Raw genomic sequence first — 57671 nt, forward strand, 5'->3', positions numbered from 1 at the left:
GGCGCACGGTGGATGCCTTGGCACCAGGAACCGATGAAGGACGTGGGAGGCCACGATAGTCCCCGGGGAGTCGTCAACCAGGCTTTGATCCGGGGGTTTCCGAATGGGGAAACCCGGCAGTCGTCATGGGCTGTCACCCTTGCCTGAACACATAGGGCATGTGGAGGGAACGCGGGGAAGTGAAACATCTCAGTACCCGCAGGAAGAGAAAACAACCGTGATTCCGGGAGTAGTGGCGAGCGAAACTGGATGAGGCTAAACCTTAGGCGTGTGAGACCCGGCAGGGGTTGCGTCTGGGGGGTTGTGGGAGTGTGCTTGATCAGTCTGCCGGCTGGTCGGTGAGTCAGAAATCGTTGATGTAGGCGAAGGGCATGCGAAAGGCCCGGCGTAGAGGGTAAGACCCCCGTAGTCGAAACGTCAGCGACTTGCTTGTGCATTTCCCAAGTAGCACGGGGCCCGAGAAATCCCGTGTGAATCTGGCGGGACCACCCGCTAAGCCTAAATATTCCCTGGTGACCGATAGCGGATAGTACCGTGAGGGAATGGTGAAAAGTACCCCGGGAGGGGAGTGAAATAGTACCTGAAACCGTGTGCCTACAAGCCGTGGGAGCGTCGCACAAGGAAGCTTGCTTTTTTGTGTCGTGACTGCGTGCCTTTTGAAGAATGAGCCTGCGAGTTTGCGGTGTGTTGCGAGGTTAACCCGTGTGGGGAAGCCGTAGCGAAAGCGAGTCCGAATAGGGCGTTTGAGTAGCATGCCCAAGACCCGAAGCGGAGTGATCTAGCCATGGGCAGGTTGAAGCGGCTGTAAGAGGTCGTGGAGGACCGAACCCACCAGGGTTGAAAACCTGGGGGATGACCTGTGGTTAGGGGTGAAAGGCCAATCAAACTCCGTGATAGCTGGTTCTCCCCGAAATGCATTTAGGTGCAGCGTCGTGTGTTTCTTGCCGGAGGTAGAGCACTGGATAGGCGATGGGCCCTACCGGGTTACTGACCTTAGCCAAACTCCGAATGCCGGTAAGTGAGAGCGCGGCAGTGAGACTGTGGGGGATAAGCTCCATGGTCGAGAGGGAAACAGCCCAGAGCATCGACTAAGGCCCCTAAGCGTACGCTAAGTGGGAAAGGATGTGGAGTCGCAGAGACAACCAGGAGGTTGGCTTAGAAGCAGCCACCCTTGAAAGAGTGCGTAATAGCTCACTGGTCTAGTGATTCCGCGCCGACAATGTAGCGGGGCTCAAGCGTACCGCCGAAGTCGTGTCATTGCAGTATGTACTCCTAACGGGGACTGTGATGGGTAGGGGAGCGTCGTGTGCCGGGTGAAGCTGCACTGGAAGGTAGTGGTGGACGGTTCACGAGTGAGAATGCAGGCATGAGTAGCGATACACACGTGGGAAACGTGTGCGCCGATTGACTAAGGGTTCCTGGGTCAAGCTGATCTGCCCAGGGTAAGTCGGGACCTAAGGCGAGGCCGACAGGCGTAGTCGATGGATAACCGGTTGATATTCCGGTACCCGCTGTAGAGCGTCAAACATTGAATCAGGCGATGCTAAGCCCGTGAAGCCGTTCCGGACCCTTCGGGGAATGGAAAGTGGTGGAGCCGGTGACCCGGACTTGTAGTAGGTGAGTGATGGGGTGACGCAGGAAGGTAGTCCATCCCGGGCGGTGGTTGTCCCGGGGTAAGGGTGTAGGACGTCAGGTAGGTAAATCCGCCTGGCAATAGTCTGAGACCTGATGCCGAGCCGATTGTGGTGAAGTGGATGATCCTATGCTGTCGAGAAAAGCCTCTAGCGAGTTTTATGGCGGCCCGTACCCTAAACCGACTCAGGTGGTCAGGTAGAGAATACCGAGGCGTTCGGGTGAACTATGGTTAAGGAACTCGGCAAAATGCCCCCGTAACTTCGGGAGAAGGGGGGCCATTCCTGGTGATGACATTTACTGTTTGAGCTGGGGGTGGCCGCAGAGACCAGCGAGAAGCGACTGTTTACTAAAAACACAGGTCCGTGCGAAGCCGTAAGGCGATGTATACGGACTGACGCCTGCCCGGTGCTGGAACGTTAAGGGGACCGGTTAGCTGCATTTCGGTGTGGCGAAGCTGAGAACTTAAGCGCCAGTAAACGGCGGTGGTAACTATAACCATCCTAAGGTAGCGAAATTCCTTGTCGGGTAAGTTCCGACCTGCACGAATGGCGTAACGACTTCTCGACTGTCTCAACCATAGGCCCGGTGAAATTGCACTACGAGTAAAGATGCTCGTTTCGCGCAGCAGGACGGAAAGACCCCGGGACCTTTACTACAGTTTGATATTGGTGTTCGGTTCGGCTTGTGTAGGATAGGTGGGAGACTGTGAAGCGGCCACGCCAGTGGTTGTGGAGTCGTTGTTGAAATACCACTCTGGTCGTGCTGGATGTCTAACCTGGGTCCGTGATCCGGATCAGGGACAGTGTCTGATGGGTAGTTTAACTGGGGCGGTTGCCTCCTAAAGAGTAACGGAGGCGCCCAAAGGTTCCCTCAGCCTGGTTGGTAATCAGGTGTTGAGTGTAAGTGCACAAGGGAGCTTGACTGTGAGACCGACGGGTCGAGCAGGGACGAAAGTCGGGACTAGTGATCCGGCGGTGGCTTGTGGAAGCGCCGTCGCTCAACGGATAAAAGGTACCCCGGGGATAACAGGCTGATCTTCCCCAAGAGTCCATATCGACGGGATGGTTTGGCACCTCGATGTCGGCTCGTCGCATCCTGGGGCTGGAGTCGGTCCCAAGGGTTGGGCTGTTCGCCCATTAAAGCGGTACGCGAGCTGGGTTTAGAACGTCGTGAGACAGTTCGGTCCCTATCCGCTGCGCGCGTAGGAGTCTTGAGAAGGGCTGTCCCTAGTACGAGAGGACCGGGACGGACGAACCTCTGGTGTGCCAGTTGTTCTGCCAAGGGCATGGCTGGTTGGCTACGTTCGGGAGGGATAACCGCTGAAAGCATCTAAGCGGGAAGCCTGCTTCGAGATGAGGGCTCCCACCCACTTGATGGGGTAAGGCTCCCAGTAGACGACTGGGTTGATAGGCCAGATATGGAAGCCGGGTGACCGGTGGAGTTGACTGGTACTAATAGGCCGAGGGCTTGTCCTCAGTTGCTCGCGTCCACTGTGTTGGTTCTGAAACCACGAACTTCCAACACGTATCCCCCTTTGGGTGGGGTGTGTGTCTGGTGTGTGTTTCGTAGTGTTTCGGTGGTTATAGCGTGAGGGAAACGCCCGGTTACATTCCGAACCCGGAAGCTAAGCCTTTCAGCGCCGATGGTACTGCAGGGGGGACCCTGTGGGAGAGTAGGACGCCGCCGAACTAAATTTCATAAGGAGTGGTTCACCGATCCCACGATCGGTGAACCACTCCTTTTTTGTTTTACGCCGCCTCCGCGTCGTGCGCTGTTCACGTCCTGCCGAGAGCATCGTGCCCATGGGCACAGACGCAGAGCTGCGGGCAGCAGGGATCGGCCCGGGAGACGAGGTCGTCGTATCGGCTTTCGGCGACGTGGACACCGTTCGCTCGATCACCGAAGCGGGCGCGGTCCCCGTGTTCGCGGACATCGACCCGATGACGTACGGCCTCGCCCGCGATGCCGTCGCCGCCGCGCTGGGGCCGCGGACCGCTGCCGTCCTCACCACCCCCCGGTTCGGGCGCCCCGTGGAACGCGAACCGCTCGTCGAACTCGGCCGGCGGCACGGGTTGTTGGTCCTGGAAGCAGAAGAAGGCCAACCGCCCGACACCCGGGACGAGGTGGCCCTCCGACGAGCCAGGGCAGCCTACTTCGACGTCCGGTTGCGAGGTGTGCGCGTGCCGGAAGGGAGCGCCGGGCACACCTATCGGCAGTACGTGGTCCGCGTGCCCGGCAACGGCAGACCAGATCGGGACGCCTTCGCTCGCGAACTCCGGGCCGAGCACATCGATTGCCGGATACCGGTGCGGACCCCCCTTCACCGGCTGCCGCAGTACTGGCGCAACACCTCGCTTCCGGAAACCGAACGGGCTGCGGACGAGACCCTCGCGCTCCCCGTTGCGAGCCCGTTCACCCGACGCCAGGCGCGGCACCTCGTCTCCCGGTGCAATGCACTCGGCGGCGGCGTGGTGCGGTCCGATCCGGGCACCTGGTGGGCCGCCGCCTTCTGAACGCACCGGGGGCGGCGGGTGGTGCGGAGCACCCGCGTCTTCGGGGTATGATCTATTCCGTTGGAAGCGCGGGGCACCGCGAAGACAACAGGCCCCTATAGCTCAGTCGGCAGAGCGTCTCCATGGTAAGGAGAAGGTCAACGGTTCGATTCCGTTTGGGGGCTCAGCCAAAAAGAAGAGGTCCTGACCACATGGTCAGGACCTCTCTTCTCGTTCCGGGATCAGACGGTGAGCCCGGGCACCCGCATCGCGAGGATCGCCATGTCGTCGGAGGGCGTCGAGCTGGCGAAGCGCTCAACCGCGCGCATCACCCGGGCGGCGACCGCCCCCGCCGTGAGCCCGGTGGAAGAGGCCAGGACCTCCGTGAGGCCCTCGTCACCCAGCATGCGTGAGCCCTCGCGGCGTTCCGTGATCCCGTCCGTGACGCACAGCAGCACATCACCCGGATCCAGGGTGACCGTCTCCTCGAAGAGCTCCAGTTCCTCCATCACACCCAGCAGCGGCTGGGATTCGGCGGCGGCCGTCACCGTGCCGTCCGGACGGAGCCGCAACGGCAGGGGATGCCCGGCGCACACCACCTTGAGCAGGGCGCTGCCGTCCGACTGCGGCCACAGCTCCCCGTACAGCAGGGTGAGGAACCGGCTGCGGGCGCCCTCGTCGAGGATCGCGGTGTTGAGACGCTCCAGGACCGCGGGCCCGCCGAAGCCCTCGCGGGCCAGCAGGCGCAGGGCGTGCCGGGCCAGGCCGGTCACCGCGGCGGCCTCCGGGCCGGTGCCGCAGACGTCGCCGATGGCGAAGCCGTAGGCGCCGTCCCGGATCGGGAACAGGTCGTAGAAGTCACCGCCGACCTCGTTGCCCTCGCCCGCCGCGCGGTAGATCACCTCCACCTCCACACCGGGGATCTCCGGGGTCTGCGGAGGCAGCAGACTGCGCTGGAGGGACTGGCTGATCGCCGTGCGCTCCGAGTAGAGGCGGGCGTTGTCGAGGGCGAGCGCGGCCCGCCGGGACAGGTCCTCGGCGAGCTCCAGGACCTCCTGGCGGAAGTGGTCCCCCGCGGGACGTCCCAGGGTGAGCATGCCGATGACGCGGTTGCGGGCCACCAGCGGCAGCACCACGCTCTCGCCGCCGACCGCCTGACCGTCCGCGGACGGCGCGCCCGGGCGGTCCAGGTCCTGGGCCGCGTCCCGGGCGGCGAGGCCCGGAGCGTGCCACACCCGGGCGCCGGGGGCGAGGACGGGCTCGGGTGCGGCGATGCCGGCGAGGAGTTCCTTGAGCGCGTCGATGCGGTCCTCGTCCTCGTGGAGGACGAACGACAGTTGGGGGTCCGACGACTGGTCGGCGATCGTATAGACGGCACACCAGGTGGCCAGCGTGGGGACCGTCATCTGGGCCATCAGGGCCAGTGTCTGGTCCCGGTCGAGGGTGCCGGCCAACAGGTCGGACGCCTCGACGAGGAAGCTCAGGGAGCCGCGCCGCAGGCGTTCGAGTTCGCCGAGCCGGGCGGACTCCACGGCGAGGGCGATCCGGTCGGCGGCGAACTGGAGGCGGAGGGCCTCCTCGTTGGAGTAGCGGTCCGGTGACTCGGCCGCCACGCCGAGCGAGCCGGTCAGCCGGCCCTCGACCTTCAGCGGGACGGTGACGACCGACCGCATGCCGGTGCCGCTCAACAGCGGCACGGCCCCCGGGACGACCGACAGGTCCTCGTGGACCGCGGGCATGCGCGCCGAGCCGTACCGACCGGGGCCCGCCTCGACGGGCACCCGGGCGAAGCGCTGGCGCGCGGACGGCAGCCCCGTGGAGGCGCGGACCTCCAGTTCCGTCTCGTCGTCGGTGGCGAGCAGCAGGAACGCGGCGTCGGCGTCCAGCATGTCCCGGGCGCGCTCCACGGTGCGCTGGAGCAGGCCGTCGAGGTCGTCGGGCGCCGGCGTGCCGATGAACACCTCGAACGGGTCGGCGGCACCCGGCTCGCTGGTGGCCGTGGTGTCCGGGGCGGCGGAGCGCAGCGGGGTCTGGATCACGGCCCGCTCGTGGTCGTGGACCAGCAGGCAGACCGTGAACGGTTCGCCCTCGCTGTCCCGGACCCGCAGGTGCGAGGCGTAGACGGGGACCACCCGGCCGGTGGCGCTGCGGATTCCGTAGCTGCCCTCCCAGCGTGAGAGCTGGAGGGCCTCGGTGACGCCGGTGCCGGTGCCGGGCGTGTGCGGCCAGGCGGCCAGGTCGGTGAGGGGCTTTCCGATCACCTGTTCGGTGGCGTAGCCGAAGAGGGCGGTGGCGTCCTCGTTCCAGGCGTGGACGGTTCCCGTGCCGTCGATCTGGAGCACGGCGACCCTGATCCGTCCGTCCGAGGCGGGGAGCAGGCCGGTGGGCAGGCTCGGGCCGGCGGAGCGGGTGCCGACGGGTCGGTCGGGCAGCTCCAGGTGGAACCAGACGTGCTTGTGGGTGGGGGTGTACTCGACGCCCCAACGGTGGGCGAGGGCGGCGCACAGTTGCAGACCGCGGCCGCCCTCCCGGTCGGGGCTGCGCAGTGCGGCGTGCGACTGCTGGAGCGGGATCTCCCGCTCCGGGTAGCGGTCGGCGACCTCGACGCGCACGCTGTCGCCGGAGCGCAGGCACTGCACCTCCGCGGCGGTGCCCGCGTGGATGACCGCGTTGGTGACGAGTTCGCTGGTGAGGACGACGGCGTCGTCGACGAGGTCGGTCAGGCCCCAGCCCTGGAGCGTGTCCCGGACGAAGGATCGGGCCGTGGCCACGGACCGGCTCGCGGGGGGAAAGGTGGCTGCCGCGCGCGCGGTGATCACAGAACTCCTCGTTCGGTTTTCGTCGTGCCGTGCTCCCCGGTCGCCGGCCTGTCGCGGCCGGGGATCCCGGGGGTGTCCCCCGGGCAAGTGCAGTCCGGTGGTCATGCTGGGGCCGCCTCCGATGCCCGCTCGTACTCCTGCCACCGTCCTGGCCGGGCGGGCCTGGTGGGTGGACAGCCGCATGCCAGGTTACTTACCTTCGCGGTCCATGCGGATGCCGCCCGAGGGAGTTTCCGCCCCCAAGGGGTGCGGAGGTTGTGCGAAGCTGCCGAACTGTTATGGCCTGGTTCAGCCGGGGTGAAACACTGGGCAGGCTTGATGAGGACGGTCCAATGCACGAGGTCGACCCCTGCGGGAGGGACACGGTGGAGTCTGGCGCGTCGGCGCGTGGCACGAGCACGCGCGCGAAAGGCGGAGCGCCCGTGAGGAAGGCGCGTTCGGCGCACCGGGGGACGACCGCCGTGCGCACGGCGGAGCTGAACCGTCTGCTGGCGGCCCTGGAGGCGATGCGGGACGGGAACTTCCGCAAGCGCCTCCCGGTCACCGGGGACGACGTCCTCGCCGAGATCGCGGCCGTCTTCAACGAGGTCGCGGACCGGAATCTCCACCTCACGGGTGAACTGGCTCGGGTGCGCCGGGTGGTCGGACGTGAGGGAAAGATCACAGAACGGCTCGACCAGGGGCAGTGCGAGGGGTCCTGGGCCGCGGCGGTGGAGGCGTCCAACGCCCTCGTCGACGATCTGGTGCGGCCGGTGTCCGAGGTGGGTCGGGTGCTGTCGGCGGTGGCCGAGGGCGACCTGGAACAGCGCATGGAGCTGCGTCCGCACGGCGGGAACGGCACCGCGCCGCAGTTGCGGGGCGAGTTCCTGAAGGTCGGGCGCACGGTCAACAACCTGGTCGACCAGTTGTCGACCTTCACCGACGAGGTCACCCGGGTGGCCAGCGAGGTCGGCACCGAGGGCAAGCTGGGCGGCCAGGCACGGGTGCGGGGGATGTCGGGGTCGTGGAAGGACCTCACGGACTCGGTCAACACCATGGCGGACCGCTTGACGGCGCAGGTGCGGGACATCGCGCTGGTGACCACGGCGGTGGCCCGGGGCGATCTGTCGCGCAAGGTGACCGTCCACGTCGACGGCGAGATGCTGGAGCTGAAGAACACCGTCAACACGATGGTGGACCAGTTGTCCTCGTTCTCCTCGGAGGTGACCCGGGTCGCCCGTGAGGTGGGCACCGAGGGCGAGTTGGGCGGTCAGGCCCGGGTGCCCGGGGTGGCGGGCGTGTGGAAGGACCTCACCGACTCGGTGAACCTGATGGCCGGCAACCTGACGGCGCAGGTCCGTGGCATCGCCCAGGTGACGACGGCGGTGGCCAACGGCGACCTCTCGCAGAAGGTCACCGTCAGCGCGCGGGGCGAGATCGCCCAACTCGCCGAGACCATCAACCAGATGACCGAGACGCTGCGGACGTTCGCGGACGAGGTCACCCGGGTGGCGAACGAGGTCGGCGGCCAGGGGCGGCTCGGCGGTCAGGCGCAGGTGCCGGGCGCGGCGGGCACCTGGAAGGACCTCACCGACTCCGTCAACACCGTGTTCCGCAACCTGACGACGCAGGTCCGGGACATCGCGGCGGTGACGACGGCGGTGGCCAACGGCGACCTGTCGCAGAAGGTCACCGTCGACGTGGCCGGCGAGATGCTGGAGTTGAAGAACACCGTCAACACGATGGTGGACCAGCTCTCCGGGTTCGGTGCCGAGGTGACGCGGGTCGCGCGGGAGGTCGGCGTCGAGGGCGAACTCGGCGGTCAGGCGCACGTCCAGGGCGCGGCGGGCACCTGGAAGGACCTCACGGACTCCGTGAACACGGCGTTCCGCAACCTCACCGGGCAGGTGCGCAACATCGCCCAGGTGACGACGGCGGTGGCCAACGGCGACCTGTCGCAGAAGGTCACCGTCGACGTGTCGGGCGAGATGCTCCAGCTGAAGAACACCGTGAACACCATGGTGGACCAGTTGTCGAGCTTCGCCGACCAGGTGACGCGGATGGCCCGGGACGTCGGCACCGAGGGCCGGCTCGGCGGTCAGGCCCGGGTCGACGGGGTGAGCGGCACCTGGAAGGAGCTGACGGACTCCGTCAACTTCATGGCGGGGAACCTGACCTCGCAGGTGCGGCAGATCGCGCAGGTGACCACGGCGGTGGCGCGGGGCGACCTGTCGCAGAAGATCGACGTGGACGCGCGCGGCGAGATCCTCGAACTCAAGAACACCATCAACACGATGGTGGACCAGCTCTCCGCGTTCGCCGACCAGGTGACCCGGGTGTCCCGGGACGTGGGGACCGAGGGCCGGCTCGGCGGCCAGGCGCAGGTGCCGGGGGTGGCGGGCGTCTGGCGCGACCTCACCGACTCGGTGAACGGCATGGCGGGGAACCTGACCTCGCAGGTGCGGCAGATCGCGCAGGTCGCCACGGCGGTGGCGCGGGGCGACCTGTCGCAGAAGATCGACGTGGACGCGCGCGGCGAGATCCTCGAACTCAAGAACACGCTGAACACGATGGTGGACCAGCTGTCGAACTTCGCGGAGCAGGTCACCATGGTGGCGCGCGAGGTGGGCACGGAGGGCATCCTCGGCGGTCAGGCCGAGGTGCAGGGGGTCTCCGGCACCTGGAAGGACCTGACCCAGTCCGTCAACTTCATGGCGAACAACCTCACCATCCAGGTGCGCAGCATCGCCGAGGTGACGACCGCGGTGGCGCGGGGCGACCTCTCCAAGAAGATCACCGTCGACGCCCGGGGCGAGATCCTCGAACTGGTGACGACGGTGAACACGATGGTGGACCAGCTCTCGAACTTCGCCGAGCAGGTCACCCGGGTGGCCCGCGAGGTCGGCACCGAGGGCAACCTCGGGGGCCAGGCCCGGGTGCCCGGCGCCACCGGCATCTGGAAGGACCTGAGCGACAACGTCAACCTGATGGCGAACAACCTGACCAGCCAGGTGCGCAACATCTCCCAGGTGTCCGCCGCGGTCGCCAACGGCGACCTGACGAAGAAGGTGACCGTGGAGGCCCGCGGCGAGGTCGCCCAGCTCGCCGACACCGTCAACACCATGGTGACCACCCTGTCCTCGTTCGCGGACGAGGTCACCCGGGTGGCCCGTGAGGTGGGCACGGACGGCATCCTGGGCGGGCAGGCGCGCGTTCCCGGGGTCTCCGGGACCTGGAAGGACCTCACCGAGTCGGTGAACTCGATGGCGTCCAACCTGACGGGCCAGGTCCGCAACATCGCCATGGTGACCACGGCCATCGCCAAGGGCGACCTGACCAAGAAGATCGACATCGACGCCCGCGGGGAGATCCTCGAACTCAAGACGACCATCAACACCATGGTCGACCAGTTGTCCTCGTTCGCCGAGGAGGTGACCCGGGTCGCCCGAGAGGTGGGCACCGAGGGGCAGCTCGGTGGTCAGGCACGGGTCCGGGACGTCGACGGCACCTGGCGCGACCTGACGGAATCGGTGAACGAGATGGGCGGGAACCTGACCCGCCAGGTGCGGGCCATCGCCGCGGTGGCCACCGCGGTGACCCGGGGCGACCTCAGCCTGAAGATCGACGTGGACGCGGCCGGGGAGATCCAGGAGCTCCAGGACAACATCAACACGATGATCGCGAACCTGCGGGACACGACCATCGCCAACAAGGAGCAGGACTGGCTGAAGGGCAACCTCGCGCGGATCTCCGGTCTGATGCAGGGCCGCCGGGACCTGGAGGACGTGGCCAGACTGATCATGACCGAGCTGACGCCGGTGGTGTCCGCGCAGCACGGTGCGTTCTTCATCGCGGTGCCGGACGACGGCCATGACGTCGTCACCACCCAGACGGACGCCGAGGACGGCTACGAGCTGCGGATGCTGGGCTCGTACGGGTACTCCATGGGCACCATGCCCACCTCCTTCCGGCCCGGTGAGACGCTGATCGGGACGGCGGCCAAGGAGAAGCGGACGATCCTGATGGGGAACGTGCCGACCGGCTACCTGAAGATCTCCTCCGGGTTGGGCGAGGCGCCGCCCGCGCACGTCATCGTGTTGCCGGTGCTGTTCGAGGGGGCCGTGCTGGGCGTGATCGAGCTGGCGTCGTTCCAGCCCTTCACGCACATCCAGAAGGACTTCCTCAACCAGATCGCCGAGATGATCGCGACCAGCGTCAACACGATCAGCGTCAACACCAAGACGGAGGTCCTCCTCAAGCAGTCGCAGGAGCTCACCGAGCAGTTGCGGGAGCGCTCGGAGGAGTTGGAGAACCGGCAGGCGGCGCTCCAGGAGTCCAACGCGGAGCTGGAGGAGAAGGCCGAGCTGCTCGCCCAGCAGAACCGTGACATCGAGGTGAAGAACACCGAGATCGAGGAGGCCCGGCAGGTCCTGGAGGAGCGTGCCGAGCAGCTCGCGGTGTCGATGCGCTACAAGTCCGAGTTCCTGGCGAACATGTCCCACGAGCTGCGGACGCCGCTCAACTCGCTGTTGATCCTGGCGAAGCTGCTCGCGGACAACGCCGACGCGAACCTGACGCCGAAGCAGGTCGAGTTCGCCGTGACGATCCACGGCGCCGGCTCCGACCTGCTCCAGCTGATCAACGACATCCTCGACCTGTCCAAGGTCGAGGCGGGCAAGATGGACGTGTCCCCGACCCGGATCGCCCTGGTCCAGCTCGTGGACTACGTGGAGGCCACCTTCCGGCCGCTCACCGCGGAGAAGGGGCTGGACTTCTCGGTGCGGGTGTCGCCCGAACTGCCCGCCACGCTGCACACCGACGAGCAACGGCTGCTCCAGGTGCTGCGCAACCTGCTCTCCAACGCGGTGAAGTTCACCGACACGGGGGCGGTCGAACTGGTGATCCGCACCGCCGGGGCGGACGTGCCCGTCACCATCCGCGAACAGCTCCTGGAGACCGGTGCCCTCTCGGCCCCGGACGCCGAGCTGATCGCGTTCTCGGTCAGCGACACGGGCATCGGGATCGCCGCCAGCAAGATGCGGGTCATCTTCGAGGCGTTCAAGCAGGCAGACGGGACCACCAGCCGTAAGTACGGCGGCACCGGGCTGGGCCTCTCCATCAGCCGCGAGATCGCCCGGCTCCTCGGCGGTGAGATCCACGCGGCGAGCGAACCCGGCCGCGGTTCGACGTTCACGCTGTACCTGCCGCTGCACCCGACCGGGGCGCCAGGCCAGGGCCTGACACCGGTGCCCTCGGTGCTGGAACCGGGCGTCGACCCCGAACTCGGGCCGGCGGCGCTGGAGACCCCGCCGGAGGTGCGTTCCTACCAGGACGCCCAGCGCGGCCCGGCCGCCAACTTCCGGCGCCGGCGCCGCTCCACGGCGGCGCTGCCCGCCGCGGAACCGGCACGGCCGGTGGAGGAGTCCGCCCTCGGCGAGCCGGAACGCGAGGCCCTCGTCGCCGTGCCGGAGACGGACGGGGACGGGCAGCAGGAGCCGCCGCGGAACTTCGGGTTCGACGGGGAGAAGGTGCTCATCGTCGACGACGACATCCGCAACGTCTTCGCCCTGACCAGCGTCCTGGAACAGCACGGGCTGTCGGTTCTGTACGCCGAGAACGGCCGGGAGGGCATCGAGGTGCTGGAACAGCACGACGACGTGCGGCTGGTGCTGATGGACATCATGATGCCGGAGATGGACGGGTACGCCACGACCACCGCGATCCGGCGGATGCCGCAGTTCTCCGGGCTGCCGATCGTCGCGCTCACGGCCAAGGCGATGAAGGGCGACCGGGAGAAGGCGATCGAGTCGGGCGCCTCCGCCTACGTGACGAAGCCGGTGGACTCGGACCAACTGCTGACGGTGATGGAACAGTGGATGCGGGGCGAGTGAACGGGTGCGGGTGCGTTCGCGGTGAACGGCCGCGCCCTCCGCGGGGACTGACGGGCCGTGGCCGATCCCGTGTAGAAGTGCGGGATTCGGGGAACCTTCTGGTCCCCCGCGGAGTTTCTGCTACGTGCACAGTGACATCGCGGTGACAGGGTGTGGCGACAGGCGGGGTGCGGCTACCATGACCGGCACAAGAACGGACGGCACAACAGAGTCGTCCCCTGGGGCGGCGCCCGGTGCACTGCCGGGGCGAGGAGGACGGGCCATGGTCCAGAAGGCCAAGATCCTCCTGGTCGATGACCGGCCGGAGAATCTGCTCGCGCTGGAGGCCATTCTCTCCGCGCTCGATCAGACGCTGGTGCGGGCATCGTCCGGGGAGGAGGCGTTGAAGGCGCTGCTCACGGACGACTTCGCGGTCATCCTGTTGGACGTGCAGATGCCGGGGATGGACGGTTTCGAGACCGCCGCGCACATCAAGCGGCGGGAGCGGACCCGGGACATCCCCATCATCTTCCTGACCGCGATCAACCACGGGCCGCACCACACCTTCCGCGGTTACGCGGCGGGCGCGGTGGACTACATCTCCAAGCCGTTCGACCCGTGGGTGCTCCGTGCGAAGGTCTCGGTCTTCGTGGAGCTGTACATGAAGAACTGCCAGCTGCGGGAGCAGGCCGCGCTGCTGCGCCTCCAGCTCGAAGGAGGCGGTCAGGGCGGTGCCGGCGGCAAGGAGGCCGCGGGACTGCTGGCCGAACTCTCCGCGCGGCTCGCCGCGGTGGAGGAGCAGGCCGAAGCCCTCTCCAAGCAGCTCGACGACGACGCGGGCGACGCCGCCGCGGTGGCCACGGCCGCCCATCTCGAACGCAAGCTCACCGGCTTGCGGAGGGCGCTCGACGCCCTGGAGCCCGGGACGGGCGCCGGGGCTCCCTCGGTGCCTTCGCCGAGCTGACGATCCGACACGGCCCCGGCCCCGCCCTCCGCTCCGCGGACGGGACGGAGCCGGGGCTCCGTGACGTCAGGGACTGTGCGGCCCCGTGGAGTTGTGGGGGCCGCCCCGGGGCGGCCAGCGCGGGACGGCTGATGCCTCCTGTGCGTTTGTGGGGGGTGGGGCTTCGGCTTCGTGTGGGGCGGAAGAGGGCGCAGTAGGTGCTGCTTCCCCCGTCGTCAAAGCGCCTCCCCGACAGTGGCGACACGAACGGGTGAAACAGCGCGGCGCGTGTTCCCGGTGCCCGGCACCGGTAACCTCACACCCATGGCCTCACGTCAGCCCGCAGCCAAGAAGTCGCCCGCCAAGAAGGCGGCAGCACCGGCGAAGGCCCCGGCGAGGAAGGCCGCGGCCCGCAAGCCGCCGCCCAAGAAGGCCCCGGCGAAGAAGGCACCGGTCAGGAAGACGACCGCCCGGAAACCGGCGGCCAAACCGGCTCCGCGTCCGGCACCGAGCCCCACCGGCGGCCTCTACCGGCTGGTGCGGGCCTGCTGGCTCGGCATCGCGCACGCGGTGGGGGCGGTGTTCCGTGGGATAGGGCGCGGTGCCAAGGGCCTGGACCCGGCCCACCGCAAAGACGGGCTCGCCCTGCTGCTCCTCGGCATCGCGCTGATCGTCGCCGCCGGCACCTGGTCGAACCTGCGCGGCCCGGTCGGTGACCTCGTCGAGATGCTGGTCACCGGGGCGTTCGGCCGCCTCGACCTGTTGGTGCCGATCCTGCTGGTCGTGGTCGCCGCGCGGTTCATCCGTCACCCGGACCAGCAGGACGCCAACGGACGGATCGTCATCGGCCTCTCGGCGCTCGTCGTCGGGGTGCTCGGCCAGGTGCACGTGGCCTGCGGGTCGCCCGCCCGGACCGAAGGCATGCAGGCGATAAGGGACGCCGGCGGACTCATCGGCTGGGGTGCCGCCACTCCGCTGACGTACACCATGAGCGAGGTGCTGGCGGTCCCGCTGCTGGTGCTGCTCACCGTCTTCGGCCTGCTGGTGGTCACCGCCACCCCCGTCAACGCCATCCCCCAGCGACTGCGGCAGTTGGGCGCCCGCCTCGGCCTGGTCGAACCGGTCGACGCCCCGGTCGGAGACCCGGAGGACGACGAGCGGTACGAGGAGCAGTGGCGCGAGGCGCTGCCCGCCCGCTCCCGCCGGCGTTCCCCGGCCGCGGGGGAGTACGACCCCGAGCAGGCGGAGGACGACGCCCTCTCCCGGCGTCGCCGGCCCCGCGGACGGTCCGGCCCACCCGACTGGGACCGGCCCCTGGACCCGGTGGACGTGGCCGCCGCCGCTGCCGCGGCCCTCGACGGCGCGGTGCTGAACGGCATGCCGCCCTCCCCCCTCGTCGCCGACCTCACCCAGGGCGTCGGCGTGGACCGCGACCCCGAGCCGACCCCGTCGGTGCCGCCGGCCCGGGGCGCGGGCGCCCCCCCGGCCGGGAGCACGCGGAAGGCCGCGGACCGGGAGTCCGCGCCGACCGGAGCCCTGGTTCCCGACCTCACCAAGGCCGCCCCCGAGGTGCACCGGGAACTCCCCCCGCGCGCCGAGCAGCTCCAACTGCGCGGGGACGTCACCTACGCCCTGCCCTCGCTCGACCTGCTGGAGCGCGGCGGCCCGGGCAAGGCGCGCAGCGCCGCCAACGACGCGGTGGTGGCCTCGCTCACCAACGTCTTCACGGAGTTCAAGGTCGACGCCGCGGTCACCGGCTTCACCCGCGGTCCCACGGTCACCCGCTACGAGGTCGAGCTCGGCCCGGCGGTCAAGGTGGAGCGGATCACCGCGTTGACCAAGAACATCGCCTACGCCGTCGCCAGCCCCGACGTACGGATCATCAGCCCCATCCCCGGCAAGTCCGCGGTGGGCATCGAGATCCCCAACACCGACCGCGAGATGGTCAACCTGGGCGACGTGCTGCGGCTCGCGGACGCCGCCGAGGACGACCACCCGATGCTGGTGGCGCTCGGCAAGGACGTCGAGGGCGGCTACGTGATGGCCAACATGGCCAAGATGCCGCACATCCTGGTGGCCGGCGCCACCGGCTCCGGCAAGTCCTCCTGCATCAACTGCCTGATCACCTCGGTCATGATGCGGGCCACCCCCGAGGACGTCCGGATGGTCCTGGTCGACCCCAAGCGCGTCGAGCTGACCGCGTACGAGGGCATCCCCCACCTGATCACGCCCATCATCACCAACCCCAAGCGCGCCGCGGAGGCCCTCCAGTGGGTGGTGCGGGAGATGGACCTGCGCTACGACGACCTGGCCGCCTTCGGGTTCCGCCACATCGACGACTTCAATGACGCGATAAGGAAGGGCAAGGTCACGGCGCCCGCGGGCAGCGAACGCGAACTCCAGCCGTACCCGTACCTCCTGGTGATCGTGGACGAGTTGGCCGACCTGATGATGGTGGCGCCCCGGGACGTCGAGGACGCCATCGTCCGCATCACGCAGCTCGCCCGCGCGGCCGGCATCCACCTGGTCCTGGCGACCCAGCGGCCGTCCGTGGACGTCGTCACCGGACTCATCAAGGCGAACGTGCCCTCCCGACTGGCGTTCGCGACCTCCTCGCTGGCCGACAGCCGCGTCATCCTGGACCAGCCGGGCGCCGAGAAGCTGATCGGCAAGGGCGACGGCCTGTTCCTGCCGATGGGTGCCAACAAGCCGACCCGGATGCAGGGCGCCTTCGTCACCGAGGACGAGGTGGCCCTGGTGGTCCAGCACTGCAAGGACCAGATGGCGCCCGTCTTCCGCGAGGACGTGGTGGTCGGCGGCAAGCAGAAGAAGGAGATCGACGAGGACATCGGCGACGACCTCGACCTGCTGTGCCAAGCCGCCGAGCTGGTCGTCTCCACCCAGTTCGGTTCCACCTCGATGCTCCAGCGCAAGTTGCGCGTCGGCTTCGCGAAGGCGGGGCGGCTGATGGACCTGATGGAGTCGCGGAACATCGTCGGCCCCAGCGAGGGGTCCAAGGCACGTGACGTTCTCGTGAAGGCCGACGAGCTCGACGGTGTCCTCGCGGTCATCAGGGGGGAGACTGGCGGCTGAGGCCCGTCACCGGGTTCCCCCGTCCGGCGGGGGTGCCCGGCCGTCGCGACGACGGTCGGGTCTCACCCGATCGGGAGAGCAGGGCAACCGTTTCCCCACGACGTTCGTCAAGTTGGGGGGAGAGGGACAGCACGCTGTCGCCCCGTCCGGGTGGGCGGCCGTTTCCCGCACCGTACAAATGGCGTACAAAGTCGTACCGACCGGTTGCCCCACCCTTTCGCACCCCCCCTAGACTGAACCTCCAGCAGGTGGCTCACGCTCGAAAGGCGCCCCCGTGTCCATCGGCAACTCCCCTGAAGACGACCGGCCCGCCGACGACCTCGGCCCCGCCGAGCTCCCGGCCGACGACCGTCCCCCGATCGGGCGCGCCCTCCAGCAGGCGCGGATCGATTCCGGACTCACCGTCGAGCAGGTCAGCACCGCCACCCGGGTGCGCGTCCCGATCATCCACGCCATCGAGCAGGACGACTTCAGCCGCTGCGGCGGCGACGTCTACGCCCGCGGGCACATCCGCACGCTCGCCCGTGCGGTCGGCCTCGACCCCGCCGAACTGCTGGAGCGGTTCGCCGCCGATCACGGGGGCCGTCCCGCGCCGACCCCCGCCGCCCCGCTCTTCGAGGCCGAGCGCATCCGGCCCGAGCCGCGCCGCCCCAACTGGACGGCCGCCATGGTCGCGGCGATCGTCGTGGTGATCGCCTTCGTCGGCTTCACCGCGTTCCGGGGCGACTCCGAACCGGACGGGGGCCGGACCCCCGTCGCCGGCAGCGGCTCCACCTCCGCCGGCACCGCCACGGCCAAGCCGAACCCGCCGAAGCCCGCCGACCCCAAGCCCCACCCGTCCGAGAGCGCGATCGCCGCCGCCCCCCAGGACAAGGTGACGGTCAAGGTCAGCGCCCCGCACGGCACGAGCTGGATCTCCGCGCGCGACCGCAACGGCCGCACCCTCTTCGACGGCCTCCTGGCGCAGGGCGACGCCAAGACCTTCGAGGACAAGCAGCAGATCAACCTGGTCCTCGGCAACGCGGGCGCCATCGAACTGCTGGTCAACGGCAAGGCCATCGAGGACGACTTCAAGCCCGGCATGGTCGAGCGCCTGACCTACACCAAGGGCGACCCCGCGGCGGGCTGATACCCCGCGTGTCGCCGGGCGGTGCAGCGCCGCCCGGCGACACGCTCCGGAGCCGGCACGGGCCGAAGGGGCCGGAACCGTGCCCGAGGCGCAAGGGCGGTCACCGGGACGAAGTAGTCTTGAGTCCATGCCCGAACGCCGCACCGTCGCTCTCGTCACTCTTGGCTGCGCCCGTAACGAGGTGGACTCGGAGGAGCTGGCAGGCCGCTTGGAGGCGGACGGCTGGCAACTCGTCGAGGACGCCGAGGACGCGGACGTCGCCGTCGTCAACACCTGCGGATTCGTCGACGCCGCCAAGAAGGACTCGGTCGACGCCCTCCTGGAGGCCAACGACCTCAAGGGACACGGGAGAACGCAGGCCGTCGTGGCCGTCGGCTGCATGGCCGAGCGGTACGGGAAGGACCTCGCCGAGGCCCTTCCGGAGGCGGACGGCATCCTCGGCTTCGACGACTACGCGGACATCTCCGACCGCCTCCAGACCATCCTGAGCGGTGGCATCCACGCCTCCCACACCCCGCGCGACCGCCGCAAGCTGCTGCCCGTCAGCCCCGCCGAGCGCCAGGCCGCCGGCGCGGACGTCGCCCTGCCCGGCCACGCCCCCGCGACCGTCCCCCGGGACCTGCCCGAGGGCCTCGCCCCGGCCTCCGGTCCCCGTGCGCCGCTGCGCCGCCGGCTCGGCGCCGCGCCCGTCGCGTCCGTGAAGCTGGCCTCCGGGTGCGACCGGCGCTGCACGTTCTGCGCCATCCCCTCCTTCCGCGGCTCCTTCATCTCCCGCCGTCCCTCCGACGTCCTCGGCGAGACCCGCTGGCTGGCCGAGCAGGGCGTCAAGGAGGTCATGCTGGTCTCCGAGAACAACACCTCCTACGGCAAGGACCTGGGCGACATCCGCCTCCTGGAGACCCTGCTGCCCGAGCTGGCCGCGGTCGACGGCATCGAGCGGGTGCGGGTGAGCTACCTCCAGCCCGCCGAGATGCGCCCCGGCCTGATCGACGTGCTCACCTCCACCGAGAAGGTCGCGCCCTACTTCGACCTGTCGTTCCAGCACTCCGCGCCCGCGGTGCTGCGGGCGATGCGCCGCTTCGGCGACACCGACCGCTTCCTGGAGCTGCTCGACCAGATCCGCACCAAGGCGCCCCAGGCCGGAGTGCGGTCCAACTTCATCGTGGGCTTCCCCGGCGAGAGCGAGGAGGACCTCGCCGAGCTGGAGCGCTTCCTCACCCACGCCCGCCTGGACGCCATCGGCGTGTTCGGCTACTCCGACGAGGAGGGCACCGAAGCGGCCACCTACGCCACCAAGCACGACGAGGACACCGTCGCCGACCGACTGGCCCGGGTGTCGCGGCTCGCCGACGAGCTCACCGCCCAGCGCGCCGAGGAACGCCTCGGCGAGACACTGGAGGTACTCGTCGAGTCCCCGGGCACCGGCGACGACCTCGACGAGGACGGGTCGGCCGTGGGGCGCGGGGCCCACCAGGCCCCCGAGACCGACGGGCAGGTGCGCTTCACCGACGCCGTCCCGCTCACCGTGGGCCGTATGGTCAGGGCGAAGGTGGTGGGCACCGAAGGCGTCGACCTCCTGGCGGAGGTCGTGGAGCTGACCGCGAGCGACGTGCGTTCCGAGGAGGCGGCCAGATGACCGGAGTCCCGGCATCCGCGACGGGCGGTTCCGGCAGGCCGGTGCCCGGCGGCAAGCTGGGCGCTGCGGCCGTCAACCAGGCCAGCCTGTGGAACATCGCCAACATCCTCACCATGATCCGGCTGCTGCTCGTCCCGGCCTTCGTGGTGCTGATGCTCGCGGACGGCGGATACGACCCGGCCTGGCGCTCCCTGGCCTGGGCCGCGTTCGCCATCGCCATGATCACGGACCTCTTCGACGGCCACCTGGCACGGACGTACAACCTGGTCACCGACTTCGGCAAGATCGCCGACCCGATCGCCGACAAGGCGATCATGGGCGCGGCGCTGGTCTGCCTGTCCTCCCTGGGCGACCTGCCCTGGTGGGTGACGGGGGTGATCCTCGGCCGTGAGCTGGGCGTCACCCTGCTGCGCTTCGTCGTGATCCGTTACGGGGTGATCCCGGCCAGCCGCGGCGGCAAGATGAAGACGCTCGCCCAGGGCACCGCCGTGGGCATGTACGTGCTGGCGCTCACCGGGCCGCTGGCCACCCTGCGGTTCTGGGTGATGGCGGTGGCCGTGGTCCTGACGGTGGTCACCGGACTCGACTACGTGCGCCAGGCCGTGGTGCTGCGCCGGCGCGGCATCGCCGAGCGCCGGGCCCTGGCCGCCGGACCGTCGGCCCCGGTGGAGCGGGAAGCCGAGCGGTGAGCACGCCGGCCGCCGAGGCACTGCGACTGCTGCGGGACCGGGGCGAGACCCTCGCCGTGGCGGAGTCGCTCACCGGCGGCCTGGTCGCGGCGGCGGTCACCGAGGTGCCCGGTGCCTCCTCCGCCTTCCGCGGTTCGGTGACTGCCTACGCGACGGACCTCAAGGCCGGTCTGCTCGGGGTCGACGCCGGTGTGCTGGCGGCCCGGGGCGCCGTGGACGACGCGGTCGCGCTCCAGATGGCGGACGGGGTGCGGCGGGCGCTCGGCGCGCAATGGGGGATCGCGACCACGGGCGTCGCGGGGCCGGAGCCGCAGGACGGGCGGCCGGTGGGCACGGTGTACGTCGCCGTGCGCGGGCCACGGGACGGCGGCAAAGTGGTCGCATTGAGGTTGAACGGCGATCGGACGGAAATCCGTAGGGAGAGTGTGCGCAGTGTGCTCGCCCTCCTGCTGGAACGTCTGTCCGACCGGCCGGGAGGCGCCCGGGCACAGGATACGGAACAGAACGGGGGGACTTGATGTTTGCAGCCCTGAGTGAACACGACATCGCTCCCCGCACGGCCGCGGCGCAAGGCGGTACGGTGGGGCGTGAAGGATGCGGCTACACGGTCCGAGGAGGGAGCAACCGATGATTCTGCTCCGTCGCCTGTTGGGTGACGTGCTGCGTCGGCAGCGCCAGCGCCAGGGCCGTACTCTGCGCGAAGTCTCCTCGTCCGCCCGAGTGTCACTCGGCTATCTCTCCGAGGTGGAGCGGGGGCAGAAGGAGGCATCCTCTGAGCTGCTCTCCGCGATCTGCGACGCGCTTGACGTACGGATGTCCGAGCTGATGCGTGAGGTGAGCGACGAGCTCGCCCTCGCGGAGCTGGCCGAGTCTGCGGCCAACGAGTCGGTGCCCGCACCGGTGCGCCCGATGCTCAATTCCGTGTCGGTGACCGGTGTGCCACCGGAACGGGTCACGATCAAGGCGCCCGCGGAGGCGGTGGACGTCGTCGCGGCCTGACGGTCCGCGGTGTCCGCACGCGCCACGACGCCCCAGGGGTTCCGAAGCCCCGGTCCGGACGCTCCCCCCGTGGGAGCCGTTCGGACCGGGGCTTCTTCCTGTGCACCGGTTCGACCGGACCAGGTGTACATCTCCCCGTTCGGGTAGGTGTGCCATGGTTGGAGATGAATGATCTCCCCCTGCGGAACCGGAGGACCGGCATGTACGTCGTGAAGAGCCCGCTGTCTGACGCCGCCATGAAGACCGTGGCCGAGGCCCTGCAAGGAGCTCTGGTGGATCTGGTGGACCTGTCGCTGATCTCCAAACAGATCCACTGGAACGTCGTCGGGCCGCGTTTCCGCTCCATCCACCTGCAACTCGACGAGGTGGTCGACACCGCCCGACTGCACTCGGACACCGTGGCCGAGCGCGCCTCCACCCTGGGCGTCCCGCCGGACGGCCGTGCGGAGACGGTGGCCCGCACCAGCGGCACCGGCAAGGTCCCCGACGGCTGGATCAAGGACGCGGACGCGGTGGGCACCCTGGTCGGCGCCCTCGGTTCGGTGATCGCACGGATGCGGGAGCGGGTGGACGCCACCGCCGACGCCGACCCGGTCAGCCAGGACATCCTCATCCAGATCACGGCCGATCTGGAGAAGCACCACTGGATGTTCCAGGCCGAGAACGGCTGAGCGGCACGCTGCGCCCCCGCCCGACCGGCTCCGTCCGGTCCACCGGGCCCGGACGCACGGTCCTCCGGCTGACCGCGGTGGTCGGCGGGGTGCTGTGGTGGTGGGCCGCCCTGCGGCTGGCCCTCGCCCCCGGGGCCGGACTGCGGGAGGGCCTGGTGACGGCCACCGGCTGGGGGCTGAGCCTGCTCCCGGTGCACAGCGCTCCCGCCCGGCCGAAGGTCCGGCGCCGTCAGGGCGGTGCCGGACCGGTCTGACAGGACGGACACCAGTGGACGGGACGGGTCCCGAAGCCCTCGGGCCGGTCGGCCCGGCGGACCGGGGTCCCGCACCGCAGGCAGGGGCGCGGGGCCCGACCGTACGCGTACAGCCGCTCGTCGCGGCGGCCGGTGGTCACCCGGACCGGACGGTCGCGGTTGGCCGCCAGCAGGTCCCGGGCGAGACCGGGCAGCGCGGCCAGCCGGTCGGGCGGCACCTCCGCGACCGGTAGCCAGGGCGTGACCCCGAGCAGGAAGCACAGCTCCACGGCGTAGACGTTGCCGATGCCGGCGAGGTTGCGCTGGTCGAGCAGCGCTTCCAGGAGCGGGCGACCGGGCCGGGCCAGCAGGTTCCCCCGCACCCGCTCCGGGTCCCAGCCGGGGCCGAGCGGATCGGGGCCGAGGTGGCCGACCACCCGGGTCTCGTCCGCGGAGCGCAGGAGATCCAGCACCGGCAGCCGGTAGCCCACGGCCGTGACCGTGCCGGTGCCCAGGATCGCCCGGATCTGGTGCGCGGGGCCGCCGCGCCAGCGCTCCCCGGCCCGGTACACCTGCCAGGAGCCGTCCATGCGGAGATGGGAGTGCAGGGTGAGCCCGCCCTCCAGCCGGGTCAGCAGGTGCTTCCCGCGCGGCGTGGTGTCCAGGACGGTGCGGCCCCGCAGATCCGCCGTCGCCAGACGGGGGACCCGCAGGTCGGACCGGGTCAGCAGCTGCCCGGACAGTGCTCGGTGCAGCCGCCGTGCGGCCTGCCAGACCGTGTCGCCCTCGGGCACCTGACGCACCTCCTCGCCGTGTCGGCCGGCCTCCGGTCCCATCCTCGCAGCCGCTCCCGGGCGCGGCTGCGGGAGCCGGCGGCCGGTGAGTAGACTCGGCGAACGTGGCGGATACCCAGTACGAAGACCTGTTGCGGTTGGTGCTCACCTCCGGGACGGCCAAGGACGACCGGACGGGCACGGGCACCCGGAGTGTCTTCGGGCACCAACTGCGCTATGACCTCTCGCGCGGGTTCCCGCTGGTCACCACCAAGAAGGTGCACCTCAAGTCGATCGTGTACGAGCTGCTGTGGTTCCTGAGGGGCGAGTCGAACGTCGGCTGGCTGAACGAGCACGGCGTCACCATCTGGGACGAGTGGGCCGACGGGAAGGGCGAACTGGGTCCGGTCTACGGTGCCCAGTGGCGTTCCTGGCCCACCCCGGACGGTCGGCACGTCGACCAGATCTCCGAGGTCCTCGATACCCTGCGCCGGGACCCCGACTCCCGCCGGATGGTGGTGTCCGCCTGGAACGTCGGGGAACTGGACCGGATGGCGCTCGCCCCGTGCCACGCCTTCTTCCAGTTCTACGTCGCCGAGGGCAGGCTCTCCTGCCAGCTGTACCAGCGCAGCGCGGACCTGTTCCTCGGCGTCCCGTTCAACATCGCGAGCTACGCCCTGCTCACCCACATGGTGGCGCAGCAGGTCGATCTGGAGCCGGGCGACTTCATCTGGACCGGCGGTGACTGCCACATCTACGACAACCACGTCGAGCAGGTGACCGAACAGCTCTCGCGCGCCCCGTTCGCCTTCCCCGAGCTGCGGCTGCGCCGGGCCGATTCGCTCTTCGACTACGCCTACGCCGACGTCGAGGTGCTGGGCTACCGGCACCACCCGCCCATCAAGGCGCCGGTGGCGGTGTGAACGTCGGGCTGATCTGGGCGCAGACCCGTGCCGGCGTGATCGGCGCCGGCGGGGGCATCCCGTGGCGCCTGGCCGAGGACATGGCGCACTTCAAGGCGACCACCCTCGGTCATCCGGTGGTGATGGGCCGCAGGACCTGGGACTCGTTGCCGGTGCGCTTCCGTCCGTTGCCGGGGCGGCGCAACGTCGTGGTGACCCGTGACGCCCGGTGGGCGGCCGGGGGCGCGGAACGCGCGGGCTCCGTCGAGGAGGCCCTGGCGCGGGCCGCCGAGCCCGTCGGGGCGAAGACGCCCACCGAGACCTGGGTGATCGGCGGGGGGGAGATCTACCGGGCCGCCCTGGGGCACGCCACGACGCTCTCGGTGACGGAGATCGACTCGGCGGTGGACGGCGACACCCACGCGCCGGTCCTGGACGCCGGCTGGACGGCCGTCGAGGAGGACGAAGGGTGGCGGGTGTCCGCGTCCGGGCTGCGCTACCGCTTCTGCCGCTACGTGCGCTGAGGGGCGCAGCCGCCGGTGCTCCGCCCCCGGCCCGACGTCTCAGCCGCGCAGGCGCAGGCCCCGGGGCGTGGCGTGGAATCCGGCCGCCTCCAGCAGCTCACCGAACGTCGAGTTCAGCGCCGGGGTGCCGTTGACCCGTTCCACCGTGACCGTGCCCAGGGCGCCGTCCCGACCCGCTCGGGCCACTGCCTCGGCGGCGGCCGTCAACCGCGGGTCGCTGCGCCAGGCCACCGCTTCCGCCGTCGGGTCGGTGGGCCAGGCCAGCAGGGTCTTGCCGCCCCGCTCCAGGTAGAGGGCGAGCTCCCCCTCCACCAGGACGACCATCGAGCCGGCCTTGCGCCCGGGCTTGTGACCGGCTCCGGTCGGCGGGTCGGGCCAGGGCAGGGCCGCCCCGTAGGCGTTGGCCGGGTCCGCCGCGGCCAGCACCACCGCGCGCGGGCCGGCGGTGGCGCCGCGGGCAGGACGACGGGGAGCCGGGTCGAAGGCGTCGGCCTCCCCGGGCGGGAGCGGGGCGCTGTCGCCGCGCTCCCGGGCCGTCGCCACCGCCCGGAGCCGGTCCACCGCCCCGTCCACGGCGAACTGGGCCGCGCCCAAGCCCTCCACCACGTAGCCGCGCCGGGCCTGTCCGTTCTCCTCGAACGCGGACAGCACCCGGTAGGCCGCGGCGAAGCCGCCCTCGACGCCTTCGGCCGCGACGGCCCCCCGGGTCACCACCCCGTGCCGGTCCAGCAGGGTGCGGGCCAGTGCGTGGGCGCGCACGGTCGGGTCCGGCTCGACCGGGGCGAGCAGGGACCAGCGTCCCCCCACGGTGGGCGGACCGCTGCGGGAGGCCGCCGGGCGGGCCGCGGCGGTGAGCGAGCCGTACCGTCCGCGGGGGACGGTACGGCGGGCCCGGTGCGCCGTGGCACCGGCGGTGCGGCCGGAGCCGAGCAGGGCACGCAGCGGTGCGAGGGTGTCGTTGGTCAGCCGACCCGACCAGGCCAGGTCCCACAGCGCCTCGGCGAGCGACGGATCGGTGGCCTCCGGGTGACCCGCGGCCCGGACCCGTTCGGCGATCTGACGGAAGAACAGCCCGTAGCCGCCGGAGAGGGCGTCCAGCACGGACCGGTGCAGTTCGGTCAGCTCCAAGGGATGGGGCGGGGGGAGGAGCAGGGGCGCCGCATCGGCGAGGTAGAGGGAGACCCAGCCGTCCTTGCCGGGCAGGGAACCGGCCCCCGCCCACACCACTTCGCCGGAGGTCGTCAGCTCGTCCAGCAGGCTGGGGGCGTAGTCGCCGACCCGGGAGGGCAGGACCAGCTTCTCCAGGGCGGACGCGGGGACGGCGGCGCCCTGGAGCTGTTCGACGGCGCGGACCAGCCCGTCCGGGCCGCGCAGTCCGCCGCGTTCGCCGATGTGCTGCCACCGGGGCAGGAACTGGGCGAGCGCCGGCGCGGGCACCGGCTCCAACTCCTGCCGCAGCGCGGCCAGCGAGCGCCGGCGCAAGCGGCGCAGCACCGCGGTGTCGCACCACTCCTGGCCGATGCCCGCGGGATGGAACTCCCCCTGGACGACCCGCCCCGCGGCCGCCAGCCGGTGCAGTGCGCCGTCCGTGACGGCGGGGCCCAGCCCGAAGCGGGTGGCCGCGGCGGCCGAGGTGAAGGGGGTGTGGGTGCGGGCGTAGCGGGCGAGGAGGTCGCCCAACGGGTCCGGTACCGGTTCGGTGAAGGCCTCGGGCACCCCGACCGGCAGTGCGATGCCCAGGGCGTCCCGCAGGCGTCCCGCGTCCTCGACGGCCGCCCAGTGGTCGGTGCCGGCGATCCGGACCCGGATCGCTCGCCGGGCCGCGGCCAGCTCCGCCGCCCATGCCTCCTCGGCACCGCGCTCGGCCAACTCCCCGGGGGTCAGCGGGCCGAGCAGCCGCAACAGGTCGGCGACGCCTTCCGCGTCCTTGACCCGGCGGTCCTCGGTGCGCCACTGGAGTTCGGCCTCCAACTCGGCCAGCACCTCGGCGTCCAGGAGTTCGCGCAGCTCCGCCCGGCCCAGCAGTTCGGACAGCAGCCGGGAGTCCAGGGAGAGGGCCGCCGCCCGCCGTTCGGCCAGCGGCGAATCGCCCTCGTACAGGAACTGGGCGACGTACCCGAAGAGCAGGGAGCGGGCGAAGGGCGAGGGCTCGGGGGTGGTGACCTCCACCAGCCGGACCCGACGGGACGCGATGTCGCCCATCAGCTCCGAGAGGCCCGGCACGTCGAACACGTCCTGGAGGCACTCGCGGACCGCTTCGAGGACGATCGGGAAGGAACCGAAGTCGCTCGCCACCTCCAGGAGTTGGGCGGCCCGCTGCCGCTGCTGCCAGAGTGGGGTGCGCTTGCCGGGGCTGCGGCGCGGCAACAGCAGGGCCCGTGCGGCGCACTCCCGGAACCGGGACGCGAACAGTGCCGAGCCGCCGACCTGGTCCGTGACGACCTGTTGGACGTCGTCCTTGTCGAACAGCACGTCGGCGGCGCCCACCGGGGCCTGCTCCGCGTCGTACTCCGTGCCCCGCGCGGCCGGCGGGTCCGCGTCCAGGAGGTCCAGCCCCATCAGGTCGGCGTCCGGCAGGCGCAGCACCAGGCCGTCGTCCGCGTGCATCACCTGCGCGTCCATGCCGTACCGCTCGCCGAGGCGGGCGCCCAGGGCGAGGGCCCAGGGGGCGTGCACCTGCGCGCCGAAGGGGGAGTGCACCACCACCCGCCAGTCGCCCAGCTCGTCGCGGAACCGCTCCACCACGATCGTCCGGTCGTCGGGCACGTGTCCGCACGCCGTCCGTTGTTCGTCCAGGTAGGCGAGGACGTTGTCGGCGGCCCAGGCGTCGAGCCCGGCGGCCCGCAGCCGCGCACGGGCGTCCTCGGGGGGCAGTGCGCCGACCTCGCGCAGGAAGGCCCCGAGGGCCCGCCCCAGCTCCAGCGGTCGGCCGAGCTGGTCGCCCTTCCAGAACGGCAGCCGGCCCGGCACGCCCGGCGCGGGGGAGACCAGGACCCGGTCCCGGGTGATGTCCTCGATCCGCCACGAGCTGGTGCCCAGGGTGAACACGTCGCCCACCCGGGACTCGTAGACCATCTCCTCGTCGAGCTCCCCGACCCGGCCGCCGCCCTTCTTGGGATCGGCACCGGCCAGGAAGACCCCGAACAGTCCCCGGTCCGGGATGGTGCCCCCGGAGGTCACGGCGAGGCGCTGCGCGCCGGGGCGGCCGGTGACCGTGCCCGCGATCCGGTCCCACACCACGCGGGGCCGCAGCTCGGCGAAGGCGTCGGAGGGGTAGCGGCCCGCGAGCATGTCCAGCACCGCGGTGAACGCCGACTCGGGCAAGGAGGCGAACGGCGCGGCCCGCCGCACCAGCGCCAGCAGGTCGTCCACCTGCCAGGTGTCCAGGGCGACCATCGCGACCAGCTGCTGCGCGAGCACGTCCAGCGGGTTCGCCGGCACCCGCAGCGACTCGATCGCGCCCGCCCGCATCCGCTCGGTCACCACCGCGGACTGCACCAGGTCACCCCGGTACTTGGGGAACACCACCCCGGTCGACACCGCGCCCACCTGGTGCCCGGCGCGGCCCACCCGCTGGAGCCCGGACGCCACCGAGGGCGGTGACTCCACCTGCACCACCAGGTCCACGGCGCCCATGTCGATGCCCAATTCCAGGCTGGAGGTGGCCACCACGGCGGGTAGCCGGCCGGCCTTCAGGTCCTCTTCGACCAGCGCCCGCTGCTCCTTGGAGACCGAACCGTGGTGGGCCCGGGCGATCACCGGCGGGGCGCCGCGGGCCGCGCCGGAGCCGCCCATCAGGTCGGCCGGCGCGTGCCCCTCGGCCAGCGGGGTGCCGGTGGCCCGCTCGTAGGCGATCTCGTTCAGCCGGTTGCACAGGCGCTCCGCCAGTCGCCGCGAGTTCGCGAAGACGATCGTCGAGCGGTGGGACTGCACCAGATCGGTGATCCGCTCCTCCACGTGCGGCCAGATCGAGGGCCGCTCCCCGTCCTCGCCGGCCTGGGAGGCGGGGGAGCCGCCCAACTCGCCCAGGTCCTCCACCGGCACCACCACCGACAGGTCGAACTCCTTGCCCGAGGGCGGCTGCACCACCTCCACCCGGCGGTGCGGCGAGAGGTAGCGCGCCACCTCGTCCACCGGGCGGACCGTCGCCGACAGGCCGATCCGCCGGGCCGGCCGCGGCAACAGGGCGTCCAGCCGCTCCAGGGAGAGCGCCAGGTGCGCGCCGCGCTTGGTGCCCGCCACCGCGTGGACCTCGTCCAGGATCACGGTCTCCACCCCGGCCAGGGCCTCCCGGGCGGCCGAGGTCAGCATCAGGAACAAGGACTCCGGGGTGGTGATCAGGATGTCCGGCGGGCGGCTCGCCAGGCCGCGCCGCTCGGCGGCCGGGGTGTCGCCCGAACGGATGCCGACCCGCACCTGCGGCTCCGGCAGCCCGAGCCGGACCGCCTCCTGCCGGATGCCCGTCAACGGACTGCGGAGATTGCGCTCCACGTCCACGGCGAGCGCCTTCAACGGGGACACGTACAGCACCCGGCACCGCTGCTTGGGATCGGCGGGCACGGGCGTGGAGGCCAGCCGGTCCAGCGCGGCGAGGAACGCGGCCAGCGTCTTGCCGGAGCCGGTGGGCGCGACCACCAACACGTCGGAACCCTCGCCGATGGCCCGCCAGGCACCGCTCTGCGCGCTCGTGGGCGCGGAGAACGCCCCCGAGAACCAGCCGCGGGTCGCGGGGGAGAACGCGTCGAGAGCGGACGTCACCATGCCCCCATCCTGCACCCCGCCACTGACATTCCCCCCGACCTGCGCACACGGCCCCGAGGGCGGGGCCGGCCGCCCGGGGGAGAATGGGCACCGTGGCCGGTCAGGAGGAGCGCGCACGGCACTGGCAGTACGCCGGGCTGCCCGGCGTCGACCTGTTGCGGGCCCGGTACGTGCGCAAGACCTTCCGCCATCACACCCACGAGAACTTCGTGATCGCCGCCGTCAGCGAGGGCGTCGAGGTCTTCCACCACAGCGGCGCCGACCGGTACGCAGGTCCCGGCGCACTCGCCCTGGTCAACCCCGACACCCCGCACACCGGGCGCGCCGAGGGGCCCGAGGGGTGGCGCTACGGCGCCCTCTACCCCGCCCCCGCCCTGGTGGCCGAGATCGCCGCCGAGACCACCGGCATCCGCGGCGCCCCCGGCTTCACCGTCCCGGTCGTCGACGATCCGGTCGCCGCCCGCCTGGTCCACCGGGTGCTGCGCGCCACCGAGGAGGGCAACGCCCTGGCCGCCGACACGCTGCTGCGGGCCACCGTCACCCGGCTGCTGCGCCGGGCCGGCGGCGCCCTGCCCGCGCGTCCGGTCCGCTCGGCCGGGGCCCGTACGGCCGCCCGGGCCCGTGCCGTGCTGGAGGAGGGCCTGGACCGGCCGCCGAGCCTGGAACGCCTCGCCGCCGCCCTGGACACCTCGCCGTTCTCCCTGCTCAGAGCCTTCCGCGACACCTACGGCATGCCCCCGCACACCTGGCTCACCGATGCGCGGGTGCGCCGGGCCAGGCACCTGCTGGACGCCGGAACCCCGCCCGCGGAGGTGGCCCTCGCCGTGGGCTTCGTCGACCAGTCGCACCTCAGCCGCCACTTCGCCCGGATCGTCGGCGTTCCCCCGGGCGCCTACCAGCGGGGGCGCAAGAACGTACAAGAAGCCTCCGGCGCACTCGTCGTACGGTCGAGGGCGTGACAGAAGCGACAGAACGGATATCCGCCGCGCCGGCGGGCAGGACCGACGTACCGGACCGGCCGGAGGGACCCGGCAAGCGCGACGCCGCCGTGGTCCGGGACGCGCTCGGCGTGGGAGTGGCCGTCGGCCTCTCCGGCTTCGCCTTCGGGGTGACCGCGGCCGGCGGCGGCCTCGACCTCCTCCAGACCTGCGCCCTGAGCCTCCTGGTCTTCACCGGAGCCTCCCAGTTCGCCCTGGTCGGCGCGCTCGCCGCGGGCGGCAACCCGTTCACCGCCGCGGCGGGGGCCTTCTTCCTCGGCGTCCGCAACGCCTTCTACGGGTTGCGGCTGTCCCAGGTGCTCGCCCTCCCGCGCGCGGTGCGTCCGCTGGCGGCGCACTGGGTCATCGACGAGACCGCGGTGGTCTCCCTCGCCCAGCCCACCCGCCGGGCCGCCCGGATCGGCTTCACGGTCACCGGGCTCACCCTCTACGTGCTCTGGAACCTCACCACCCTGCTCGGGGCGCTCGGCGCGGACGCCATCGGCGACACCGACGCCTGGGGGCTCGACGCCGCCGCGCCCGCGGTGTTCCTCGCCCTGCTGGCCCCCATGCTCCGCACCACCGCCGAACGCGCCGTCGCGGGCCTCGCGGTGCTGTTGGGCCTCGGACTGCTCCCGCTGCTGCCGGCCGGGGTGCCCGTGCTCGCCGCCGCCCTCGCCGCACCCGTGGTCCTCTACGTCAGCGGACGGCGGGCGCCCCGTGCCCCGGACCGTCCGGGAAGGCGGGTCGCCCCGTGACGACGACGATGGTGTGGATCGCGATCGGTGTCACCGCGGTCGGCTGCTACGCCGCGAAGCTGCTCGGACTGCTCGTCCCCGCCGGGGTCCTGGAGCGCCCCCTGGTGCGCCGGCTGGCCGCCCTGGTGCCCGTCGCGCTGCTCGCCGCGCTCACCGCCCAGCAGACCTTCGCGGACGGGCGCGCGCTGGTCCTCGACGCCCGGGCCGCCGGGCTGGCCGCCGCGGCCGTCGCCCTGCTCCTGCGGGCGCCGTTCCTGGTGGTCGTGGGGGCGGCCGTGGTGGTGACGGCCGCCGTGCGGGCGGTGGCCGGTTGAGTCCCGGCCCGGCCGCCGCCCGACCGGCTCATCCGATGGGCCGGCCGTACGCGCGCAGGGTGCGCAGGGCGTCCAGGGTGACGATCGGGCGCCACTCCAGTGCGGTGCCGGGCGCCCACAGCCGCCACTGGATCGGCCAGCCCCCGTCGCCCTGCTGCTGCGCCGCGAGGGCGTCCAGGGACCGGTTCATCTCCGTGTCGGTGAACCACCGGCGGGCGAGCGAGCGGGGGGTGCGCGCGAAGTGGTGCGGGTAGTGGTGCTCGGCGGGGGCGTAGCCGGGGGCCACCGGGAAGTCGTCCAGCCGCTCGGGGTCGAGGACCGCGAGCCGTTGCTCCCGCACCAGCCGCCCCAACCGGTCCGCGGCGGCCTCCGCCCGCGAACGGTCGGGCACCGCGTCGAGGAACACCAGCGCGGCCTCGATCTCGTAGGGGTGCGACTTCTCCAGCGACTCCACCACCTGCCAGCAGAAGTCCGTCGCCCGGAACAGCCAGGCGTGCCAGACGTCGTTGCGGTGCAGCAGCCCCACCACCGGGCCGGTCGCCAGCAGGTCCCCGGGCGGGTCGTCCACGACGGGGACGAACGGGGCCGAGGGGTAGGCCCGCTGCGAGGGCAGCACCGAGGGCAGGGCGCCCTCCGCCGTCGACGCGGACGTCAACTGCCGGCACAGCCGTTCCACCCGCTGCCCCCCGCACCGCCCGATCGCGTCCAGCACCCGCAGCGCGTGCGCGGCGTGCAGCGGCTGGCTCACGGGGCCCCGGAGGTCCGGTTCCAGGCCGTGGCCGTAGCCGTCGTCGGCGGTGCGGTACGCGTCCAGCGCGGCCTCCACCGCATCGGCGCAGGCCACGCCCAGGAACTCGTACGCGAACCTGCGCTGCTCCAGCACCCGCGCGGTGAGCCACAGGAACTCCGCCGCGCGGGCGAGGGGGGTGTGCGCCGGCCCGGGGTGCGCGGCCCCGGGCGAGGGGGTGGCGCCGCGGGTCGCGGCGGACTGCGGGGGAGGGGGGAAAGCTCCGGAATCGGCCATGCCACGACCGTAGAGGCCGATCATGGCGCGGGGAGCGGTACCGGCCCGGCTGCACTCTCAGGGGCGGGATACTGGGGGCATGCGGTTGACGGTTTTCTGGCAGCGGATGGCGGACCACTTCGGACCCGGGTACGCCGACACCTACGCCCGCGACCACGTGATGGCGGAGCTGGGCGGGCGCACGGTGCACCAGGCGCTGGACGACGGCTGGGAGGCCAAGGACGTGTGGCGGGCGGTCTGCGAGGCGGCGGGCGTGCCGGCGCACCTGCGCTGAGGCCCGGCGGGGTCGGAACCCGGGCGACGTGCGTCAAACTGGCACCGTGGCAGCCATAGAAGACACGGACGACAGCGCGAACCCGGCGCGCCCGGGAGCCAGCACCTCGAAGAGCGACGGCACCGACGGCGGGGGCGGGGCCGCGGGGCCGTCGTCACCCGCCCCCGGAGCCCGGTCGCCGTCGCCCGCCGCCGACGTGGGCGCGGCGCTCCGGGGCGCCCGGATGCCCCGCTGGCTGCCCAGGGCCATCGCCCTGGCGCTTGCCCTGTACGCCTGCTTCCAACTCGGCAGCTGGGCGTTCCACCAGCTCACCGGGTTGCTCATCAACGTCCTGATCGCCTTCTTCCTCGCCCTGGCCATCGAGCCGGCGGTGAGCTGGATGGCTTCGCGGGGGGTGCGCAGGGGCGTCGCCACGGCCACCGTGTTCCTCGGCCTGGTGGTGGTGACGGCGGGCTTCGTCACCATGATGGGATCGATGCTCGCCAATCAGATCGCCAGCATCACCGAGGACCTCCCCGAGTACGTCGACTCCGTCATCAACTGGATCAACACGACGTTCGGCACCGAGCTGAACCGTCTCAAGGTGCAGGACAGCGTCGTCCACTCGGACTGGCTCCAGAAGTACCTCCAGAACAGTGCGACCGGGGTGCTCGACGTCTCCGCGCAGGTGCTCGGCGGACTGTTCGAACTGCTGACCGTGCTGCTGTTCTCGTTCTACTTCGCCGCCGACGGCCCGCGGCTGCGGTGCGCGCTGTGCTCCGTGCTGCCGCCCGCCCGGCAGGCCGAGGTGCTGCGCGCCTGGGAGATCGCCGTGGACAAGACGGGCGGCTACCTCTACTCGCGCGGTCTGATGGCGCTGGTCTCCGGCATCGCGCACTACGTGCTGTTCCAGGTGCTCGGCGTGCCCTACGCGCCCGCGCTGGCGGTGTGGGTGGGCCTCGTCTCGCAGTTCATCCCGACCATCGGCACCTACCTCGCGGGGGCGCTGCCGATGCTGATCGCCTTCACCGTCAACCCCTGGTACTCGCTGTGGGTGCTGGTCTTCGTGGTGGTGTACCAGCAGTTCGAGAACTACCTGCTCCAGCCGAAGCTGACCGCGCGCACCGTCGACATCCACCCGGCCGTCGCCTTCGGCTCGGTGATCGCGGGCACGGCGCTGCTCGGTGCGGTGGGCGCGCTGATCGCCATTCCCGCCGTCGCCACCCTCCAGGCGTTCCTGGGGGCGTACGTGCGCCGGTACGACGTGACCGACGACCCCCGGGTCCAGGGGCGCCGCCGGCCGGTGCCGGCCGGCGGGATCGCCCGGGCCCGGGCGATGTTCGGCGGGGCGGCCCGCACCACGTCCGAGGCGGACGGGACCCCCGGCTGACCCGACCCGGTCCGGCCCGTGCGCGGCACGCTTGACATGAAAATCGAACATCTATTCTGATGAGAGGGGTCCGCGTCGACGTGGCCGCTGAGGAACCGGTGGACCACCGGGTCTTCCGGGGTCCGTGAGGGTGATGCCGGTGAGCGTGTCACCGGAGTCGTCCACAGGCCGGACCGGCGTCGGGACGCGTTGTCAGTGGCAGGCGTTAGCGTCTTTGACGTGAAGCGATCGACTCAAGCACACCGGGTGGAACCCATGGCAGGAAACGACCGCGAGAAGGCGCTCGACGCCGCACTCGCGCAGATCGAACGACAATTCGGCAAGGGCGCGGTGATGCGCCTGGGCGAGCGGCCGAACGAGCCCATCGAGGTCATCCCGACCGGGTCGACCGCGCTCGACGTCGCCCTCGGGGTCGGCGGTCTGCCGCGGGGCCGCGTGGTCGAGGTCTACGGCCCGGAGTCCTCCGGCAAGACCACCCTGACCCTGCACGCCGTGGCCAACGCCCAGCGGGCGGGCGGTCAGGTGGCCTTCGTGGACGCGGAGCACGCCCTCGACCCCGAGTACGCCAAGAAGCTCGGCGTCGACATCGACAACCTCATCCTCTCCCAGCCCGACAACGGTGAGCAGGCCCTGGAGATCACGGACATGCTGGTCCGCTCCGGAGCCATCGACCTCATCGTGATCGACTCCGTCGCCGCGCTCGTCCCGCGGGCGGAGATCGAGGGCGAGATGGGCGACTCCCACGTGGGCCTCCAGGCCCGACTGATGAGCCAGGCCCTGCGGAAGATCACCAGCGCGCTCAACCAGTCCAAGACCACGGCCATCTTCATCAACCAGCTCCGCGAGAAGATCGGCGTGATGTTCGGCTCCCCGGAGACCACCACCGGTGGCCGCGCGCTGAAGTTCTACGCCTCGGTCCGCATCGACATCCGGCGCATCGAGACCCTCAAGGACGGCACCGAGGCGGTCGGCAACCGCACCCGCTGCAAGGTCGTGAAGAACAAGGTCGCCCCGCCGTTCAAGCAGGCCGAGTTCGACATCCTCTACGGCCAGGGCATCAGCCGCGAGGGCGGACTGATCGACATGGGCGTGGAACACGGCTTCGTCCGCAAGGCCGGCGCCTGGTACACCTACGAGGGCGACCAGCTCGGCCAGGGCAAGGAGAACGCCCGCAACTTCCTCAAGGACAACCCGGACCTCGCCAACGAGATCGAGCGGAAGATCAAGGAGAAGCTGGGGGTCGGGGTCAAGCCCGAGGCGCCGGCGGGTGAGACGGACACCGGGGCCACGGCGGAGGAGGCCAAGGCGGTCCCCGCACCCGCGGCGAAGACCACCAAGGCCAAGACCGCGGCGGCCAAGGCGTAGCCCGTGACACGGCGCACCGACTGGTCGGAGCGCCCCGGGGCCCCGCGGGAGCCCCGGGGGGCCGTCGACCCGTCCCCCGGCCACGCAACAGCGCCGGACGGTCACGGGGGGCGGGACCTCCACGACCCGGCGGCGGAGGAACCCGGCCGCGGCGTCCGGCGCCGCGGGCGCCCGCGCGGGCGCCACGACAGCGGCTTCCCCTCTCCGTCGAGGGCCGGTCAGGGGGAGCCGCCCAGGGATCCCGCCGAGCGGGCGCGCGCGATCTGCCTGCGCCTGCTCACCGGAGCCCCGCGCACCCGCCGGCAACTCGCGGATGCCCTGCGCCAGCAGGACGTCCCGGAGGAGGTGGCGCAGGAGGTCCTGACCCGCTTCGAAGAAGTGGGCCTGGTGAACGACGGGGCGTTCGCGGACGCCTGGGTGGAGTCCCGGCACCACGCCCGTGGCCTCGCCCGTCGTGCCCTCGCCCGGGAACTGCGCACCAAGGGCGTCGACCCGGCCGTGATCGACGGTGCCGTCGCCCAGCTCGATCCCGCCCAGGAGGAGGCCACCGCCCGTGCCCTGGTGGCCCGCAAGCTGCCCGGCACCCGCGGACTCCCCCACGACAAGCGGCTGCGCCGTCTCGCCGGCATGCTCGCCCGCAAGGGCTACGCCGAGGGCCTCGCCCTGCGCGTGGTCAGGGAGGCGCTGCGCGCGGACGCCGACGACGGCCGGGAAGCGGAGGAGTGGGAGCCCGGCCACGGGGCGTACGAGCTCCCCGAGCCGTAGTCGACGAAGGGGGCCGCACGTCGGACAGGCGGCCGGACCGGGGTGCCCCGGCATCGGGACACCCCGGGGAGCACGACGGACGGGGCTCAGCCGGGGGCGGTCGGTGCCTTCGGCGGGCTCCCCGGCGGCCCTCCCCTCGGAACGGTGACCGGCAGCCCGGCCGCGCGCCACGCCTGGAAGCCGCCCACCAGGTCGGTGGCCCGGTGCAGCCCGAGTCGGTGCAGCGATGCGGCGGCCAGGCTGGACGCGTACCCCTCGTTGCAGATCACCACCACCCGCAGGTCGTGGTGGCGGGCTTCGGCGGCACGATGGCTACCCAGCGGATCGAGTCGCCACTCCAGCTCGTTGCGCTCGATCACCAGGGCCCCGGGGATCAGCCCGTCACGGTCCCGCAGCGCGGCGTAGCGGATGTCGACCAGGAGTGCGTCACCGGCGCGCGCGGCGGCACGGGCCTCGCCGGGGGCGAGCCGGTCCAGCCTGGCGCGGACCCGCTCCAGGTGGACGTCGATGGACACCGCGCCGGAACCGGTTCCGGCGGCGTCCGCGGGGTCGCTCACCGCCAGTCCTCCGGACGCTCGACGTGCTCCAGCCGCAGGAGGGGTCCGGAACGGCTGAAGCGGCGGATGTGCGGCAGCGGCGGGTAGTAGGCGTGCACCGAGACGGCGTGCGCGGTCGCCGAGTCGTTCAGCACCTCGTGCACGTGGTGACGGCCGAACGCGCGGCCCCGCCCCGCGGTCAACCGGCGGGTGCGGTCGAGCCCTTCGTCGAGTTCGAGGCTCCGCCACCCTTCGGTGGGGAGCCGGGCGTTCAGGGAGTGCTCCCGCAGTGCACCGCGCGCGGTGAAGAAGGCGCCGACCGAACCGGCGTGGTCGTGCCAGCCGGTGCCCGTTCCGGGCGGCCAGCCGATCAGCCACGCCTCGCTGCCGCCCGGGCCGTCGAGGCGGACCCAGGTGCGGTCGTCGGGATCGAGGGGCAGGGAAGCGATCAGCTCGCCGTCCGCGGCGGTGCGGCCGACGAAGTCGAGGAGTTCCGCCGGGCCGGGCGCCCGGGTCGACGGGGCGGAGGGGGAAGGGGAAGCGAGGGATGCGGAAGGGGGCACGGTGCCGTCCTGGAGTTCGCGGGAACGCGCACGACCGCGGGGACCGGGCCACGCCGGCGCACGAGAGGCGCACGCGGACGACCGGACCGAACGGCGGTGTGCGGAAGGGGAAGGGCGAAGTCAGCAGGACCAGCGACACACGCAGCCCGCGTAGCGGACCAGGTCCATGTGGACCCTCCGCCACAGGCGCACATCGGTGTCGGTCACGTGCCGGAGTAGACCACGACGTCGGAACCCGGTCAACAGGGCCCCGCCCGCCCGCGTCCGGTCCCGGTCAGTCGGTGGACGCGTCCGATGACGCGTGCGCACCGCCGAGAACGGTGTCGGCCGCGGCCCGGAGCTCCGCCGCCTGCACCCCGTCGAACGCCGCCACCAGGAAGCCGTCCGGCCGGATCAACAGCACGGAGTGGGCCGGCGCGTCCCGGTAGGACTCCGCGACCAGGAGTTCGGCACGGCAGGGGAGCGCGGAGACGGCCGCCGCGAGCCGGGGCATGAGACCGGCGCTCGCCCAGTGCCGCCGCTCCCACACCCCGGTGCCCGGCGCGATGAGCAGCACGATCAGCTGCTCCCGCCCCAGCCGCTCCCGCAGGTGGACGAAGGTGCCGTCCTCGGCGGTCACCCGGACGTCGGCCACCGGCTCGCCCGGTGCGGTGCCCACCGGCACCGCGGACGGAAAGGGTGCCGGGGTGAGCGGCGAGCGGGCGTGCGCCCCCAGCGCCCCCAGCATGCCGCGCCCCAGGTGGCCGTCCGTGAGCAGGGCGTCCCGCCCCCGGGCGGACCCCGGAACGTAGGACCGCAGCCCGCCGCCCCCGCGCAGCAGCGGAAGGGCCTGGTCGGCGGCGCGCAGCCGGGCGGCGACGGCGGCCCGGCGCTCCGTCTGGTAGCTGTCCAGGAGCGCCTCGGCGGGACCGTGGTGCCAGGCGTGGGAGAGCTTCCAGGCGAGGTTCTCCGCGTCCCGCAACCCTTCGCCCAGGCCCTGGGTGCCGAGGGCGCCCAGGAGGTGGGCGGCGTCACCCGCGAGGAACGCCCGCCCGACCCGCCATCTGCGGGCCAGCCGGTGGTGGACGGTGTGGACCCCGGTGTCGACGAGTTCGTACGCGGGTGCGCTGCCCCCGTTCCAACCGGTCAGGGTCTCGTGCACCAGGGCCACCAGGGCGTCCGGGGTGACCAACTCGTTCTGCGGGGGCAGCAACCAGTCCAGCCGCCACATCCCGTCCGGCAACGGCCGCCCGGTCACCTCGTCGCCGGCCAGTCGCCACGGCGGCATCCGGTGCAGCAAGGCTTCGCCCGGGTGGGGGAGTTCGGTGCGCAGGGCTGCGACGGCGTGCCGTTCGACGGCGGTGCGGCCCGGGAATCGGACGTCCAGGAGCTTGCGCACCGTCGACCGGGGCCCGTCGCAACCGACCAGGTAACTGCCGCGCCACCAGGTGCCCTTGGCCCCCCGGGTGCGGACGCTCACCCCGTCCTTCTCCTGCTCGATCGCGTCCACCCGGCTGTCCACCGCGACCTTGACCAGGCTCTGCCCCTCGATCCCGCTCCGCAACGCCGCGGTCAGCACGTGCTGGGCGAGGTGGAGCGGGGACGGGGTGTCGGCGTCGAAGGCGGTCCGCTGCCCGGACTGCTTGCGCCGCAAGGTCCGCCAACCGGTCCAGCGGGTGCCGGTGTCCGGCCCGGCGAGCGCGCCACCGGTCAGCCGGTCCACCAGTTCCGCCGTGTCCCCGTGCAGGACCACGGTGCGCGCGTGCCGCGGCTCGTCCTTGCCGGGGCCCTCGTCCAACAGGACGGTGGGCACTCCGTAGCGCGCGAGGGCGAGGGCCAGCGTCAGCCCCACGGGCCCCGCGCCGACGATGATCACCGGGTCCACGGTGTGGTGCCCCCTGCCCGGAGAGGAGTCCGCGACGGCTGGTCAGGTGTACGGAACGCACGGCAGCGGAGCACGGGAGCGGGGTGAGCGATCACAGAACGTATGCAACCCACTGCCCGTGCTCGCGTCAAGTGACAGAGACGATGACCTCACCGCCCGTGCCTCCATGGGTCAACCCCACAGGTCACCCGGGGTCCGCTGCCACGGTACGCGACCGGGCCGGTCGGGCACAGACCGCCTCCGGCGGCCGGCACCCCCGTGGCCGGCCGCCGGAGCCCGACCGCCGGTCAGGGCCGGTCGGTCTTGCCCACCACGGTGCCGGCGCCCGTGTCGGCAGCGCCCGCGGGTGCCGGCACCACCGGTTGCCCGGGGTCCGCCGGCCCGGTCTTGCTCCGGCTGCCGCGCTTCTCGACCCAACTGGCCAGTGAGGACAGGGCGAGGCAGAGGGCGATGTAGATGGCGCCGACGACGATGACCACCGCGGTGATCGGGTTCTCGTCGTTGACGATGATGTTGTTGGCCATCTCCCGTGCTTTGTAGAGCAGTTCGGGATACATGATCACGTATCCCAGGGAGGTGTCCTTGAGGGTCACCACCAACTGGCTGATGATCGAGGGCAGCATCGCCCGGATCGCCTGCGGCAGTTGGACCAGCACCATCACCTGCGACTTGCGCAGGCCCAGCGCGTAGGCGGCCTCGACCTGCCCGCGCGGCACGGCGTTGATGCCCGCTCGCAGTACCTCGGCCTGGACCGAACCGTTGTAGACCGTGAGCCCCACGACCAGGGCCCAGAAGGCGGAGTTCTCCCCGATGACACCCAGGTCGGTGCGGTAGGACAGCACCAGCACCCACAGGGCGTAGATGGTGATGAGCAGCGGCACCGCGCGGAACAGCTCGATGAATCCGGCGGCGAGGGCCCGGACGACCTTGTGGTCGGACAGCCGTGCGACCGCGAGCAGCAGCCCCAGTGCCAGCGAGAGCACGCCCGCGATGGCGAACACCTTGAGGGTGCTGAGGACTCCGTCCCGGATGTTGGCGCGGACCCCCGCGTTGTTGAAGATGTTCCAGACCTCGGGCTCCAGCTGGCCCTTGGCGTGCAGGCGGTAGACGGCGAACACCACCAGGCCCACGATCGCGCCCGCGCCGATCACGCTGAGCAGACGGTTGCGCACCCGCGCCTTGGGACCGGGCGCGTCGTACAGGACGCTCGAACTCATCGTGCGACCCCCATGCGTCGCTCCAGCAGCTTGAACGCGCCGCTGATGGTGAAGGTGATGATCAGGTAGCCGAGGGCCACCCAGAGGAAGATCAAGGCGATGGCGATGCCCTTGTCGCTGAGGAGCTTCTGCACGCCGAACAACTCGGCGGTGCTGAAGGCGCCCGCGATGGCGGAGTTCTTCGTCAACGCGATGAAGATGGAGCTGAGCGGCGGCAGCACGGTCCGGGTGGCCTGCGGCAGCACGATGAGCCGCAAGGTCTGGAAGAACGTCATGCCCAGGGAACGCGCCGCCTCGGCCTGCCCCATGGGCACCGTGTTGATGCCCGAGCGGACCGCCTCGCAGACGAAGGCCGAGGTGTAGCAGCCGAGGGCGAGCAGCGCCTTGGTCCACGGGCTCAGCCCCGGCATGAAGATGGCGGGGACCACGAACCAGGCGATGAGGAAGAGCAGGGTCAGGGGGGTGTTGCGGAACAGGGTCACCCACGCCGTGCCGAACAGGCGCAGCGGAGGAATGGGGGAGACGCGGAATCCGGCGACGATGAGCCCCAACACCATCGCGAGCAGCCCGCTGGCCAGGGTCAGCAGGATGGTGCCGATGAACCCCTCGCGGAACTCCGGGAGATGGTCGAGAAGTACGTTCACGGGGATGTCCTCGTGGGCGGCGGGCGGGCAGGGAAGGCCACCGGCGGGCGTCGTCGTGGCGGGCCCGGGGCGGTCGCGGTGCTGCCGGTGTTCCGTCGTGCGGCGGTGCGGAGGGCCCCCGCACGACGGTCAGCGAGCGACGTCAGGAGCGGTCGAGCGCCGGCGGCTCGGCGTAGGCGGAGCCGGACAGGCCCAGCGTCGCCTCGTACACCTTCTTGTAGTCGCCGTTCTTCTGGTGCGCTTCCAGGGCGTCGGTCACGGCCTTCTGGAGGCCCGCGTCGCCCTTGGCCATGCCGATGCCGTAGGGCTCCTCGGTGAACGGCTTCCCGATCACCTTCAGCTTGCCCGGGCGCTGGGCCGCGTAGCCCTTGAGGATGGCGTCGTCCGTGGTGACCGCGTCGACCTCGTTGTTGATGAGCTGCTGGACGCACTCGGAGTACTTCGACAGTTCCACCGTCTCGGCGCCGTACTTGGGCTTCTTGATCTCCTGGAGCGGGGTGGAGCCCTTGATGGAGCAGACCTTCTTGCCCTTGAGGCCCTCGGGCCCGCTGATGCCGGACTCGTCCTTGCGGACCAGCAGGTCGGCGCCGGCGAGGAAGTACGGACCGGCGAAGCCGACCTGCTTCTTGCGCTCGTCGTTGATCGTGTACGTACCGACGTACAGGTCGACCTCGCCCTTGGAGATGGCGGTCTCGCGGACGTTGGAGTCCACGGTCTTGAACTCCAGGTCGCCGACGGCGAACCCCAGGTCGGCGGCGACCATCTTGGCGATCTCGATGTCGAAGCCGGACCGCTTGCCGTCGGTGTCCTCGAAGCCGAGGTACGGCTGGTCGCTCTTGGCGCCGATGACCAGCTTGCCCTTCTTCTGCGCCGCCTTGAGCACGGGCGAGTCGACGGAGACGTCCTCGGCCACCGCGTAGGTGGGCAGCTTGGGGGCGTCCTTGTCGGCGTTGCCCTTGCCGGGCGAGTCACCGGCGTTGCCGGATTCGCCGCCGCAGGCGGTGGCGGTCAGGGCGAGGACGGCGACGGCCGCCACGGCGGCGGACTGGCGGAGCTTCATGGGAGGTCCTTCGGTCGGCGGGATCGGTGGGTCGGCGGAGCGCCGGTGCGGGCGGGCGTCCGCCCCCGGTCGACGGTGGTGCGTGCGGGCACGGGCTCCGGCCCCGCGGTACGGGGTGCGTCCCGGAGCCGGGCGCGCGGTCAGTGGTGCAGGATCTTCGACAGGAAGTCCTTGGCGCGGTCGCTGCGCGGGTTGTTGAAGAACTGTTCCGGTGCCGCCTCTTCGACGATGCGCCCGTCGGCCATGAAGACGACCCGGTTGGCCGCGGAGCGGGCGAAGCCCATCTCGTGGGTGACGACGACCATGGTCATGCCCTCGCGGGCGAGTTGCTGCATGACGTCCAGGACCTCGTTGATCATCTCCGGGTCGAGGGCCGAGGTGGGCTCGTCGAAGAGCATCACCTTGGGGTCCATCGCCAGGGCCCGTGCGATCGCCACCCGTTGCTGCTGGCCGCCCGACAGCTGGGCCGGGTACTTGTCGGCCTGGGTACCGACGCCGACCCGGTCGAGGAGCTTGCGCGCCTTGGCCTCGGCGGCCGGGCGATCGGTCTTGCGGACCTTCGTCTGCCCCAGCACCACGTTCTCAAGCACGGTCTTGTGGGCGAAGAGGTTGAACGACTGGAACACCATGCCCACGTCGGCGCGGAGCCGGGCCAACTCCCGCCCCTCCTGGGGGAGCGGGCGCCCGTCGATGGTGATGGCGCCCGAGTCGATCGTCTCCAACCGGTTGATCGTCCGGCACAGGGTGGACTTGCCCGAGCCGGACGGACCGATCACGACGACGACCTCGCCCCGGGCAATGGTCAGGTCGACGTCCTGGAGCACGTGCAGCGCACCGAAGTGCTTGTTGACGTTCTTCAGGACGACCAGGTCCTCGGCCGCCGGCGCGGCGTTCCGGTTCACCGAATCTTCAGTCATCGGCCATGGCTCCGTCCTCCTCGGTTGTTGAGGACAGTAATGACGCCCCGGTGTCATCGTCATCACATCTGAGGGGAACTTGAGCATAACAATCCGATAGCAGAGCATCACTGCGCGTGAGGAGGTGAATCGGGGCGCGTACCGGGTACGTAACGGTAGGCTCCCTCCGCCGAGACCCCCTTGACGTGGTCCTTTCCGATCCGCGTGGATGCTGGAGGGAAACGACCGCGCCCCGCGCCCAGCGATCCGGGCGACGCACGCCCCGGACGGCACCCGTCGGTCGGGACGGCACCGGCGCCGGGGGTACGGGCCGGCCGAACGCGGGGGGCGACGGGGCAAATGCCGCAAGCGGCAAGGGAATCGAAGGCGGACCGGAGGGAGCCGGCATGAGACTCCTCCTCGTGGAGGACGACGACCACGTCGCAGCCGCACTGTCGGCCGTCCTGGCGCGCCACGGCATCGGCGTGGTGCACGCGCGCAGCGGCGAGGAGGCGTTGCGCGCCCTGCTCCCCGCCACCTCCCCCGACACGCCGCCGTTCGCCGTCGTCCTGCTCGACCTGGGGCTGCCCGACCAGGACGGCTACGAGGTCTGCGGCAAGATCCGCAAGCGCACCAGCATTCCGGTGATCATGGTCACCGCCCGCTCCGACGTCCGCTCCCGGATACACGGCCTCAACCTGGGCGCCGACGACTACGTGGTGAAGCCGTACGACACCGGTGAACTCCTCGCCCGCATCCACGCCGTCAGCCGGCGCACGGTCTCCGAGGAGGAGGCGTCCACCGGCACCGAGGAGCTCGCCTTCGGGCCGGTGCGCATCGAGCTGCCCAACCGGCGGGTCAGCGTCGACGGGGCCGTCGTCCAACTCACCCGCAAGGAGTTCGACCTGCTGGCCCTGCTCGCGCAGCGCCCCGGGGTGGTGTTCCGCCGGGAACAGATCATCAGCGAGGTGTGGCGCACCAGTTGGGAGGGCACCGGGCGCACCCTGGAGGTGCACGTGGCGTCCCTGCGGTCCAAGTTGCGCCTGCCCGCCCTCATCGAGACCGTACGGGGCGTGGGCTACCGGCTCGTCGCCCCCACCCCGTAGAGGTCGCGGGTGCGCGCACGTCTCCTTCCGCTGCTCATCGTCCTGATGGCCGGCGTCCTGCTCGCCCTCGGGTTCCCGCTGGGGGCGAGCGTCGCCGCCCAGCAGCAGCAGACGGTGGTCATCGACCGCATCGACGACACCGCCCGGTTCGCGTCCCTCGCCCAGTTCGTCACGGCGCGCGGCCCCGGCTCGCGGGTGGCGACCACCGACGAACGCCTGGAGACCCTGCGCCAGGAACTCCAGCGGTACCACGCGGTGTACGGCATCCGGGCGGGGGTCTTCTACCGCGATGGTCGGATGATGGCCACTGCCCCCGATGACTGGCCCCTACCCGAACGGGGCGATGTGCGCGACACGTTCGCCCAGGCCCTGTTCTCCCGACCGGGCCACGACCCGGACCAGGTGTGGCCCTGGCAGGACGGTCGGCTGGTGGTGGCGTCACCGGTGATCAGGGACGGTGACGTGGTCGCCGTCGTCGTCACCGACTCGCCGACCGGGCAGATGCGCGCCAAGACGCTGCGCGGATGGCTGTGGATCGCGCTGGGGGAGTCCGCCGCGATGCTGGTGGCGGTCGGGGCGGCACTCCGACTGACCGGGTGGGTGCTGCGACCCGTACGGGTGCTGGACGCCACCACCCACGACATCGCCACCGGACGGCTCAAGTCCCGGGTCGCCCCCTCGGGCGGCCCGCCGGAGCTGCGCCGGCTGGCCCGCTCCTTCAACGAGATGGCCGATCACGTGGAGGACGTCCTCGAACAGCAGCGCGCGTTCGTCGCGGACGCCTCCCACCAACTGCGCAATCCGCTCGCCGCGCTGCTGCTGCGCATCGAACTCCTCGCACTGGAACTCCCGGAGGGCAACGCCGAGATCGCCTCGGTGCGTACCGAGGGCAAGCGGCTGGCCCGGGTCCTCGACGACCTGCTGGACCTGGCCCTGGCCGAGCACGCCGAGGCCGAACTGCGGCTCGTGGACGTGGGGGAGCTCACCGCGGACCGGGCCGCCGCCTGGCGACCGCTCGCCGAGGACAAGGGGGTGCGGCTGCACCAGCGGACGCCCCCCGTGACGGCCTGGGTCGACCCGGTGGCCCTGTCCAGCGCCCTGGACGCGGTCATCGACAACGCCCTGAAGTTCTCGCCGGACGGGTCCGAGGTCTCGGTCGCGGTCGACGCGACCGGCACCCGCTCGCGGATCGTCGTCACGGACGCCGGCCCCGGACTCACCGACGAGGAACTGGGACGGGTGGGGGACCGGTTCTGGCGCTCGCCCCGGCACCAGAACGTGCAGGGTTCGGGCCTCGGCCTCTCCATCTCCCGCGCCCTGCTGGCCCCGGGCGGCGGCACGATCGACTACGCCCGCCGGGAACCGCACGGACTGCGGGTGACGGTCAGTGTGCCGCGGAGCCGGGACGCCGGCTGATCCGGGTGCGCCCGCTCAGGGCTTGACCGACCGGTAGTAGCGCCGGGCGCCCCCGTGCAGTTCCAGGGGGGCGGTGTAGATCGCGGTGCGCAGGTCGACCAGTTGGACGGCGTGGACGTTCCGGCCGATGTGGTCGCGGCTGTCGATCACCGTGCGGGTGAGCCGTTCGGTGAGTTCCGTTCCCGCGCGGTCCGTGGTGACCAGCAGGTTCGCCACCGCCAGGGTGGCCACCTCGGCCCCCTGCTGGGCCGAGGGGTAGGCGTCGGCCGGGATCACCGAACTCCGGTAGTAGCGGGAGGCGCCGCCCTGCTCGTGCAGCGCGTCCACCAGGCCGCCGAGTTCCACGAACCGGATGTCGTGCTCCTCCGACAGCCTGAGCACGGAGGCGGTCGGCAGCCCGCCGGACCAGAAGAACGCGTCGATCCGGTCCGCCTTCAGGGCGCTGGCCATGGTGTCGATGCCGATGGAGACCGGCTGGACGTCGTGCTCCGGGTCGAGGCCGCCGGCGCTCAGCACCCGCTCCGCGATCAGCCGCACGCCGGATCCGAGTTGGCCGACCGCCACCCTCTTGCCCCGCAACTGCTCGACCGCGTGCACCGGGGAGGTGCGCGGGACGACCAGTTGCACGTAGTCGTCGTACAGCCGGGCCAGACCGCGCAGCCGGTCGGCGCCCGGCCGCCGGTGGAGGCGGTAGGCCTCCACCGCGTCGGCCGCGGCGATGGTGAAGTCCGCGGTGCCGGCCGCGACCCGCTCGACGTTCTGCTGGGACCCCTCGCTCGGCTTGAGCCGCACCTCCAGATCGGGCATGTCCTCCTTGAGCGCGGTCCTCAGCAGCATGCCGTACCGCTCGTAGACCCCGGACCGCACGCCCGTGCTCACCGTGATCTCACCGCTCGGCGGCCCCTCGTCCAGCGGGAGCAGCCACCACAGCAGCAGCCCGAGCACGGCGAGGGCGGCCGTGCCGCCCCGGAGGGCACGGCGGCGGCCGATGCGGGACAGGACGGGGACCATGCGCGCGATCCTGCCAGCTCACCCCGGCGACTGACCAGGGTCGACGGGCGCGTCCAGGTCCCGGGTGCCCACCGGGTCGCCGACGAGCCGCCCCGCACGGTCCACGGTGACGTGCAGCGTGTGCTCCCCGACACAGGCGGGCCGTTCCCCCCGGGGCTCGTCGCAGTACTTCACGACCCCCTCCAGCCGGTCGACCCGTCCCTCGGCCAGCTTCCAGATCCCGCCGTAGGCGGAGAGCACGGCGTGCGGGCGGTACGGCCGGAGCCAGGCGCGGACGTTCGCGTGCACCTCCTCCTCGAACGCCTGCTTCTCCTCGAAGGGCATGACCAGACGGGCCGACACGGGCTCCGGCTCGATGCCCTCCCGCGTCCAGCGGTAGACCACCGCGCGGTGGGCCCGGCGGGCCAGCGCGGCGTGCAGCTCCGTCGAGGTCCTGCCGACCAGCGTGGGCGTCCCGGCACCGGGCTCGGGCAGGTCCCCCACCACGGACGGGTCGACGACGTGGACGACGACGGCCCCCGTCGACGTGCCGGGGGCGGTCCGGGGCGGGGGCACGGCCCGGCCGTACGCCTCCAGGCACCCGCCGATCCGGCGCAGCTCGGAGGCCACGTTCCCGTCGTCCAGCCGGGCCGCGATCCACGGCTCGGTCACGGTGCCCCCGCTCGCCTTGATCCCGAGCACCTCGTGGTCGCAGCGGGCGAACTCCCGCTCCAGGGCCCGCCACGCCCGCGCGGAGGCTTCCGCCCGCTCCCGCGCCGCGCGCAGGGCCGGTCGGCAGGAGCCCCCGTCGCAGCGGTCCCCCTCGCCGTCCACCCGCAGGACGACCGCCGCGTCCGGGTCGTCCCGCACGGCGAACGTGACCTCCGAGCCCTCGAACGCCGGGAACAGGCTCCGCGCCCCGACGACGGTCAACTCCCCGGGGTACACCTCCTCGGCGACCTCCGCCGCCCGGTCCCGGTCCTCGCCGGTCGACGCCGCGCAGCCGCCCACCAGCACGGCCAGGGCCACCGCCGCCGGCACCCCGAATCCCCGCCGCCACTTCATGCCGCCTCCCGCACCCCTCGTCGCCTGGGCCGAGGCTAGGCGGGCCGGGGACGCGGGGGATGAGTACGCCTACTCAGGTCCGCCCCGGTCGCGCCCCCGTCCCCGGCCGGCCGGGGACGGCGCCGGGCCGGTCGGCCGCAGCCCTTACCCTGGACGGGTGAGCGGCAACGACGTGGCAGGCGGAACGGTGGACGGAACGAAGACGTACGAAGTGCGCACCTACGGGTGCCAGATGAACGTCCATGACTCCGAACGCCTCTCGGGGCTGCTGGAGGGCGCCGGATACGTCCGGGCGCCCGAGGGCTCCGACGGCGACGCCGACGTGGTCGTCTTCAACACCTGCGCCGTGCGGGAGAACGCCGACAACCGCCTCTACGGCAACCTCGGCCGGCTGGCCCCGATGAAGACCAGGCGCCCCGGCATGCAGATCGCGGTGGGCGGCTGCCTGGCCCAGAAGGACCGGGACACCATCGTCCAGCGGGCCCCCTGGGTCGACGTCGTCTTCGGCACCCACAACATCGGCAAGCTCCCCGTGCTGCTGGAACGGGCCCGGATCCAGGAGGAGGCGCAGGTCGAGATCGCCGAATCCCTGGAGGCGTTCCCGTCCACCCTGCCGACCCGGCGCGAGAGCGCCTACGCCGCCTGGGTCTCCATCTCCGTCGGCTGCAACAACACCTGCACCTTCTGCATCGTCCCCGCGCTGCGCGGCAAGGAGAAGGACCGCCGGACCGGCGACATCCTCGCCGAGATCGAGGCCCTGGTCGCCGAGGGCGTCTCCGAGATCACCCTGCTCGGCCAGAACGTCAACGCCTACGGCTCCGACATCGGCGACCGCGAGGCCTTCGGCAAGCTGCTGCGCGCCTGCGGCACCATCGAGGGCCTGGAGCGGGTCCGCTTCACCTCCCCCCACCCGCGGGACTTCACCGACGACGTGATCGCGGCCATGGCCGAGACGCACAACGTCATGCCGCAGCTCCACATGCCGCTCCAGTCGGGTTCCGACCCCGTCCTCAAGGCGATGCGCCGCTCCTACCGGCAGGAGCGCTACCTCGGCATCATCGACAAGGTCCGGGCCGCCATCCCGCACGCGTCCATCACCACCGACATCATCGTGGGCTTCCCCGGCGAGACCGAGGAGGACTTCGAGCAGACCCTGCACGTGGTGCGCGAGGCGCGCTTCTCCCAGGCGTTCACCTTCCAGTACTCCAAGCGCCCCGGCACCCCCGCGGCGGAGATGGACGGCCAGATCCCCAAGGAGGTCGTGCAGGCCCGCTACGAACGCCTGGTCGCCCTCCAGGAGGACATCTCCTGGGACGAGAACAAGAAGCAGGTGGGCCGCACCCTGGACCTCATGGTCGCCGAGGGGGAGGGCCGCAAGGACGGCGCCACCCACCGGCTGTCCGGACGCGCCCCCGACAACCGGCTGGTCCACTTCACCAAGCCCGCCGAGGAGGTGCGCCCCGGCGACGTGGTGACGGTGGAGGTCACCTACGCCGCGCCGCACCACCTCCTCGCCGAGGGAGAGGTGCTGAAGGTCCGCCGCACCCGCGCGGGCGACGCCTGGGAGAAGCGCCGTGCCCGGCCCGCCGCCCAGCCGGCCGGCGTGCTGCTCGGCCTGCCCGGCATCGGGGTGCCGCAGCCCCTGCCCGCCGCACCCGAAGGCGCCTGCGGCAGTTCCTGCGACGCCGGCTGAGTCCCTCGGCCCGCCCGGTGGCACCGGGCGGGCTGGGAAGCGCCCCGGTGCCGGGCTACGCTGCCGATCATGCTTGTCGCCGCAGCCCTGTGCCCCTGCCCGCCCCTGCTGATCCCCGAGGTCGCCGCGGGCGCCGCACCCGAACTCGACGGATTGCGCACGGCGTGCGACGAGGCGCTGCGCGGGGTGCTGTCGGCACGCCCCGAGCTGATCGTGGTCGTCGGTCCCGGGCCCGGCACCGCCTCCGGCGCCCACGCGCAGGGCGCGCCCGGCACCTTCCGCGGCCTCGGCGTCCCGCTCGACGTCCGGTTGGGCCGACCCGGGTCGGAGCCCCCCGCCGAGGGTCCCCCGTTGCCCCTGCCCCTGGCGATCGGCGCCTGGCTGCTGGACCGGGCCGGGTGGACGGGGCCGGTGCGCGGGCTGAGCGCGGGCGCTGACCGGGACTGGGCGGACAACCGCGCGGACGGGGCCCGGGCCGCGGAGTCCAACGAGCGGGTGGGGTTGTTGGTGCTGGGCGAGGGCAGTGCGCGCCGCGACCTGAAGGCACCCGGCTACCTGGACGAGCGGGCCCCCGCGGTGGACGCCGACCTCGCGCGCGCCCTGGCCCGTGCCGACGACGAGGCGTTCCTGCCCTGGCTGGACGCCGACCTCGCCCGGGAGCTGATGGTCTCGGGACGTTCGCCCTGGCAGGTGCTCGACGGGGCGGCGGAGGGGCGCGACCTCACCGGCCGGCTGCTGTACGACGCGGCGCCCTACGGGGTGGGCTACTTCGTGGCGCTCTGGAACTGACGGCCCGCCGGGCCCGGATCGTCCCGGGCCCGGCGCGTCGCACCGGCAGTCCGCCGGGCGACGACGGGGCCTATGCGCGGGCGCCCTCGCCCGCCTCGTTGTCGGCGGCCCGCCCCGCGGACTGCTGCTGGGGGATCTCCACGGGGGCGCCGGACTCGGGGGCGGACGCCGTTCCGGCTCCGGCGGCGTCGGGGGGCCCGGGCTGACGCTCGCCGGCGGGAACGTCCTCGGTGGTGGTCCCGACCGACTGGTCCCCGCCCTCGGCCGCTGCCGGTGCCACGGGGGCCGGGTCCGCCGCGGGAGCCCCGTCCTGCCCCTTCGCCCTACGGAAGAACCGCGTGAAAACGCTCATGAGTACTCCAAACCCTACTTGTTCGGGTGAAATCCCTCGCCGTCCGGGGTGCCTCATTGCGTCACCCGGTTCCCCGTTCTCGATCACCGGCGACGGAACCTCGCAACAGGCAACGACCCCGTGCGCGCCCCGTCACGTAACTCGTTCGGGAAGCGCCGGGAGGTTTGCGAGACTGATGGGGTGAGCACTGCATCCCCCGCACCCCGGGTCATCGCCGTCGTCGGGCCGACCGCTGCCGGAAAGTCCGATCTGGGCGTCTTCCTCGCCCAGCAGCTCGGCGGCGAGGTCGTCAACGCCGACTCGATGCAGCTCTACCGCGGGATGGACATCGGCACCGCAAAGTTGACGCCCCGGGAGCGCGGCGGCGTCCCGCACCACCTGCTGGACGTCTGGGACGTCACGGTGACCGCCAACGTCGCCGACTACCAACGCCTGGCCCGTGCCGAGATCGACCGGCTCCTCGCCGCCGGACGCTGGCCGATCCTCGTCGGCGGCAGCGGTCTGTACGTGCGCGGGGCCATCGACCACCTGGAGTTCCCCGGCACGGACCCCCGGGTGCGGGCCCGCCTGGAGGAGGAACTCGCGCTGCGCGGCCCCGGTGCCCTGCACGCCCGGCTCGCCGCGGCCGACCCGGAGGCCGGCCGCGCCATCCTGCCGAGCAACGGCCGTCGCATCGTGCGCGCCCTCGAAGTGATCGAGATCACCGGCAAGCCCTTCACCGCCAACCTGCCCGGCCCCGACTCCGTGTACGACACGGTGCAGATCGGCGTGGACGTGCCCCGCCCCGAGCTGGACGAACGCATCGCCACCCGGGTGGACCGCATGTGGGAGGCGGGCCTGGTGGACGAGGTGCGGGCGCTGGAGGCCCGAGGGCTGCGGGACGGACTCACCGCCTCCCGCGCACTCGGCTACCAGCAGGTCCTGGACGCCCTGGCGGGGCGGTGCGACGAGCGGGAGGCGCGGGACGAGACCGTGCGCGCCACCAAGCGCTTCGCGCGCCGTCAGGACTCCTGGTTCCGCCGTGACCCGCGGGTGCACTGGCTCAGCGGTACCCGGCAGGACCACGGGGAACTCCCGGAGCGCGCGCTGGCGTTGCTCGAACGACCGGTCACAGCCTGATCACGTGATGGCATCGGGACGCCCCGCCCGTCATCGCGGCCCACTGCGCCGTGCCATCATCGAGCGACGATCGACCAGTGGAGTCCGGAGTGGGAGGGCGCGTGGCGATGGAGGCCGGCCCTCGACGTGACGCCGCGCCGGAGGAACAGCACGAGCCCGTTCCCCGACCGACCCCGCTGCCCCGGGTGCCCGCCCCGACCCCCGAGGGACTCACCCCGGACGGTCCGGACGAGGCCCCCGGAACGCTCTCCGGGGACGGCCCCGCCCCCGAGGACGCGGCCGAGGTGGACGAGGTCGAGCTGCGCCCCCGGCGCAAACTGGGCTGGTGGCAGCTGGCGCCCGTGGTGGGGCTCGGCGCGCTCGGCTCCCTGATGTTCGCCTTCCCCCTCGCCTTCGAGTTCGGCGACGGCGGAGCCGTCGTCGCCATGCTCGGACTGCTGATCTGCTCCTGCGCCGCGGGCTGGGGCATGATGGCCGCCCGTCGGGTGGGCCACACCTGGCCCGGACTGCCGCAGCGCGGCTCCGGCCGGCGCGTCGACTGGCGGGTCGCGGCCCTCTACGCGCTGGTGGTGGGCGTGGTGGTCGTCCTCGCGGTGTGGCGGGTCGCACGACTGCGCTGAAACGCCCTCACGCAGGCCCGGGGGAGCGCCGCGGGGCCGAGGGCGGCTCCGGTCACCGAACGACCCGTCAACACCCCCCGCACGCCCGCGATGTTCACCCGAACGGCTCCTTCGCAGGTCGGAGATGGTGGACGGGGACCGGGCCGACGCAACCGCCCCGCCCGGCGCTTCCCTCGAATGGGTGATCCGTTTCACGCTCGACGGGAGCGGGCCATGGGCGCGTGGTGGGCTCGGTAGCATCAAGCACCGGCCCGGACGGGAGACCACCCGCACACCTCCAGCAGTGACGACTGGAGGCGACCGCTCCGCACCGCCGGTCGACGCAGCCGGAGGTGCCCATGAGCGCGGAGGCCACAAACCCTGCGACCCCCTTTCCCCTCACGCCCAAGGCGCACCGCAGGCGCGGTCGTCCCGGTCTGGACCTACGCCGGTGGGGTCGGGCGGCGGTGTGGGGAGCGACCGCCCGGGACGGACTGCCGGACGCCATCGGCCACGTCGTCGACGCGCACCGCGCCCACCACCCGGACGCCGACCTCGATCCGCTGCGCCGGGCGTACCTCCTCGCCGAGTCCTCGCACCGCGGCCAGATGCGCAAGAGCGGCGAGCCCTACATCACCCACCCCCTCGCGGTCACCCTGATCCTCGCCGAACTCGGCGCCGAGACCACCACCTTGACGGCCTCCCTGCTCCACGACACCGTCGAGGACACCGAGGTGACCCTCGATCAGGTGCGCACCGAGTTCGGGGAAGAGGTGTGCTTCATCGTCGACGGCGTCACCAAACTGGAGAAGGTCGACTACGGTGCGGCAGCCGAACCCGAGACCTTCCGCAAGATGCTCGTGGCCACCGGCAACGACGTCCGGGTGATGTCCATCAAGCTCGCCGACCGGCTCCACAACATGCGCACCCTGGGGGTCATGCGCCCCGAGAAACAGGTGCGGATCGCCAAGGTCACCCGGGACGTCCTCATCCCCCTCGCCGAGCGACTGGGCGTCCAGACGCTCAAGACCGAGCTGGAGGACCTGGTGTTCGCCATCCTCCACCCCGAGGAGTGCGCCCGCACCAGGAGCCTGGTCGGCGAGAACGCCGCCCGCGCGGAGGACCCCCTGGCCGAGACCGCCGACGAGGTGCGCGCCGTGCTGCGCGAGGCGGGCATCCCGGTCGAGGTCCAGATCCGGCCGCGGCACCTGCTCTCGGTCCACCGGGTGCACCGCAAACGCGGCGAACTGCGGGGCGCAGACTTCGGCCGGCTGCTGGTCCTCGTCGGCGAGGACGCCGACTGCTACGCGGTCCTCGGGGAACTGCACACCTGCTTCACCCCGGTCGTCTCGGAGTTCAAGGACTTCATCGCGGTCCCCAAGTTCAACCTCTACCAGTCCCTGCACACCGCGGTGGCCCGCCGGGACGGCGAGGTCGTCGAGGTCCTCGTCCGCACGCACCAGATGCACCGCACCGCGCAGGCGGGCGTCGTCGCCCTCGGCAACCCCTACGTGACCGGCGCCGACGAGGGCCCGGTGCCCCCGGGGGCCGGTGCCGATCCGCAGACCGCGACCGGCGACGGCGAACGGGCCGACCCGACCCGCCCGGGCTGGCTCTCCCGCCTCCTGGAGTGGCAACGGTCCGCACCCGACCCGGACACCTTCTGGTCCGCCCTGCGCGAGGACCTCGCCCAGGACCGGGAGATCACCGTCTTCCGCACCGACGGCCACACCCTGGGCCTGCCCGTCGGCGCGACCTGCGTGGACGCCGCGTACGCCCAGTACGGCGAGGAGGCCCACGCCTGCATCGGCGCCCGGGTCAACGGACGCCTCGCCGCGCTCGGCACCGTCCTGCGCGACGGTGACACCGTGCAGCCCCTGCTGAGCCAGGACCCGACCGCCGGCGCCTCCCCGGAGTGGCTCGACCACGCCGTGGCGCCCGGCACGCGCATCGCGATCGGACGCTGGCTGGCCGATCACCCCGAGGCCGTGGACGCGCCCGAGACCGCTCCCCGGGCCGTCCAGCCCAGCCCCTCGGCCCGCCCGGACGGCGCCGGCGCCGTTGTCGACCTGCCGGGCGCCTCGGTACGGCTCGCGGGCTGTTGCACCCCCGTGCCCCCCGACGGGATCACGGCCTTCGCGGTCCGTGGGGGAGTGGTCACCGTGCACCGCGTCGCCTGCCCCGCGGTCACCCGGATGAAGGACGTCGGACGGCCCGAGGTCGGCGTGCGCTGGGGGGACACCGCCGAGTACCGCGTCACCCTGGTCGCGGAGTCCTTCGGCCGCCCCCACCTGCTCGCCGACCTCACGGAGGCCATCGCGCAGGAGGGCGTCGCCATCGTCTCCGCCACCGTCGAGCCCCCGGCCCGGCAACAGGTCCGCCACACCTACACCCTCCACCTGCCCGACGCGGCCCGGCTGCCCGCCCTGATCAAGGCCATGCGCAACGTCGCCGGGGTCTACGACGTCAGCCGGACCCAGCCGGCCCCGTCCTGACCCGGGCCCGGAACGGGGGACACCCGCCGGGCCGGTCGGGTGGGGTCCGAGCGAGCCGCCGCCGCCCCGGCGGCGGTGGCTGATAGCCGTACTCCCGTGCCAGCCCGCCGCCCGCCGCCCGCCCCGGGCTCCCAGGGCCGGTTCCGGGACCCCCTCGCCCCGGCCCCGGCGGTTCCCCGACACCCCGGGGAAAACCACGGTGACGAGACGCCCCGTGCCGTGCGACCATCGTCCGGTCGGCACCGCACCGGCCCGGGGCTCCGGGCCCGCGGTCGCCCGGGAATCCCCGGGCGCTCCCGCACGTTCACAGGAACAGGGGCGACGGGCGCCGCCCGCCGCCCGGGCGGGGGCCCGGTGCTCCCGACCCCGGTACCGCTCCCATCGACGTTAGGACCCAATGACCTCCTCTTCTTCCCCTTCCCAGGACACGCAGAGTCTCCCGCTGAACAGCACTGAAGGTCTTCGGGCCGATGCCCTGATGGAAGAGGACGTCGCCTGGAGCCACGAGATCGACGGCGCCCGGGACGGTGACCAGTTCGACCGCTCCGAGCGGGCCGCGCTGCGCCGGGTGGCGGGTCTGTCCACCGAACTCGAAGACGTCACCGAGGTCGAGTACCGGCAGCTCCGCCTGGAGCGGGTGGTCCTCGTCGGCGTCTGGACCACGGGCACGGCCCGGGACGCGGAGAACTCCCTCGCGGAACTCGCCGCCTTGGCCGAGACCGCCGGCGCCCAGGTGCTGGACGGCGTGATCCAGCGCCGCGACAAGCCCGACGCCGCCACGTACATCGGTTCCGGCAAGGCCCGCGAGCTGCTGGACCTGGTGGTCGAGTCGGGCGCCGACACCGTGATCTGCGACGGCGAGCTCTCCCCCGGTCAGCTCATCCACCTTGAGGACGTCGTCAAGGTCAAGGTCATCGACCGCACGGCGCTGATCCTCGACATCTTCGCCCAGCACGCCAAGTCCCGCGAGGGCAAGGCACAGGTGGCGCTCGCACAGATGCAGTACATGCTGCCCCGGCTGCGCGGCTGGGGCCAGTCGCTCTCCCGTCAGATGGGCGGCGGCAAGGGCGGCGGCCTCGCCACCCGCGGTCCCGGTGAGACCAAGATCGAGACGGACCGGCGCCGCATCCGCGAGAAGATGGCGAAGATGCGCCGGGAGATCGCGGAGATGAAGACCGGCCGCGAGATCAAGCGCCAGGAACGCCGCCGCAACAAGGTGCCCTCGGTCGCCATCGCGGGCTACACCAACGCCGGCAAGTCCTCCCTGCTCAACCGTTTGACCGGGGCCGGCGTCCTGGTGGAGAACTCCCTCTTCGCCACCCTCGACCCGACCGTGCGCCGGGCCGAGACTCCGGGCGGACGGGTCTACACCCTCGCCGACACCGTGGGTTTCGTCCGCCACCTGCCCCACCACCTGGTCGAGGCGTTCCGCTCCACCATGGAGGAGGTCGGCGACTCCGACCTCATCCTGCACGTCGTGGACGGCTCCCACCCCGCACCGGAGGAGCAGCTGGCCGCCGTGCGGGAGGTCATCCGGGACGTGGGCGCCACCGGAGTGCCCGAGATCGTGGTGATCAACAAGGCCGACGCCGCGGACCCGCTGGTCCTCCAACGGCTGCTGCGGATCGAGAAGCACTCGATCGCCGTGTCCGCCCGGACCGGTGAGGGCATGGCCGAACTGCTGGCCCTGATCGACTCCGAACTGCCGCGGCCCGAGGTGGCTGTCGAGGCGCTCGTGCCGTACACCCACGGCAGGCTCGTCGCCCGCGCCCACGCCGAGGGCGAGGTGGACTCCGAGGAGCACACCGCGGAGGGCACCCTGATCAAGGTCCGGGTGCACCAGGAACTCGCCGCCGAACTGGCGCCGTTCGCACCCGCCGCGAGTTCCGTCTGACGGTCGCCCCGCGGCCCGTGCGCACCGGGCTCCCGCTCCCCGCCCGGGGAGCGGGAGCCCGACGGCGTTCACCCGCCGGTCACTGCCCGGCGAACTTCTTGCTCACCGCGTCGTAGATGCCCTTCGCCTCGGCACCCAGGTGCGGTCCGGCCAGCCAGCCGGCCGTCACCGGGCCGATCGAGGTGTTCGAGACCAGCGCGGGCTCGCCGTCCGGTCCCCGGGCGACCCAGCCGCCCCCGGACGAACCGCTGGTCATCGTGCAGCCGATGCGGTACATCGTCGGGGCCTCGGCCGCCAGGGACAGCCGGCCCGGCTCGTCGGGGCACTGGAACATCCGCTGCCCGTCGAAGGGCGCCGCCGCCGGATACCCGGTCGCCGTGATGCTCTCGATCTCCGCCATCGCCGGAGCGTCGAAGTCGACCGGAAGCGCCGCGCCCACCGTCTCCTCCAGCGACTTCCCGCCGCCGCCCTCCGGGGTCACGTGCAGCACCGCGAAGTCGTAGGGGGCGCCGTCGCCCCCGGTCGGACCGCCCTGCTCGATCCACTGGGTGGAGGTCTGCGCCCAGTTGGACCACCACACCCCGAGCGGAGCCACGTCCTCGCGGGTCGCGTTCTCCAGCTCCGCGGCCGACTTGCCCGCACCGTTGTAGGACGGCACGAACGCGATGTTCCGGTACCAGCCGCCCTCCTTGCCCGCGTGCACGCAGTGCCCGGCCGTCCAGACCAGGTTCGACTTGCCGGGGTTCGCCGGGTCCTCGACCACCGTCGCGGAGCAGACCATCGAACCGCTCGGGCCGTCGAAGAAGACCTTGCCCGCCTCGGCCGCGCTGGACTGGTACGGGGCGCTCACCGGCTGGGCCGCCACCTTCGCCGGCGTCGGGTCGGTCACCCCCTGGTCATCGGCGATGTCCCCCTCGTCGACCCCCTGGTCGGGCTGCTCGGCCTCCCGCATCCGGTCCTCGTCCCACAGCCCGTCGATGATCGGGTTGACGAAGTCCTGCGCCTCCCGCAACCAGGTGTCCTGGTCCCAGTTCTTCCACTCGCCGTTGCGCCACTTGTCCAGGTCGATGCCGTGGTCCTTGAGGCGGTTCTTGATGTCGTCGGGTATCTGGATCTTGCCGTCACCCGCCGCGCTCGCCTGCGCCGTCGGCTCACCCGCGCCGTCGCCGTTGCCGCACGCCGTCGCGGTGAGCGCGAGGGCCGCGCCCAGCGCGACCGCGACCGTCACCGGTCGCCTGCGGCGCGCGCCCCCTCCACGGTGCGCGGTGAAGAGCGGGCGTATGGATCGCATGGTGTGACTCCCCTGGTTCGGGACGACGGACGACGAGCCGGGTCCGACCGAACGGGACGGACCGGCAGAGGGACGACCAGGCCCCCCG

At 71.8% G+C, this 57671-nt stretch carries 44 protein-coding genes, 1 tRNA gene and 2 rRNA genes (1 of these 47 cut by a window edge); 31 read left to right on the forward strand and 16 right to left on the reverse strand.

Features of this window, described 5'->3' with window-relative positions; all coding sequences use genetic code 11:
• The 4 genes from ACSMX9_RS23205 to ACSMX9_RS23220 all read left to right on the forward strand — a co-directional run.
• A 23S ribosomal RNA gene (locus tag ACSMX9_RS23205) occupies nt 1–3110 on the forward strand; it begins 15 nt to the left of the window's first position.
• A 97-nt stretch (nt 3111–3207) separates the two neighbouring features.
• Nucleotides 3208–3324: ribosomal RNA gene (rrf, locus tag ACSMX9_RS23210) — 5S ribosomal RNA — on the forward strand.
• 113 nt (nt 3325–3437) lie between these two features.
• Nucleotides 3438–4148, forward strand: a complete 711-nt coding sequence (locus tag ACSMX9_RS23215; RefSeq protein ID WP_445396631.1) for a DegT/DnrJ/EryC1/StrS family aminotransferase — start codon at nt 3438–3440, stop codon at nt 4146–4148.
• A gap of 91 nt (nt 4149–4239) precedes the next feature.
• A tRNA-Thr gene (locus ACSMX9_RS23220) sits at nt 4240–4312 on the forward strand.
• A 57-nt stretch (nt 4313–4369) separates the two neighbouring features.
• On the opposite strand, the gene ACSMX9_RS23225 is transcribed toward ACSMX9_RS23220, so the two are convergent.
• Nucleotides 4370–7051, reverse strand: a complete 2682-nt coding sequence (locus ACSMX9_RS23225) for a SpoIIE family protein phosphatase (protein ID WP_445403069.1) — start codon at nt 7049–7051, stop codon at nt 4370–4372.
• 260 nt (nt 7052–7311) lie between these two features.
• Between ACSMX9_RS23225 and ACSMX9_RS23230 the strand changes: the two genes are divergently transcribed.
• From ACSMX9_RS23230 to ACSMX9_RS23275, 10 genes are all read left to right on the forward strand, one after another.
• The gene (locus tag ACSMX9_RS23230; protein ID WP_445396633.1) at nt 7312–12816 is read left to right on the forward strand and encodes a HAMP domain-containing protein; all 5505 of its coding nucleotides are present in this window, start codon (nt 7312–7314) and stop codon (nt 12814–12816) included.
• Between the two features lie 262 nt (nt 12817–13078).
• Complete coding sequence (locus ACSMX9_RS23235) at nt 13079–13759, forward strand: response regulator (protein ID WP_366114689.1); 681 nt, start codon at nt 13079–13081, stop codon at nt 13757–13759.
• A 303-nt stretch (nt 13760–14062) separates the two neighbouring features.
• Nucleotides 14063–16831 (forward strand): DNA translocase FtsK, encoded by a 2769-nt coding sequence (locus ACSMX9_RS23240; protein WP_445396635.1) that lies wholly within the window; start codon nt 14063–14065, stop codon nt 16829–16831.
• Between the two features lie 274 nt (nt 16832–17105).
• Nucleotides 17106–17960, forward strand: coding sequence for a helix-turn-helix domain-containing protein (locus ACSMX9_RS23245; protein ID WP_445396637.1), 855 nt, complete (start codon nt 17106–17108; stop codon nt 17958–17960).
• A 127-nt stretch (nt 17961–18087) separates the two neighbouring features.
• On the forward strand, nt 18088–19596 hold the full coding sequence (gene rimO / locus ACSMX9_RS23250; protein WP_445396639.1) for a 30S ribosomal protein S12 methylthiotransferase RimO: 1509 nt from the start codon (nt 18088–18090) through the stop codon (nt 19594–19596).
• Nucleotides 19593–20285, forward strand: a complete 693-nt coding sequence (gene pgsA / locus ACSMX9_RS23255) for a CDP-diacylglycerol--glycerol-3-phosphate 3-phosphatidyltransferase (RefSeq protein ID WP_445396641.1) — start codon at nt 19593–19595, stop codon at nt 20283–20285. Before rimO ends, pgsA begins: the two co-directional genes overlap by 4 nt.
• Nucleotides 20282–20803: a CinA family protein gene (locus tag ACSMX9_RS23260; RefSeq protein ID WP_445396643.1), complete on the forward strand. Its 522-nt coding sequence runs from the start codon at nt 20282–20284 to the stop codon at nt 20801–20803. Before pgsA ends, ACSMX9_RS23260 begins: the two co-directional genes overlap by 4 nt.
• Before the next feature lie 109 nt (nt 20804–20912).
• The gene (locus ACSMX9_RS23265; protein WP_351243567.1) at nt 20913–21284 is read left to right on the forward strand and encodes a helix-turn-helix domain-containing protein; all 372 of its coding nucleotides are present in this window, start codon (nt 20913–20915) and stop codon (nt 21282–21284) included.
• 200 nt (nt 21285–21484) lie between these two features.
• Complete coding sequence (locus ACSMX9_RS23270; protein WP_351243569.1) at nt 21485–21955, forward strand: Dps family protein; 471 nt, start codon at nt 21485–21487, stop codon at nt 21953–21955.
• A gap of 77 nt (nt 21956–22032) precedes the next feature.
• Entirely contained in the window at nt 22033–22209 is a 177-nt protein-coding gene (locus ACSMX9_RS23275) for a hypothetical protein (RefSeq protein ID WP_351243571.1), read from the forward strand.
• Here the strand turns inward: ACSMX9_RS23275 and ACSMX9_RS23280 are convergent.
• A complete protein-coding gene (locus ACSMX9_RS23280; protein ID WP_445403070.1) occupies nt 22185–22982 on the reverse strand; it encodes an Fpg/Nei family DNA glycosylase in 798 nt (265 codons plus the stop codon). The two genes, ACSMX9_RS23275 and ACSMX9_RS23280, sit on opposite strands and share 25 nt — an antisense overlap.
• A gap of 104 nt (nt 22983–23086) precedes the next feature.
• Between ACSMX9_RS23280 and ACSMX9_RS23285 the strand changes: the two genes are divergently transcribed.
• Together ACSMX9_RS23285 and ACSMX9_RS23290 are read left to right on the forward strand one after the other, a co-directional pair.
• Nucleotides 23087–23884, forward strand: coding sequence for a thymidylate synthase (locus tag ACSMX9_RS23285; RefSeq protein WP_445396645.1), 798 nt, complete (start codon nt 23087–23089; stop codon nt 23882–23884).
• The gene (locus ACSMX9_RS23290; RefSeq protein WP_445396647.1) at nt 23881–24387 is read left to right on the forward strand and encodes a dihydrofolate reductase; all 507 of its coding nucleotides are present in this window, start codon (nt 23881–23883) and stop codon (nt 24385–24387) included. Before ACSMX9_RS23285 ends, ACSMX9_RS23290 begins: the two co-directional genes overlap by 4 nt.
• A 39-nt stretch (nt 24388–24426) precedes the next feature.
• Here the strand turns inward: ACSMX9_RS23290 and ACSMX9_RS23295 are convergent, their stop codons facing one another.
• Nucleotides 24427–29148 carry an ATP-dependent helicase gene (locus ACSMX9_RS23295; RefSeq protein ID WP_445396649.1) on the reverse strand — a complete coding sequence of 1574 codons (4722 nt, stop codon included), beginning with the start codon at nt 29146–29148 and terminating at the stop codon, nt 24427–24429.
• Between the two features lie 83 nt (nt 29149–29231).
• Between ACSMX9_RS23295 and ACSMX9_RS23300 the strand changes: the two genes are divergently transcribed.
• Genes ACSMX9_RS23300 through ACSMX9_RS23310 form a run of 3 tightly spaced genes read left to right on the forward strand, consistent with a single transcriptional unit; the run spans nt 29232 to nt 31197 of the window.
• Nucleotides 29232–30107, forward strand: coding sequence for an AraC family transcriptional regulator (locus tag ACSMX9_RS23300; RefSeq protein ID WP_445396651.1), 876 nt, complete (start codon nt 29232–29234; stop codon nt 30105–30107).
• Nucleotides 30108–30124: 17 nt separating this feature from the next.
• The gene (locus tag ACSMX9_RS23305) at nt 30125–30883 is read left to right on the forward strand and encodes an AzlC family ABC transporter permease (protein WP_445403071.1); all 759 of its coding nucleotides are present in this window, start codon (nt 30125–30127) and stop codon (nt 30881–30883) included.
• Between the two features lie 8 nt (nt 30884–30891).
• A complete protein-coding gene (locus tag ACSMX9_RS23310) occupies nt 30892–31197 on the forward strand; it encodes an AzlD domain-containing protein (protein WP_351243734.1) in 306 nt (101 codons plus the stop codon).
• Between the two features lie 28 nt (nt 31198–31225).
• Here ACSMX9_RS23310 and ACSMX9_RS23315 read toward each other — a convergent pair whose 3' ends face one another.
• Complete coding sequence (locus tag ACSMX9_RS23315; protein WP_445396653.1) at nt 31226–32221, reverse strand: hypothetical protein; 996 nt, start codon at nt 32219–32221, stop codon at nt 31226–31228.
• Between the two features lie 79 nt (nt 32222–32300).
• Between ACSMX9_RS23315 and ACSMX9_RS23320 the strand changes: the two genes are divergently transcribed.
• The 4 genes from ACSMX9_RS23320 (at nt 32301) to recX (ending at nt 35994) form a co-directional block, all read left to right on the forward strand.
• Nucleotides 32301–32495, forward strand: coding sequence for a DUF3046 domain-containing protein (locus tag ACSMX9_RS23320; RefSeq protein WP_351243581.1), 195 nt, complete (start codon nt 32301–32303; stop codon nt 32493–32495).
• Between the two features lie 196 nt (nt 32496–32691).
• Nucleotides 32692–33864, forward strand: a complete 1173-nt coding sequence (locus ACSMX9_RS23325; protein WP_445403072.1) for an AI-2E family transporter — start codon at nt 32692–32694, stop codon at nt 33862–33864.
• Between the two features lie 255 nt (nt 33865–34119).
• Entirely contained in the window at nt 34120–35229 is a 1110-nt protein-coding gene (recA, locus tag ACSMX9_RS23330) for a recombinase RecA (RefSeq protein WP_351243583.1), read from the forward strand.
• 3 nt (nt 35230–35232) lie between these two features.
• Entirely contained in the window at nt 35233–35994 is a 762-nt protein-coding gene (gene recX / locus ACSMX9_RS23335; protein ID WP_445396655.1) for a recombination regulator RecX, read from the forward strand.
• Between the two features lie 86 nt (nt 35995–36080).
• Here the strand turns inward: recX and ACSMX9_RS23340 are convergent, their stop codons facing one another.
• From ACSMX9_RS23340 to ACSMX9_RS23375, 8 genes are all read right to left on the reverse strand, one after another.
• Nucleotides 36081–36551, reverse strand: a complete 471-nt coding sequence (locus ACSMX9_RS23340) for a rhodanese-like domain-containing protein (RefSeq protein ID WP_445396657.1) — start codon at nt 36549–36551, stop codon at nt 36081–36083.
• Nucleotides 36548–37093, reverse strand: a complete 546-nt coding sequence (locus tag ACSMX9_RS23345) for a cysteine dioxygenase (protein WP_445396659.1) — start codon at nt 37091–37093, stop codon at nt 36548–36550. Before ACSMX9_RS23345 ends, ACSMX9_RS23340 begins: the two co-directional genes overlap by 4 nt.
• A 120-nt stretch (nt 37094–37213) precedes the next feature.
• Nucleotides 37214–37402 carry a putative leader peptide gene (locus tag ACSMX9_RS23350; protein ID WP_445396661.1) on the reverse strand — a complete coding sequence of 63 codons (189 nt, stop codon included), beginning with the start codon at nt 37400–37402 and terminating at the stop codon, nt 37214–37216.
• Nucleotides 37368–38957 (reverse strand): FAD-dependent monooxygenase, encoded by a 1590-nt coding sequence (locus tag ACSMX9_RS23355; protein ID WP_445396663.1) that lies wholly within the window; start codon nt 38955–38957, stop codon nt 37368–37370. Before ACSMX9_RS23355 ends, ACSMX9_RS23350 begins: the two co-directional genes overlap by 35 nt.
• A gap of 287 nt (nt 38958–39244) precedes the next feature.
• A complete protein-coding gene (locus ACSMX9_RS23360; RefSeq protein WP_445396665.1) occupies nt 39245–40174 on the reverse strand; it encodes an amino acid ABC transporter permease in 930 nt (309 codons plus the stop codon).
• On the reverse strand, nt 40171–40818 hold the full coding sequence (locus ACSMX9_RS23365) for an amino acid ABC transporter permease (RefSeq protein ID WP_445396667.1): 648 nt from the start codon (nt 40816–40818) through the stop codon (nt 40171–40173). The genes ACSMX9_RS23360 and ACSMX9_RS23365 overlap by 4 nt, the downstream gene beginning before the upstream one ends.
• Before the next feature lie 142 nt (nt 40819–40960).
• Nucleotides 40961–41878, reverse strand: coding sequence for a glutamate ABC transporter substrate-binding protein (locus ACSMX9_RS23370; RefSeq protein WP_445396669.1), 918 nt, complete (start codon nt 41876–41878; stop codon nt 40961–40963).
• 140 nt (nt 41879–42018) lie between these two features.
• On the reverse strand, nt 42019–42795 hold the full coding sequence (locus ACSMX9_RS23375; RefSeq protein ID WP_351243597.1) for an amino acid ABC transporter ATP-binding protein: 777 nt from the start codon (nt 42793–42795) through the stop codon (nt 42019–42021).
• Nucleotides 42796–43181: 386 nt separating this feature from the next.
• Here ACSMX9_RS23375 and ACSMX9_RS23380 point away from each other — a divergent pair, with 386 nt between their 5' ends.
• A complete protein-coding gene (locus ACSMX9_RS23380) occupies nt 43182–43880 on the forward strand; it encodes a response regulator transcription factor (protein ID WP_351243599.1) in 699 nt (232 codons plus the stop codon).
• A gap of 9 nt (nt 43881–43889) precedes the next feature.
• Nucleotides 43890–45296: an ATP-binding protein gene (locus tag ACSMX9_RS23385; RefSeq protein ID WP_445396671.1), complete on the forward strand. Its 1407-nt coding sequence runs from the start codon at nt 43890–43892 to the stop codon at nt 45294–45296.
• Between the two features lie 15 nt (nt 45297–45311).
• On the opposite strand, the gene ACSMX9_RS23390 is transcribed toward ACSMX9_RS23385, so the two are convergent.
• Both ACSMX9_RS23390 and ACSMX9_RS23395 read right to left on the reverse strand, forming a co-directional pair.
• Nucleotides 45312–46307, reverse strand: coding sequence for a TAXI family TRAP transporter solute-binding subunit (locus ACSMX9_RS23390; protein ID WP_445396673.1), 996 nt, complete (start codon nt 46305–46307; stop codon nt 45312–45314).
• Between the two features lie 18 nt (nt 46308–46325).
• Nucleotides 46326–47351, reverse strand: coding sequence for an SCO7460 family lipoprotein (locus ACSMX9_RS23395; RefSeq protein ID WP_445396675.1), 1026 nt, complete (start codon nt 47349–47351; stop codon nt 46326–46328).
• A gap of 172 nt (nt 47352–47523) precedes the next feature.
• Between ACSMX9_RS23395 and miaB the strand changes: the two genes are divergently transcribed.
• Both miaB and ACSMX9_RS23405 read left to right on the forward strand, forming a co-directional pair.
• Nucleotides 47524–49044, forward strand: a complete 1521-nt coding sequence (gene miaB / locus ACSMX9_RS23400; RefSeq protein WP_445403073.1) for a tRNA (N6-isopentenyl adenosine(37)-C2)-methylthiotransferase MiaB — start codon at nt 47524–47526, stop codon at nt 49042–49044.
• Nucleotides 49045–49113: 69 nt separating this feature from the next.
• Nucleotides 49114–49833 carry a class III extradiol dioxygenase subunit B-like domain-containing protein gene (locus ACSMX9_RS23405; RefSeq protein WP_445396677.1) on the forward strand — a complete coding sequence of 240 codons (720 nt, stop codon included), beginning with the start codon at nt 49114–49116 and terminating at the stop codon, nt 49831–49833.
• Nucleotides 49834–49903: 70 nt separating this feature from the next.
• On the opposite strand, the gene ACSMX9_RS23410 is transcribed toward ACSMX9_RS23405, so the two are convergent.
• Nucleotides 49904–50185 carry a hypothetical protein gene (locus ACSMX9_RS23410; RefSeq protein WP_445396679.1) on the reverse strand — a complete coding sequence of 94 codons (282 nt, stop codon included), beginning with the start codon at nt 50183–50185 and terminating at the stop codon, nt 49904–49906.
• Nucleotides 50186–50365: 180 nt separating this feature from the next.
• On the opposite strand from ACSMX9_RS23410, the gene miaA reads away from it, so the two are divergent.
• The 4 genes from miaA (at nt 50366) to hflX (ending at nt 56292) form a co-directional block, all read left to right on the forward strand.
• Nucleotides 50366–51304: a tRNA (adenosine(37)-N6)-dimethylallyltransferase MiaA gene (miaA, locus tag ACSMX9_RS23415; RefSeq protein WP_445396681.1), complete on the forward strand. Its 939-nt coding sequence runs from the start codon at nt 50366–50368 to the stop codon at nt 51302–51304.
• Between the two features lie 107 nt (nt 51305–51411).
• Nucleotides 51412–51924, forward strand: a complete 513-nt coding sequence (locus tag ACSMX9_RS23420) for a hypothetical protein (protein WP_445403074.1) — start codon at nt 51412–51414, stop codon at nt 51922–51924.
• 338 nt (nt 51925–52262) lie between these two features.
• Nucleotides 52263–54398: a RelA/SpoT family protein gene (locus tag ACSMX9_RS23425; protein ID WP_445396683.1), complete on the forward strand. Its 2136-nt coding sequence runs from the start codon at nt 52263–52265 to the stop codon at nt 54396–54398.
• A gap of 397 nt (nt 54399–54795) precedes the next feature.
• Nucleotides 54796–56292 carry a GTPase HflX gene (gene hflX / locus ACSMX9_RS23430; RefSeq protein ID WP_351243613.1) on the forward strand — a complete coding sequence of 499 codons (1497 nt, stop codon included), beginning with the start codon at nt 54796–54798 and terminating at the stop codon, nt 56290–56292.
• Between the two features lie 79 nt (nt 56293–56371).
• On the opposite strand, the gene ACSMX9_RS23435 is transcribed toward hflX, so the two are convergent.
• Nucleotides 56372–57583 carry a trypsin-like serine peptidase gene (locus tag ACSMX9_RS23435; RefSeq protein WP_445396685.1) on the reverse strand — a complete coding sequence of 404 codons (1212 nt, stop codon included), beginning with the start codon at nt 57581–57583 and terminating at the stop codon, nt 56372–56374.
• Nucleotides 57584–57671 lie beyond the last annotated feature (88 nt).

This window comes from Streptomyces sp. LE64 (assembly GCF_052606915.1).

Excerpts from the sequence above, each read along its gene's own strand:
- ACSMX9_RS23395 (WP_445396675.1), bottom strand. The coding sequence starts at position 47,351 with ATGAAGTGGCGGCGGGGATTCGGGGTGCCGGCGGCGGTGGCCCTGGCC.
- ACSMX9_RS23390 (WP_445396673.1), bottom strand. The coding sequence starts at position 46,307 with ATGGTCCCCGTCCTGTCCCGCATCGGCCGCCGCCGTGCCCTCCGGGGC.
- ACSMX9_RS23360 (WP_445396665.1), bottom strand. The coding sequence starts at position 40,174 with ATGAGTTCGAGCGTCCTGTACGACGCGCCCGGTCCCAAGGCGCGGGTG.
- ACSMX9_RS23320 (WP_351243581.1), top strand. The coding sequence starts at position 32,301 with ATGCGGTTGACGGTTTTCTGGCAGCGGATGGCGGACCACTTCGGACCC.
- ACSMX9_RS23380 (WP_351243599.1), top strand. The coding sequence starts at position 43,182 with ATGAGACTCCTCCTCGTGGAGGACGACGACCACGTCGCAGCCGCACTG.
- pgsA (WP_445396641.1), top strand. The coding sequence starts at position 19,593 with ATGACCGGAGTCCCGGCATCCGCGACGGGCGGTTCCGGCAGGCCGGTG.
- ACSMX9_RS23295 (WP_445396649.1), bottom strand. The coding sequence starts at position 29,148 with ATGGTGACGTCCGCTCTCGACGCGTTCTCCCCCGCGACCCGCGGCTGG.
- ACSMX9_RS23300 (WP_445396651.1), top strand. The coding sequence starts at position 29,232 with ATGGGCACCGTGGCCGGTCAGGAGGAGCGCGCACGGCACTGGCAGTAC.
- ACSMX9_RS23405 (WP_445396677.1), top strand. The coding sequence starts at position 49,114 with ATGCTTGTCGCCGCAGCCCTGTGCCCCTGCCCGCCCCTGCTGATCCCC.
- ACSMX9_RS23435 (WP_445396685.1), bottom strand. The coding sequence starts at position 57,583 with ATGCGATCCATACGCCCGCTCTTCACCGCGCACCGTGGAGGGGGCGCG.
- ACSMX9_RS23270 (WP_351243569.1), top strand. The coding sequence starts at position 21,485 with ATGTACGTCGTGAAGAGCCCGCTGTCTGACGCCGCCATGAAGACCGTG.
- ACSMX9_RS23315 (WP_445396653.1), bottom strand. The coding sequence starts at position 32,221 with ATGGCCGATTCCGGAGCTTTCCCCCCTCCCCCGCAGTCCGCCGCGACC.
- hflX (WP_351243613.1), top strand. The coding sequence starts at position 54,796 with ATGACCTCCTCTTCTTCCCCTTCCCAGGACACGCAGAGTCTCCCGCTG.
- ACSMX9_RS23310 (WP_351243734.1), top strand. The coding sequence starts at position 30,892 with ATGGTGTGGATCGCGATCGGTGTCACCGCGGTCGGCTGCTACGCCGCG.
- ACSMX9_RS23235 (WP_366114689.1), top strand. The coding sequence starts at position 13,079 with ATGGTCCAGAAGGCCAAGATCCTCCTGGTCGATGACCGGCCGGAGAAT.
- rimO (WP_445396639.1), top strand. The coding sequence starts at position 18,088 with ATGCCCGAACGCCGCACCGTCGCTCTCGTCACTCTTGGCTGCGCCCGT.
- ACSMX9_RS23420 (WP_445403074.1), top strand. The coding sequence starts at position 51,412 with ATGGAGGCCGGCCCTCGACGTGACGCCGCGCCGGAGGAACAGCACGAG.
- ACSMX9_RS23240 (WP_445396635.1), top strand. The coding sequence starts at position 14,063 with ATGGCCTCACGTCAGCCCGCAGCCAAGAAGTCGCCCGCCAAGAAGGCG.
- ACSMX9_RS23215 (WP_445396631.1), top strand. The coding sequence starts at position 3,438 with ATGGGCACAGACGCAGAGCTGCGGGCAGCAGGGATCGGCCCGGGAGAC.
- ACSMX9_RS23425 (WP_445396683.1), top strand. The coding sequence starts at position 52,263 with ATGAGCGCGGAGGCCACAAACCCTGCGACCCCCTTTCCCCTCACGCCC.
- ACSMX9_RS23375 (WP_351243597.1), bottom strand. The coding sequence starts at position 42,795 with ATGACTGAAGATTCGGTGAACCGGAACGCCGCGCCGGCGGCCGAGGAC.
- ACSMX9_RS23265 (WP_351243567.1), top strand. The coding sequence starts at position 20,913 with ATGATTCTGCTCCGTCGCCTGTTGGGTGACGTGCTGCGTCGGCAGCGC.
- ACSMX9_RS23225 (WP_445403069.1), bottom strand. The coding sequence starts at position 7,051 with ATGACCACCGGACTGCACTTGCCCGGGGGACACCCCCGGGATCCCCGG.
- recA (WP_351243583.1), top strand. The coding sequence starts at position 34,120 with ATGGCAGGAAACGACCGCGAGAAGGCGCTCGACGCCGCACTCGCGCAG.
- ACSMX9_RS23410 (WP_445396679.1), bottom strand. The coding sequence starts at position 50,185 with ATGAGCGTTTTCACGCGGTTCTTCCGTAGGGCGAAGGGGCAGGACGGG.
- ACSMX9_RS23370 (WP_445396669.1), bottom strand. The coding sequence starts at position 41,878 with ATGAAGCTCCGCCAGTCCGCCGCCGTGGCGGCCGTCGCCGTCCTCGCC.